This is a genomic window from Saccharopolyspora sp. NFXS83 (assembly GCF_026241095.1).
In the GTDB taxonomy this organism is placed as follows: domain Bacteria; phylum Actinomycetota; class Actinomycetes; order Mycobacteriales; family Pseudonocardiaceae; genus Saccharopolyspora_C.
In genome coordinates this window covers 1-55,907 of the sequence record NZ_JAPFGB010000039.1, presented here as the reverse complement: position 1 = coordinate 55,907, position 55,907 = coordinate 1, and the positions used below count along the sequence as shown (strand labels likewise).

At 71.3% G+C, this 55,907-nt stretch carries 50 protein-coding genes; 19 read left to right on the top strand and 31 right to left on the bottom strand.

Annotation, left to right across the window (positions count from 1 at the left end; all coding sequences use genetic code 11):
- Positions 1-98: 98 nt before the first annotated feature.
- From OOZ19_RS28125 to OOZ19_RS28115, 3 genes are all read right to left on the bottom strand, one after another.
- A complete protein-coding gene (locus OOZ19_RS28125; RefSeq protein ID WP_266093184.1) occupies positions 99-947 on the bottom strand; it encodes a VOC family protein in 849 nt (282 codons plus the stop codon).
- A gap of 247 nt (positions 948-1,194) precedes the next feature.
- Entirely contained in the window at positions 1,195-1,458 is a 264-nt protein-coding gene (locus OOZ19_RS28120) for a phosphoribosyl-ATP diphosphatase (protein WP_266093183.1), read from the bottom strand.
- Positions 1,459-1,513: 55 nt separating this feature from the next.
- Positions 1,514-2,194 (bottom strand): HAD family hydrolase, encoded by a 681-nt coding sequence (locus OOZ19_RS28115; RefSeq protein WP_266093182.1) that lies wholly within the window; start codon positions 2,192-2,194, stop codon positions 1,514-1,516.
- Positions 2,195-2,385: 191 nt separating this feature from the next.
- Between OOZ19_RS28115 and OOZ19_RS28110 the strand changes: the two genes are divergently transcribed.
- Positions 2,386-3,297, top strand: coding sequence for a PAC2 family protein (locus OOZ19_RS28110; protein WP_416309517.1), 912 nt, complete (start codon positions 2,386-2,388; stop codon positions 3,295-3,297).
- 74 nt (positions 3,298-3,371) lie between these two features.
- Here OOZ19_RS28110 and mshC read toward each other — a convergent pair whose 3' ends face one another.
- Positions 3,372-4,607, bottom strand: a complete 1,236-nt coding sequence (gene mshC, locus OOZ19_RS28105; RefSeq protein WP_266093181.1) for a cysteine--1-D-myo-inosityl 2-amino-2-deoxy-alpha-D-glucopyranoside ligase — start codon at positions 4,605-4,607, stop codon at positions 3,372-3,374.
- 400 nt (positions 4,608-5,007) lie between these two features.
- Between mshC and OOZ19_RS28100 the strand changes: the two genes are divergently transcribed.
- From OOZ19_RS28100 to OOZ19_RS28080, 5 genes are all read left to right on the top strand, one after another.
- A complete protein-coding gene (locus OOZ19_RS28100) occupies positions 5,008-6,045 on the top strand; it encodes a quaternary amine ABC transporter ATP-binding protein (protein WP_416309516.1) in 1,038 nt (345 codons plus the stop codon).
- The gene (locus OOZ19_RS28095) at positions 6,035-6,907 is read left to right on the top strand and encodes an ABC transporter permease (protein WP_416309515.1); all 873 of its coding nucleotides are present in this window, start codon (positions 6,035-6,037) and stop codon (positions 6,905-6,907) included. The genes OOZ19_RS28100 and OOZ19_RS28095 overlap by 11 nt, the downstream gene beginning before the upstream one ends.
- Before the next feature lie 25 nt (positions 6,908-6,932).
- Positions 6,933-7,823, top strand: a complete 891-nt coding sequence (locus tag OOZ19_RS28090) for a glycine betaine ABC transporter substrate-binding protein (protein WP_266093180.1) — start codon at positions 6,933-6,935, stop codon at positions 7,821-7,823.
- A 167-nt stretch (positions 7,824-7,990) separates the two neighbouring features.
- On the top strand, positions 7,991-9,685 hold the full coding sequence (locus OOZ19_RS28085; protein ID WP_266093179.1) for a DUF2637 domain-containing protein: 1,695 nt from the start codon (positions 7,991-7,993) through the stop codon (positions 9,683-9,685).
- A 484-nt stretch (positions 9,686-10,169) separates the two neighbouring features.
- Positions 10,170-10,841, top strand: coding sequence for an HAD family hydrolase (locus tag OOZ19_RS28080; RefSeq protein ID WP_266093178.1), 672 nt, complete (start codon positions 10,170-10,172; stop codon positions 10,839-10,841).
- A gap of 397 nt (positions 10,842-11,238) precedes the next feature.
- Here OOZ19_RS28080 and OOZ19_RS28075 read toward each other — a convergent pair whose 3' ends face one another.
- From OOZ19_RS28075 to OOZ19_RS28065, 3 genes are all read right to left on the bottom strand, one after another.
- Complete coding sequence (locus OOZ19_RS28075; RefSeq protein ID WP_266093177.1) at positions 11,239-11,991, bottom strand: alpha/beta fold hydrolase; 753 nt, start codon at positions 11,989-11,991, stop codon at positions 11,239-11,241.
- Between the two features lie 162 nt (positions 11,992-12,153).
- Positions 12,154-14,115, bottom strand: a complete 1,962-nt coding sequence (locus tag OOZ19_RS28070) for a vWA domain-containing protein (RefSeq protein ID WP_266093176.1) — start codon at positions 14,113-14,115, stop codon at positions 12,154-12,156.
- Between the two features lie 81 nt (positions 14,116-14,196).
- Positions 14,197-15,600 (bottom strand): ATP-binding protein, encoded by a 1,404-nt coding sequence (locus OOZ19_RS28065; RefSeq protein WP_266093175.1) that lies wholly within the window; start codon positions 15,598-15,600, stop codon positions 14,197-14,199.
- Positions 15,601-15,882: 282 nt separating this feature from the next.
- Here OOZ19_RS28065 and OOZ19_RS28060 point away from each other — a divergent pair, with 282 nt between their 5' ends.
- Positions 15,883-17,106, top strand: a complete 1,224-nt coding sequence (locus OOZ19_RS28060; protein ID WP_266093174.1) for a serine hydrolase domain-containing protein — start codon at positions 15,883-15,885, stop codon at positions 17,104-17,106.
- Between the two features lie 4 nt (positions 17,107-17,110).
- Here the strand turns inward: OOZ19_RS28060 and OOZ19_RS28055 are convergent, their stop codons facing one another.
- The 3 genes from OOZ19_RS28055 to OOZ19_RS28045 form a co-directional block, all read right to left on the bottom strand.
- Entirely contained in the window at positions 17,111-17,938 is an 828-nt protein-coding gene (locus OOZ19_RS28055) for an SDR family oxidoreductase (RefSeq protein ID WP_266093173.1), read from the bottom strand.
- 62 nt (positions 17,939-18,000) lie between these two features.
- A complete protein-coding gene (locus tag OOZ19_RS28050) occupies positions 18,001-18,795 on the bottom strand; it encodes an SCO1664 family protein (RefSeq protein ID WP_266093172.1) in 795 nt (264 codons plus the stop codon).
- A 6-nt stretch (positions 18,796-18,801) separates the two neighbouring features.
- Positions 18,802-19,368, bottom strand: a complete 567-nt coding sequence (locus tag OOZ19_RS28045) for a DUF3090 domain-containing protein (protein ID WP_266093171.1) — start codon at positions 19,366-19,368, stop codon at positions 18,802-18,804.
- A 264-nt stretch (positions 19,369-19,632) separates the two neighbouring features.
- Between OOZ19_RS28045 and OOZ19_RS28040 the strand changes: the two genes are divergently transcribed.
- Both OOZ19_RS28040 and OOZ19_RS28035 read left to right on the top strand, forming a co-directional pair.
- A complete protein-coding gene (locus OOZ19_RS28040) occupies positions 19,633-20,565 on the top strand; it encodes a S66 peptidase family protein (RefSeq protein WP_266093170.1) in 933 nt (310 codons plus the stop codon).
- 288 nt (positions 20,566-20,853) lie between these two features.
- The gene (locus OOZ19_RS28035; RefSeq protein ID WP_266093169.1) at positions 20,854-21,483 is read left to right on the top strand and encodes a nucleoside/nucleotide kinase family protein; all 630 of its coding nucleotides are present in this window, start codon (positions 20,854-20,856) and stop codon (positions 21,481-21,483) included.
- 4 nt (positions 21,484-21,487) lie between these two features.
- Here the strand turns inward: OOZ19_RS28035 and OOZ19_RS28030 are convergent, their stop codons facing one another.
- The 6 genes from OOZ19_RS28030 to OOZ19_RS28005 form a co-directional block, all read right to left on the bottom strand.
- Positions 21,488-23,083 (bottom strand): dipeptide ABC transporter ATP-binding protein, encoded by a 1,596-nt coding sequence (locus OOZ19_RS28030; RefSeq protein ID WP_266093168.1) that lies wholly within the window; start codon positions 23,081-23,083, stop codon positions 21,488-21,490.
- A complete protein-coding gene (locus tag OOZ19_RS28025; RefSeq protein WP_266093167.1) occupies positions 23,080-24,012 on the bottom strand; it encodes an ABC transporter permease in 933 nt (310 codons plus the stop codon). The genes OOZ19_RS28030 and OOZ19_RS28025 overlap by 4 nt, the downstream gene beginning before the upstream one ends.
- Entirely contained in the window at positions 24,009-25,046 is a 1,038-nt protein-coding gene (locus OOZ19_RS28020) for an ABC transporter permease (RefSeq protein ID WP_266093166.1), read from the bottom strand. Before OOZ19_RS28020 ends, OOZ19_RS28025 begins: the two co-directional genes overlap by 4 nt.
- Positions 25,047-25,049: 3 nt before the next feature.
- On the bottom strand, positions 25,050-26,831 hold the full coding sequence (locus OOZ19_RS28015; protein WP_266093165.1) for an ABC transporter substrate-binding protein: 1,782 nt from the start codon (positions 26,829-26,831) through the stop codon (positions 25,050-25,052).
- Between the two features lie 371 nt (positions 26,832-27,202).
- Positions 27,203-27,916, bottom strand: coding sequence for an Imm1 family immunity protein (locus OOZ19_RS28010; RefSeq protein WP_266093164.1), 714 nt, complete (start codon positions 27,914-27,916; stop codon positions 27,203-27,205).
- 269 nt (positions 27,917-28,185) lie between these two features.
- Positions 28,186-28,809, bottom strand: coding sequence for a TetR/AcrR family transcriptional regulator (locus OOZ19_RS28005; RefSeq protein WP_266093163.1), 624 nt, complete (start codon positions 28,807-28,809; stop codon positions 28,186-28,188).
- A 221-nt stretch (positions 28,810-29,030) separates the two neighbouring features.
- Here OOZ19_RS28005 and OOZ19_RS28000 point away from each other — a divergent pair, with 221 nt between their 5' ends.
- Positions 29,031-29,834, top strand: a complete 804-nt coding sequence (locus OOZ19_RS28000) for a sugar isomerase domain-containing protein (protein ID WP_266093162.1) — start codon at positions 29,031-29,033, stop codon at positions 29,832-29,834.
- Between the two features lie 71 nt (positions 29,835-29,905).
- Here OOZ19_RS28000 and OOZ19_RS27995 read toward each other — a convergent pair whose 3' ends face one another.
- From OOZ19_RS27995 to OOZ19_RS27980, 4 genes are all read right to left on the bottom strand, one after another.
- Complete coding sequence (locus OOZ19_RS27995; protein ID WP_266093161.1) at positions 29,906-30,697, bottom strand: enoyl-CoA hydratase/isomerase family protein; 792 nt, start codon at positions 30,695-30,697, stop codon at positions 29,906-29,908.
- Positions 30,698-30,811: 114 nt separating this feature from the next.
- On the bottom strand, positions 30,812-31,021 hold the full coding sequence (locus tag OOZ19_RS27990; RefSeq protein ID WP_009942935.1) for a helix-turn-helix domain-containing protein: 210 nt from the start codon (positions 31,019-31,021) through the stop codon (positions 30,812-30,814).
- A gap of 329 nt (positions 31,022-31,350) precedes the next feature.
- Positions 31,351-32,979 carry an ABC-F family ATP-binding cassette domain-containing protein gene (locus tag OOZ19_RS27985; protein WP_266093160.1) on the bottom strand — a complete coding sequence of 543 codons (1,629 nt, stop codon included), beginning with the start codon at positions 32,977-32,979 and terminating at the stop codon, positions 31,351-31,353.
- Positions 32,980-33,217: 238 nt separating this feature from the next.
- Positions 33,218-33,886 carry an acVLRF1 family peptidyl-tRNA hydrolase gene (locus OOZ19_RS27980; protein WP_266093159.1) on the bottom strand — a complete coding sequence of 223 codons (669 nt, stop codon included), beginning with the start codon at positions 33,884-33,886 and terminating at the stop codon, positions 33,218-33,220.
- A 163-nt stretch (positions 33,887-34,049) separates the two neighbouring features.
- On the opposite strand from OOZ19_RS27980, the gene OOZ19_RS27975 reads away from it, so the two are divergent.
- Positions 34,050-35,351, top strand: coding sequence for an MFS transporter (locus tag OOZ19_RS27975; protein ID WP_266093158.1), 1,302 nt, complete (start codon positions 34,050-34,052; stop codon positions 35,349-35,351).
- 7 nt (positions 35,352-35,358) lie between these two features.
- Here OOZ19_RS27975 and OOZ19_RS27970 read toward each other — a convergent pair whose 3' ends face one another.
- Positions 35,359-36,933, bottom strand: a complete 1,575-nt coding sequence (locus OOZ19_RS27970) for a deoxyguanosinetriphosphate triphosphohydrolase family protein (RefSeq protein WP_266093157.1) — start codon at positions 36,931-36,933, stop codon at positions 35,359-35,361.
- 68 nt (positions 36,934-37,001) lie between these two features.
- On the opposite strand from OOZ19_RS27970, the gene OOZ19_RS27965 reads away from it, so the two are divergent.
- Positions 37,002-38,201: a lycopene cyclase family protein gene (locus OOZ19_RS27965; protein ID WP_507028821.1), complete on the top strand. Its 1,200-nt coding sequence runs from the start codon at positions 37,002-37,004 to the stop codon at positions 38,199-38,201.
- Positions 38,202-38,383: 182 nt separating this feature from the next.
- Complete coding sequence (locus tag OOZ19_RS27960; protein WP_266093155.1) at positions 38,384-40,285, top strand: GGDEF domain-containing protein; 1,902 nt, start codon at positions 38,384-38,386, stop codon at positions 40,283-40,285.
- 81 nt (positions 40,286-40,366) lie between these two features.
- On the opposite strand, the gene OOZ19_RS27955 is transcribed toward OOZ19_RS27960, so the two are convergent.
- From OOZ19_RS27955 to OOZ19_RS27925, 7 genes are read right to left on the bottom strand one after another with little or no spacing between them, the layout of a single operon-like run.
- Positions 40,367-40,798: a metal-sulfur cluster assembly factor gene (locus tag OOZ19_RS27955; protein ID WP_266093154.1), complete on the bottom strand. Its 432-nt coding sequence runs from the start codon at positions 40,796-40,798 to the stop codon at positions 40,367-40,369.
- Entirely contained in the window at positions 40,795-41,256 is a 462-nt protein-coding gene (gene sufU / locus OOZ19_RS27950; protein ID WP_266093153.1) for a Fe-S cluster assembly sulfur transfer protein SufU, read from the bottom strand. The genes OOZ19_RS27955 and sufU overlap by 4 nt, the downstream gene beginning before the upstream one ends.
- 18 nt (positions 41,257-41,274) lie before the next feature.
- Positions 41,275-42,576 (bottom strand): cysteine desulfurase, encoded by a 1,302-nt coding sequence (locus tag OOZ19_RS27945; RefSeq protein WP_266093152.1) that lies wholly within the window; start codon positions 42,574-42,576, stop codon positions 41,275-41,277.
- A complete protein-coding gene (gene sufC, locus OOZ19_RS27940) occupies positions 42,573-43,346 on the bottom strand; it encodes a Fe-S cluster assembly ATPase SufC (protein ID WP_266093151.1) in 774 nt (257 codons plus the stop codon). The genes OOZ19_RS27945 and sufC overlap by 4 nt, the downstream gene beginning before the upstream one ends.
- Before the next feature lie 51 nt (positions 43,347-43,397).
- Positions 43,398-44,588, bottom strand: coding sequence for a Fe-S cluster assembly protein SufD (sufD, locus tag OOZ19_RS27935; RefSeq protein WP_266093150.1), 1,191 nt, complete (start codon positions 44,586-44,588; stop codon positions 43,398-43,400).
- Between the two features lies 1 nt (position 44,589).
- Positions 44,590-46,053 carry a Fe-S cluster assembly protein SufB gene (gene sufB, locus OOZ19_RS27930; RefSeq protein WP_266093149.1) on the bottom strand — a complete coding sequence of 488 codons (1,464 nt, stop codon included), beginning with the start codon at positions 46,051-46,053 and terminating at the stop codon, positions 44,590-44,592.
- Positions 46,050-46,904 carry a helix-turn-helix transcriptional regulator gene (locus tag OOZ19_RS27925; protein ID WP_266093148.1) on the bottom strand — a complete coding sequence of 285 codons (855 nt, stop codon included), beginning with the start codon at positions 46,902-46,904 and terminating at the stop codon, positions 46,050-46,052. The genes sufB and OOZ19_RS27925 overlap by 4 nt, the downstream gene beginning before the upstream one ends.
- 130 nt (positions 46,905-47,034) lie before the next feature.
- Between OOZ19_RS27925 and mptB the strand changes: the two genes are divergently transcribed.
- The 5 genes from mptB (at position 47,035) to OOZ19_RS27900 (ending at position 52,573) form a co-directional block, all read left to right on the top strand.
- Positions 47,035-48,765: a polyprenol phosphomannose-dependent alpha 1,6 mannosyltransferase MptB gene (gene mptB / locus OOZ19_RS27920; protein ID WP_266093147.1), complete on the top strand. Its 1,731-nt coding sequence runs from the start codon at positions 47,035-47,037 to the stop codon at positions 48,763-48,765.
- 119 nt (positions 48,766-48,884) lie between these two features.
- On the top strand, positions 48,885-49,757 hold the full coding sequence (locus OOZ19_RS27915; protein WP_266093186.1) for an ABC transporter ATP-binding protein: 873 nt from the start codon (positions 48,885-48,887) through the stop codon (positions 49,755-49,757).
- A gap of 128 nt (positions 49,758-49,885) precedes the next feature.
- On the top strand, positions 49,886-50,608 hold the full coding sequence (locus OOZ19_RS27910) for an ABC transporter permease (RefSeq protein WP_266093185.1): 723 nt from the start codon (positions 49,886-49,888) through the stop codon (positions 50,606-50,608).
- A 53-nt stretch (positions 50,609-50,661) separates the two neighbouring features.
- Positions 50,662-51,552, top strand: coding sequence for an SCO6745 family protein (locus OOZ19_RS27905; protein ID WP_266093146.1), 891 nt, complete (start codon positions 50,662-50,664; stop codon positions 51,550-51,552).
- A 55-nt stretch (positions 51,553-51,607) separates the two neighbouring features.
- Positions 51,608-52,573: a COX15/CtaA family protein gene (locus tag OOZ19_RS27900; protein ID WP_266093145.1), complete on the top strand. Its 966-nt coding sequence runs from the start codon at positions 51,608-51,610 to the stop codon at positions 52,571-52,573.
- A 229-nt stretch (positions 52,574-52,802) separates the two neighbouring features.
- Here the strand turns inward: OOZ19_RS27900 and OOZ19_RS27895 are convergent, their stop codons facing one another.
- From OOZ19_RS27895 to OOZ19_RS27885, 3 genes are all read right to left on the bottom strand, one after another.
- Positions 52,803-53,297, bottom strand: a complete 495-nt coding sequence (locus OOZ19_RS27895; RefSeq protein ID WP_266093144.1) for a GbsR/MarR family transcriptional regulator — start codon at positions 53,295-53,297, stop codon at positions 52,803-52,805.
- A 104-nt stretch (positions 53,298-53,401) separates the two neighbouring features.
- A complete protein-coding gene (locus OOZ19_RS27890) occupies positions 53,402-54,277 on the bottom strand; it encodes an ATP-grasp domain-containing protein (protein ID WP_266093143.1) in 876 nt (291 codons plus the stop codon).
- A complete protein-coding gene (locus OOZ19_RS27885; protein WP_266093142.1) occupies positions 54,274-54,591 on the bottom strand; it encodes a hypothetical protein in 318 nt (105 codons plus the stop codon). Before OOZ19_RS27885 ends, OOZ19_RS27890 begins: the two co-directional genes overlap by 4 nt.
- A 145-nt stretch (positions 54,592-54,736) precedes the next feature.
- Between OOZ19_RS27885 and OOZ19_RS27880 the strand changes: the two genes are divergently transcribed.
- Positions 54,737-55,705, top strand: a complete 969-nt coding sequence (locus OOZ19_RS27880) for a quinone oxidoreductase family protein (RefSeq protein WP_266093141.1) — start codon at positions 54,737-54,739, stop codon at positions 55,703-55,705.
- The last annotated feature ends 202 nt before the right edge of the window (positions 55,706-55,907 follow it).

The window sequence follows — 55,907 nt, the reverse complement described above, 5'->3', positions numbered from 1 at the left end:
TTGTCCCTCGTGGCGGAGCCACTCGGGAAAAAGAGCCCGCAGCGAGGAAGCCGCTGAGGTTCCGCCAAACGACCACCAAAGCCAAACGACCCCAGAGCTCAATCGTCGTAAGGATCGAAGTTCGCTGCGCTGTCGAACCAGTCCGTGGCCTGGGTGTCGTCGACGACGGCGAACCGAGCCCCGGTGGGGTCTCGCAGCACGGCGACCCGTCCGATGCTGGAGCCGTAGGGGTCGACGCGGACGCGGGCGCCGAGCCCGATGGCCCGGTGCACCAGCCCGTCGATGCCTTCGTCGGCGTCGGCTCCGAGGTACAGCAGCCAGTGCGGCCGGGTGCCGGGGGTGATGTAGTCGCGGATCATGCTGACCCTGGCCAGCACCGATTCGCCCGCGAGGTACCAGACGGCGTAGTTGGAGCGGTTCTCCGCGCCGAACTGCTCGGCGGTGTAGCCGAAGATGCCTTGGAAGAAGTTGTCGGCGGTCTGCGCTTTGATGGTGACGAGTTCGGCCCACATGAGGGTGCCGGGCAGCCCCACGTCGAACTGCCAGGATTCGGCGGGCGAGAGCAGTCCGAATTCGGCGTCGGAGGGGCCCACGAGCACGGCTTTGCGACCGAGGCCGGGTACGTCGGCGGACGGCACGGTGATCTGGGCGCCGTCTTCCACGGCTTGGCCGATGGCCGAGTCGACGTCCTGGGTGGCGAGGAACAGCCGCCACACGGAGTGGTCTCCGGCGGCGTGGCGGATGCTGGCGACGGGGAACCCGTCCCGTGAGGCGACGATGTGCTCGCCGGCCTCGTCGTCCTGGTGCGTCTGGTATTCCCACCCGAACAGTTCGGCGTAGAACTCGCAGGCCTGCTCCACATCGGTGGTCGCCAGCTCGATCCAGCACGGCATGCCGGCCAGCAGTTCCCACCGAGGAGCGGCCTCCCCAGGCTGCACGACGGCCATGTCCCTCACCCCCACCTCATCGCTTCAAGATCGCTCCCATTATGACCGAGTGATCGCCGGCCCCAATCCCTCCGAATACGGATTCACCCGTCGAACCACGTCGAAAGAAAAGGGCAAATCGCCCGCAACGCCCGCGTGTGCACGAATGCCGGAGGCGTTGCGGCGAGCCCGTGCGGCCGACGGCGAAGTGCCTCGCGGGCACCTGAGCGGCAAAAGCGCGGGAGCGATTCCCGGGACGACCGGAGCGTCAGAGGTAGCGGTACACGTCCTCGGGGTTCAAGCCGCGCGCGAGCATGATCACCTGGAGCCGGTACAGCAGTTGCGAGATCTCCTCGGCCAGCGCCTCGTCCGACTCGTGCTCAGCGGCGAGCCACACCTCACCGGCCTCTTCGATGACCTTCTTGCCCTGGGCGTGCACGCCGGCATCGAGCGCGGCCACGGTCGCGGACCCTTCGGGCCGGGTTCGGGCACGTTCCTGGAGCTCGCTGAACAGCTCGTCGAAGGTCTTCACGGGGTTCGATCCTTGCATCCAGCGGACCGGGCCCCGACGGGGGTCCCGCGGTGGTTCACGCGAGCGCTCCCGGCAACAACGCGCCGAGCGAGCGCACGTCGAGCGCTTCGAGGCTGTCCAGCAGCACTCGCCGCTCCCCCTGTTCCAGCGGGACCTCGCAGGGGACCGCGACCACGGTGCAGCCCGCGGCGACGGCGGCGGCCACTCCGGTCGGCGAGTCCTCCACGGCGACGCATCGACGCGGGTCCACGTCGAGGAGCCGGGCCGCCCGCAGGTACGGCTCGGGGTCGGGCTTGTTGCGGCCGTCCACTTCGTCGCCGCAGACGGTGACGTCGAAGGAATCCCGGCCGAGGGTGTCGAGCGCGATCTCGGCCAGCGACCGGATCGTCGAGGTGACCAGGGCCGCCGGGATGCCCAGCGAACGCACTCCGGCCAGCGCCTCGCGGGCGCCGGGCCGCCAGGGCAGGCCCTGCCGGAACAGTTCGGTGCTGCGCGCCTCCACCCAGTCGGCGGCTTCGGAGACGGCCGCCGCGTCCGCGGCGAGGTCCAGGTCGGCCAGCAGCATCCGCATGCTGGTGCTCATGTTCGACCCGACCATGGCTTCGCGGGTGGCGATGCTGAGCTCACCGCCGCGGTGCGTCGCGTAGTCGCTCAGCGAGATCGTCCACAGCTTTTCGGAGTCGACGAGCGTGCCGTCCATGTCGAACAGGACGGCGGCAGGGCGGGCGTCAGTCATCGCGCCCCGGTCTCGGCATGTTCATCTGTCCCACGCGTCCAGTACAGCAAAGGCGCACGGGCCGCTCACAGCGAACGTGGCCGATCCCTCCCCTGCGGGTTCGGATCCCTTCCGGGATGTCGGGCGCTCACGTCGCCCATAGGTCGTAGGCTGACGCGGTGAACGATCGCGAACCACGCTCCGCAGACCAGGTGGACCGGACCGAGGGGAATCCGACCGAACGGACATCGACCGAAGGGAAACCCGCCGGGCCGACCGATCCGATCGCCGTGATCGGTTTCGAAGGTTGGAACGATGCGGGTGACGCCGCAAGCTCCGCGATCGAGCACCTCGAACTCACCTGGGACGCTTCTCCGCTGGCTGAGATCGACCCGGATCCGTACTACGACTTCCAGGTCTCGCGTCCCACGGTGAAGTTGGTGGACGGCGTGACCCGCAAGGTGAGCTGGCCGACGACGCGCCTGTCGGTGTGCCGCCCGCCGGGTGCCGAGCACGACGTGGTGCTGGTGCACGGGATAGAGCCGAACATGCGGTGGAACGCGTTCTGCGCGGAACTGCTCGAACATCTGGACAAGGCCGGGGTGCGCACCGTGGTGTCGCTGGGCGCGCTGCTGGCGGACTCCCCGCACACCCGCCCGGTTCCGGTGACCGGAACGGCCTACGACGAGGACTCCGCCACCCGCTACGGGCTGGAGCGGTCCACCTACGAGGGGCCGACGGGCATCGTGGGCATCTTCCAGGACTCGTGCGTGCGGTCGGGCATCCCGGCGATCTCGTTCTGGGCCGCCGTGCCGCACTACGTGTCGCAGCCGCCGTCGCCGAAGGCGACGCTGGCGCTGCTGCACCGGGTGGAGGACGCGCTGGACCTCGAGGTACCGCTGGGCAACCTGCCGGACCAGGCGGAGGAGTGGGAGACCACGGTCAGCGAGATGGCCGAGGAGGACGAAGACGTCCGCAACTACGTCCGGGCGCTGGAGGAACGCGGCGACGCCGAGGTGACGCTCACCGAGACCAGCGGTGACGCGATCGCCGCGGAGTTCGAGCGCTACCTGCGCCGCCGCGGACCGGGCGGAAAGGGCCCGTTGGGTCCGGGTCCGGGCTGACGAGTCCTCCCTGACACGAGAACGCCCTCCGAGCCGAGCGCTCGGAGGGCGTTCCCACGTTCGGTCTCAGCCGGTCACAGCTGCACGCCCAGCAGCGCGTCGACCGCGGCCCGGATCTCGCCGGGGGCCGATTCGTCGGTGCCGCCCTGGCCGAGCGCCTCGTCCGCCCAGACGTCCACGGCGCGCAGCGCCCCCTGGCTGTCGAGGTCGTCGGCGAGCCGGTCGCGGAGCCCGGCGATCGCCGTCGCAGCCGCGGGACCCGCGGTCAGGGCGGCGGCTTCGCGCCAGCGCGCCAGCCGGGCCGTTCCGGCGGTGAGCGCCTCAGCCGTCCAGGAGCGGTCGGTGCGGTAGTGCGCGTCGAGCAGCGCGAGCCGCACCGCCATCGAATCCACCCGGTCACCGCGCAGCCGCGACACGAACACCAGGTTGCCCTTGGACTTGGACATCTTCTCGCCGTCGAGGCCGACCATGCCCGCGTGGCAGTAGTGCCGCGCGAACGGGGTCTCGCCGGTCAGCGCCTCGGCGTGCGCGGCGCTGTACTCGTGGTGCGGGAAGGCCAGGTCGGAGCCGCCGCCCTGCACGTCGAAGGTCATCCGCAGGCGGTTGAGCGCGATCACCGAACATTCCAGGTGCCAGCCGGGCCTGCCGGGCCCGAGCTCGGACTCCCAGGACGGTTCGCCGGGCCGGGCCACTCGCCACAGCAGCGCGTCCAGCGGGTGCTCCTTGCCCGCACGGCCGGGGTCGCCGCCGCGTTCGGCGAAGAAGTGCAGCATGTCGTCGGCGCCGTAGTTCGACTCGTAGCCGAACCGGCCGGTGGTGTCGTGCCGGTAGTAGATGTCGGGGTACTCGTCGTCGACCCGGTAGGCCGCGCCGGAGGCGAGCAGCTTGCCGACGGCCTCGACGATCTCGGGCATCGCTTCGACGGCGCCGATGAAGTCCTGCGGCGGCAGCACGCGCAGCGCGGTCATGTCCTCGCGGAACAGCGCGGTCTCGCGCATGCCCAGGACCATCCAGTCCTCGTTGTCCCGGTCGGCGCGTTCGAGCAGCGGGTCGTCGATGTCGGTGACGTTCTGCACGTAGTGCACCTCGTGACCGTTGTCGAGCCACAGGCGGTGCACGAGGTCGAACGCCAAGTAGGTGGCGGCGTGACCGAGGTGCGTGGCGTCGTACGGGGTGATGCCGCAGACGTACATCCGCGCCACCGGACCGGGGGTGGTGGGCCGGACCTCACCGGTGGCGGTGTCGAAGAGCCGGAGGGGACGGGGTGTGCCCGGCACCTGGGGCACGGGGACCGACGACCAGGTTTGCATGCACTCGACCTTAAACGTCCCGTCCGACGCGATGCCGCCCTGTTACACATCGTGAGAAGCAGCCGGGACCGGGCGGCCCGTGACGCCGGCCACCGAGCCCCCTCGCCACAGGGCGGCGGAAATCCGGATTCCGGCGATAGGCGGGGAATTCACGACCCTCGCCGCGCATGTCTTCCGGTGCTCGCCGCATCGCGCACCGGCTTTTCCGATCGAATCGTCATCGCACGTCACAGACCGTTCGGATCGTTCGATCAGGACCTTTGACAATGGCGGGAGCGGTCCACGCCGGACGTATGCTCGTGCGCACGGACAACATTCCGCCTCGGCGCACGCCCGAGGGCCGCGTGGCTTTCCACCGGCCCGTTCGGACGCGCCGGACCTGCGCACGGGGGGCGAGGCGTTGACATCGGTACGAGTGGACGGGCTCTGCAAGGTCTTCGGACCGCACCCGGCGGACGCGCTGCGCCGGTCGCGGGAGGGCGTCGGAGGGGACCGGCTGCGCGCCGAGGGAACCACGGTGGCCGTGCTGGACGCGTCGTTCGCCGTCGAGCCCGGCGAGATCTTCGTGGTGATGGGCCTGTCCGGTTCCGGCAAGTCGACGCTGATCCGGATGCTCAACGGCCTGCTCACCCCCTCCGAGGGCCGCGTGTACGTCGACGAGGAGGACGTCACCGCGCTCACCGGCAAGGCGCTGCGCGCACTGCGGCAGCGCACGATGAGCATGGTGTTCCAGCACTTCGCGCTGCTGCCGCACCGCAGCGTGCGGGACAACGTCGAATACGGCCCCCGCATCCAGGGCGCCGCACCGGCGCGGGCCCGGGAGCGGGCCGACGAGGCGTTGCGGATGGTGGGCCTGACCGGGTGGGAGCAGCGGTTCCCGCAGCAGCTCTCCGGCGGCATGCGCCAACGGGTGGGCCTGGCCAGGGCGCTCGCCGCGGGCACCGACGTGCTGCTGATGGACGAGGCGTTCAGCGCGCTGGACCCGCTGATCAAGCGGGACATGCAGGACCAGCTGGTGCAGCTGCAGGCCGAGCTGGGCAAGACGATCGTGTTCATCACCCACGACCTCAACGAAGCGATGCGGCTCGGCGACCGAATCGCGGTGATGCGCGCGGGGCGCATAGTGCAGCTCGGCACCGCATCGGAGATCCTGCGCCGCCCCGCGGACTCCTACGTGGCGCGGTTCGTGCGCGACGTGGACCGCGGCCGGGTGCTGACCGCGGGAGCCATCGCCGAGCGCACCGCAGATCCGGCCCGGCCGTCGACCACCGACCCCGTCCCCGCGCGGACCCCGCTGCACGAGTTGTTCGGCCGCGTCACCGAGACCGCCGCGCTGGAGGTGGTCGACGCCGAGGGACGGGTGATCGGCACGGTGGGCCCGTCGACGGTGCTGCGCGCGCTGGGCGACGGCGGACGGACGGAGGCCGATGATGGCTGAGTTCCCGCGCGTCCCGCTCGGCGACTGGTTCCAGGCGCTGGTGAACTGGCTCAACGACACCATCGGCCCGTTCTTCGACTTCGTCGACCTGGTGGTGCGCTCGGCCGTGGACGGGCTGACGGCGGTGCTGCTGTGGCCGCCGGCGTGGGCGCTGGTGCTGGTGCTGACCGCGTTCGCCTGGTGGCTCCGGGGTTGGCGCTTCGCCCTGTTCACGATCATCGGGTTCGGCCTGGTGGTGAGCATGCGGGAGTTCCCGCCCGCCATGCAGACCTTGTCGCTGGTGCTGGTGGCCAGCACCATCGCGATCGCGGCGGCGGTCCCGCTGGGAATCCTGGCCGCCCGGAACCGGACGGTGAGCCGGGTGGTGCGCCCGGTGCTGGACCTGATGCAGACGATGCCGGCGTTCGTGTACCTGATCCCGGTCATCTTCTTCTTCAACATCGGCGCGGTGCCGGGCGTGATCGCCACGGTGATCTTCGCGCTGCCGCCGGGGGTGCGGCTCACCGAGCTGGGCATCCGCCAGGTCGACGGCGAGGTGGTGGAGGCCGGTGCCGCGTTCGGGGCGCCGCCGCGGCGCATCCTCACCGGCATCCAGCTGCCACTGGCCATGCCGTCGATCATGGCCGGGATCAACCAGGTGATCATGCTGTCGCTGTCCATGGTGGTCATCGCGGGCATGGTCGGCGCCGAAGGGCTGGGCACCGAGGTCTACACCGCCGTCACCCGCGTGCAGCTGGGCGCGGGCTTCGAAGCCGGGGTGGCCGTGGTGATCCTCGCCGTCTACCTGGACCGCAGCACGGCCGTGCTGGCCGACCGGTCACCCGTCTCCCGCGCGGCGCGCACGACCGCGCCCGCCGGGTGACGTCCACGCAGGAAGGGGAAGTGCCATGCGGAGATCGCGGTGGGTCGCCTGCGTCGCACTGCTGGCGGCGCTGGTGCTGATCGCCGCCGGGTGCGGCGGCAGGCAACCGGAGACCGGGCAGCAGACCAAGAAGATCACCATCGGCTACATCGCGTGGGACGAGGCGATCGCGGTCAGCAACCTCTACAAGGTGCTGCTGCAACGCCAGGGATACCAGGTGCAGCTGACGGAGCTGGAGGCCGGACCGACCTACGCCGGGTTGGCGCAGGGCAACATCGACCTGTTCATGGACGCGTGGTTGCCGCAGACGCACGCCGACTACTGGGCGCAGTACCACGATCGCCTGGAGGACTTGGGGGTCTGGTACGACCAGGCCACGTTGAACATCGCGGTGCCGACCTACCTGACCGACGTGAACTCGATCGAGGATCTGCGCGGCCGGGCGGCCGAGTTCAACGGCACCATCACCGGCATCGATCCGGGAGCGGGCCTCAGCCGGGTCACCCGCGATCAGATGATCCCGCAGTACGGCCTGACCGGGCAGTACGCGTTGCAGACGTCCTCGACCACGGCGATGCTCGCCTCGTTGGAGCGGTCGATCAACGCGCGCTCACCGATCGTGGTGACGCTGTGGCATCCGCATTGGGCCTACGCGAAGTATCCGATCAAGGATTTGCAAGATCCGCGGGGCGCGATGGGGCAGGCCGAACAGATCCACGCGGTCGGGCGGAAAGGGTTCAGCGCGGACTTCCCCGATGTGACCGGAATGGTGCACGAGTTCCGGCTCGACGATCGGCAGTTGGCGTCGCTGGAGAACGACATCAACAGCGCGCCCAAGGGCCAGGAGGAGGCGGCGGCTTCGAGGTGGGCCGATGCGCATCCGGAGGTGATCGCGAGTTTCGCCCCCGGAAGGTGATCGACGCGTGCACGGACCGTCGCAATTGAACGGTCGAAATTGCACATTGCATCCATACCGGGCCGCTTCCTAGCACAGAAACACCGGCCGGTCATTCGTCCAGGTGATGGTCAAGTTACTATCCGGCACTGCCGAGCGTGCTGTCACGCGAACCTGGAGGAACCCCCGTGCATGACGCCGCCAAGAGCAGCGAGCGCCCGATCAGCAGCCCGGAAATGAGCGCGGACGGGTATCCCGGCGCGTCGAGCGACAGGGGCAGCCGTTCGCTGTCCATCGCCGCGCTGATCTTCGTAGCGATGGCCGCCGTGATGGGCTGGGGCGCCAGCTTCGTCGGCCTGCACGAGTACGGCATGCAATCGATGGCCGGGTTCACCTACTGGTCGGCGTGGTTGGTGCCCGCCACCTTCGACGGCGCCGCGTTCGCGTGCACCCTGATGACCTACCGCTCGTCGATCAACGGCCGGTCCGCGGTGCGCGGGCGGATCCTGATGTGGGCGTTCACCGGCGTCAGCTCCTGGATCAACTGGATCCACCAGCCCAGCCACGAGGCGCAGATCGTCGCGGCCGGGCTGCCCATCGCGGCCGTCGCGGTGTTCGACGTGGTGCTGCTGGAGCTGCGCGCGGACTACGAGGCCAAGCACGGCATGCGCGGCTTCCGGCTGCGTCCCGGCCTGCTGGTCCTGCGCTGGATGGTGGACCGCCGCAGCACCAGCGAGGCGTTCCGCAAGCAGGTCATCGACATTCCCGTCGAGGAGATCGCCGGCCTCGGCACGCTCGCCCCGCCCGGCACCCGCCGCGCCGCCGCGCTCAAGGCCGCGGCTCGCGCCGAGGAGGAGCAGTACGCCAACGAGCGCGCCAACGCGGACCTCGTCACCGCCGCCCCTGCTCGGCAGGAGGCATCGGAGGACACCGGCGCCGCGAACAGTCCGCACGGAGTCGACGCGGAGCAGCCGACGGCCGCGTCCCGGCCCGCCGACCGCCCGGAGGTGACCGCTTCCACCGCCGCCGCTGAGGCACCTCGCACCTCCACCACTAGCGACACCGCCCCCGCAGCTCCCCCTGTTGCGGAACCGGAGACCGAGTCCGTTACTCGTCCCGTGCGCGAGATGGCCGGGGCGAGCGCCGCAGCCACCGCGACCAGCACGGTGTCCGCCCGGACCGGCGCGTCCACGAAGGACGCTGCCGACGCGGAGACCGCGCGGACCGAGACCGAGACCGCCGCGACGGCGGGCAAGCCGGAGGAGCCCGCGACCGCACCGGTCACGTCGAAGAGCACCGCGAAGGGTTCGGGGGCGAAGGCCGCCAAGAGCGGATCCGGCAAGAACGCCGAGACCACCGTTCACGGCGCGGAGGCGGCCACCGTGACGATCGAACTGCCCAAGGTCTCCACCGAAGCGAAGTCCGCTCCCGCCAAGGACGAGACCGCGGCGAAGGCGGAGAGCTCGCCCGAGCCCGAGGCTCCCGCGAAGGACGAGACCGCCAAGGGCGGCACGGCCACCACGAGCACCGGAGCCGCGAAGTCCACCGCCACGGCGACGGCCGCGAACTCCAAGTCGAGCGGCGACGCGGACAAGAGCTCCGCCAAGGCCAAGGACGCGGACACCGTCAGCGACTCCGAGCAGACGCTGACCCTCCCGCCGGTCCCCGACGGCCCGTTGAGCGACCGGGACAGGCGTTCCGCGGCCCGCGCCGACTACCGAAAGTCGGTGGAAGCGGACCAGCCGGTCAAGCCCGCCGAGCTCGGCAAGCGCTACGGCCTGTCCGAGAGCTGGGGCCGCCGCCAGATCAACGCGGTCCGCAAGTCCATGGCCCAGGAACAGGCCCAAGACCCGGCCGACCTGGTCGGCGCCGCGAAGAGTTGAGTCGTTCCTGCAAGAACGGTTGAGCCGTTCTTGCAGGATGGTCAGGAACCTCAGTGGTTTCCTCGCTGCGGGATCGATGTCCCGAGTGGCTCCGTCACGAGGGACATCTCCGTCCTCGCGAGGAAACCGCTGAGACCCCCGGTGGCCCGGTCATCGAGGTGGTCACCGCTCAGCGGCTTCGCCGCTGACAGGACGGTGGCCGACCCCGGCGGGTCGTTGGGCGCCGCCTGAATCCCGTTCGCGTGAAACGGATTCCTGTCGCTCGGACCGTCGTCCGCGCGATGCGCACTCGCTGTGGTGGGTGGTGCTCTGCTCGGGTGATCTTCGGATGGCAGCCGGATGATGCGGCTTCGCCCGAGTTCATGACGAGCTCTCGGCGGGCAAGGTCCGTGCTGGGTCCGAGCCGTCCCGCGGCCAGGCGGGCGGCGGCGCTGCTCCCGGGACGGCGGCTCGGAACCGGTACGACGGTTCGAGGGGAGCGCCGGTGGCTGAGTTCGACGGGCACATCGTGTGGGACTGGAACGGCACGCTGCTAGACGACGGGCAAGTCATGATCGACTCCGTCGCGGCGGCCTTCGCCGATGCCGGGTACCGGGTGACTCTCGAGGAACACCAGCGGCACTTCACCCGGCCCATCTCGGCGTTCTGCGACCGGCTCGCGGGCCGCTCCCTCTCCCCCGGCGAACTGGAGGCGGTGCTGCGGAGGTTCGACGAGTGCTACGACCTCGCGCTGCCGCAGGTATCGCTCGCTGAGGACGCCCGCTTCGCCCTCGCGGCCTGGACGGGCGCGGGCGGCACGCAGTCGCTGCTGTCGATGTGCCCGCACGACGTGCTGCTGCCCGCGGTGCGCGGAGCCGGGATCGAGAGCTCCTTCCGCCACGTCCAGGGACGAACCGAGCCGGCCCCCGACACCAAGGCCGCGCACATCGAACGCCACCTGGCGGCGCTGGGCTCCCCCGACCCCCGCGACGTCGTGCTCATCGGCGACACCGTGGACGACGCCGAGACCGCCGCGGCCGTCGGCGCGCACTGCGTCGTCTACCACTCGGGCCCGACGGCCCTGCACGCCCTGGACCACTTCACCGACCGCGGCATCCCCACCGCCACCAGCCTCTCCGGCGCGTTGGAACGAGCGAACGAACTCCTGTCCGGATGAACCGACGTTGCGAATACGAGCGGCTCGGCGCCACGGCGCACGAAGTCCAATTGCATCGAACCGCCGCCGGAAACCGCTCGCACGCCCAAGAGAGCACGACCGCTGCAAACCCGGCAAGACCAGAATTCGATCGAACTCGTCACCGAGGCGCGAAGTCGTCGGTCGCCCGCTACGGAATTCAGCTCATCGTCATCGACAACGACATCTCGTCATCGGTTCGCGACGGCTTCGACATCATCGTTCGGTTCGAAGGCGAACGAGGATTCGTCCCAGATCTCGACTTCCCGCACGACGAACCTGACCGCCCTCGACGGATCGAATTCGACGTGACCACGAAACCTCGCGAAGCCACGGACCGTGGACGGCGGTCACGAAACACGCCCGCCCGGGGCCGCTCTCAGCTGTCGGCCTGCTCAGCCCAGAACGAGGTGAGCACCCGAGCGCTGCGGACCGGGTCCTGCACCATCCACCAGTGCCCCGCTCCGTCGAGGGGCGCGACCTGGGCTCCCGCCCTGGTTGCGGATCGGCGGTGCATGTCCTGCGGACCGCCGAGGTGATCATCGGTGGCGACGAGGGCAAGGCCGGGGCGTGCCGCTGCGGCGCTGAGGCCCTGCCCCAGATCTGCCATGAACGGCTGGACCGCGGAGCGGTAGAAGGTGAGGATCGCCCGGCTGGTCTCCGGCCCCTGGGCCGCGGCCAGCCGTGCGGCGACCGGCCGGTCGGTGACCCGGGCTGCCATGGCTTCGGTGCGCTCTTCGAGCGTGCCGCCCAGCAGCTCCGCCACCGAATCCTCGCCGACGCCGGGTGTCTGCCACTGCTGCGCGAGGTGGTGCCAGACGTAATCCGGATCGAACACGCCCAAGGCGTCGCTGGCCCAGGTTCGCAGCAGATCGGGTCGAGCCATGGCAACGACGGCCGTGAAAGCTCCCCCCAGGTCGTGGCCGACGAGATCGACCGGTTCCCCGAGCTCCGCCAGCTCCGCGATCAGCCAGTCCCGGTAGTCCGGCATGGTGCAGCCGAACCCGTCCGGAATGGGAGCGCCGAATCCGGGAGGGGACAGGCTCACGACGTCCTCCCGGGCCAGTTCGGCGCGCAGCAAGTCCCAGATCGCGCCGCTCTCAGGATTCCCGTTCAGGAACACCGCTGGCATGAGGCTCCTCGAGCTCGGACGGATCAGCCTTCTTGTGATCTGTCGAACATGTTCGATCTTCACCGTATCCCCGCCACCACGAGCTCGCCGTCAGCCGGGGATTTCTGTTGCTGCGGAACGAAGCCGCGCCCCCGGCCTCCAAGCGCCCGGGTCGGGAGCACCTCACCGCTGGCGCTTGGTGCGGAGGTAGTCGCCGACGACCGCGGCGCCCAGGCCGTCCGCGCTGGGGGCGACGACCCGGCCGCCACCGCGGCGGGCGACGATGTCGACGAACGCCTCCAGGCGCGGGTCCTCACCGAGCATGAACACGCTCAGCGTGGCACCCAGGCGGCGCAACGAGTCCACTTCGGACAGCGTCACACCGAGCGTGCGCGGGGTGGGCGGGTACTGGAACACGGCTTCGCCGTCGGCCTCCAGGTGCGCCGTCGGCTCGCCGTCGGTGACGACCAGCACCACCGGCTGCGCGTCCGGGTTCCGCCGCACGTGCCGACCCGCCAGCAGCAGCGCGTGGTGCAGGTTGGTGCCCTGCTCCCAGGTCCCCTCCAGCGCCGCCAGCTCACCCACGTCCACAGTGGACGCGTGGCGTCCGAAGGTGATCAGCTGCAACGCGTCCGAGCGGTACCGGGTGGCGACCAGGTGGTGCAGCGCCAGCGCGGTGCGCTTCATCGGCACCCAGCGGCCGTCCTGCACCATCGACCACGAGGTGTCCACGCACAGCGCGACGGCCGCGCGGGAGCGCTGCTCGGTCTCGGCGACCTCCAGGTCCTCGATGTCCAGCCGGGGTGCCGACGGGCCGCTCGCCGCTCGCCGCAGCACCGCATTGCGCACCGTGCGGCCCGTGTCCCACGGTTCGGTGTCGCCGTACGCCCAGGGGCGGGTCGTGCCGGTGAGCTCCCCGGCCGCACCCGCGCGGTCGGTGTCGCGCTCGCCCTGGCGGGAACGCAGCTGCGAGATGACCGAGCGCAGCGCCGTCTCGCCGAGCCTGCGCATCGCCCGCGGGCTCAGCCGCAGGTTCCCGTCCGGCGCTCGTTGCAGCAGGCCCTGCCTGCGCAGCTGCTCGTCGATGTCGGCCAGCCGCTGCGCGTCCACCACGGCCCGCTCGCCGAGTTGGCGCTCCAACGCCTCCAGGTCGATGTCCTGCAGGCTCGCCCCCGGATAGGACTGGCCCAGCTGCTCAGCGAGCTGCTCCAGCTCACCGAGCTCGGCCATCGCCTCGGTCGCCTCCGCCAGGCCCATCGGCTGATCGCCGCGGAACCTCCCACGCCCCGACCAGTCCTCACCGGGACGCAGCGAGCGCAGCTGCTGGTCCATCCGGTTGAGCGCCTCGCCGATGCGGGGGTCGCCGAACGCCTGCTGCGAGAGCTCCGCCAGCTCGGCGCGCTGCTGCTCGCTCATCGAGTTCACCATCCGCTGCGCGGCGGCCGAACGAGCCGCCAGCGCGTCGATCAACTCGTCCACGTCGCGCGGGCTCTCCGGGAAGAACTCGCCGTGCTCGGCCATGAACTCGTCGAACCGCCGCGGCACGTCCGAGTCGCCGCGGGCGTGCGCGGCCAGCAGCTCGGAGAGGTCGTCGAGCATCGCGCGCACCCGCTCGACGTCCTCCGGAGTGGTCCCCCGCAACGCGTCCTTCATGCCTGCGAAGCGCTGTTCCAGGAGTTCGCCGCCCAGCATCCGCCGAATCTCCTCGAACGCCTCGCGCGCCTCCGCCGAGCGCCAGTCGTACTCGGCGAGCTCCCGCACCGAGCCGCCCGCGTCCGGCGGCAGCGCGCTCAGCTGGAGCTCGCGGAACCGGGCGTCCTCGCCGTCCTCCGCCGCCAGCGCCCGCCGCTCCTGGTCGAGGGCGCGGTCCAGCAGCCTGCGCACCTCCTGCACCGTGCCGTCCAGGTTGTGCCTGCGCTGCAACTCGCTGCGGCGCTGCCACAAGCGGCGGGTGAGCTCGTCGAGGCCGCTGGTGCCGCGCGTGCCGGTGCGCAGCAGCTCTTCCAGGGCCGAGCGCGGTGAGGCGCCCTCCATCACGTCCCGGCCGATCTGGTCCAGCGCGGAACGCAGGTCCACCGGCGGCTCCAGCGGATCGGAACCGCCGTGCCATGCGCCGTAGTGGTAGCGGCGAGCGCGGCCGGTCATCGGGGTCCTCTCAGAATCATCTGCGCAGTGAGTCGGGCGGCCGAACCCGGCAAGGGGATCGATGCCGCGAGCAGAGCCACCTCAGCCGTACACCGATCGCTGTTCGTCGGTGTCCTTGGCGAGCTTCTTCGCCAGGTACAGGGATTCCAGCGCCAGCTCCACCGCGCTCGCGATGCGCCCCGGCGGGTCACCGGCGCGCACGTCGAGCCGCTCGGCGACCTGGTGCAGCACCGGCAGTTCCGGCAGCGCGGTGAGCACGTCGGAACCCGCGATGCGCTCGCCCGTCGCGACCTGGTGGCCGCCGGTGACCGCGTCGACGAGCGAATGCAGGTCCAGCCCTGCGAACAGGCCGCGTGCCGTGTCGGCAACCGAGCGGCGCAGCAGGTAGCCGAGGACCTCGTCCTCGCGGCCCTCCTCACCGGCCTCGAACTCCAACTTGCCGCGCAGCACCGCGGGCACCGCGTCCAGGTCCACCGGCCGCGCCACCGCCGGGTCCTCCCCCGTCAGCGCCGCCCGGTGCAGGGCCGCCGCCGACACGGTCTCCGCCGCCGCGATGGCGAACCGCGCCGAGACGCCGGAGCGCTGGTCCACCGCCGAGGACTCCCGCAGGTGCCCCACGAACCTGGCGAGCACCTCCAGCAGGTGATCGCCGACCTCGGCCTCCAGCAGGGCTTCCTGCCGGATCAAGGAGATCTCGTCGTCGAGGTCGAACGGGTAGTGCGTGCGGATCTCCGCGCCGAACCGGTCCTTGAGCGGCGTGATGATCCGCCCGCGGTTGGTGTAGTCCTCCGGGTTGGCGGTGGCGACCAGCAGCACGTCCAGCGGCAGCCGCAGGCTGTAGCCGCGCACCTGGACGTCCCGCTCCTCCATCACGTTCAGCAGCGCCACCTGGATCCGCTCGGCCAGGTCGGGCAGCTCGTTGATGGTCACGATGCCGCGGTGCGCCCGCGGCACCAGTCCGAAGTGGATGGTCTCCGGGTCGCCGAGCGACCGCCCTTCGGCCACCTTCACCGGATCCACGTCCCCGATGAGGTCGCCGACCGCGGTGTCCGGCGTCGCCAGCTTCTCCACGTAGCGGTCGTCGCGGTGCCGCCACGCGACGGGCAGCGCGTCGCCCTCCTCCGCGGCGCGGCGCAGCGAGCTCGGCGTGATCGGTTCCAGCGGGTGTTCGTCGAGTTCGGAGCCGGGGATCACCGGAGTCCACTCGTCGAGCAGCGCGGTCAGCCCGCGCAGCAGGCGCGTTTTGCCCTGCCCGCGCTCGCCGAGCAGCACCACGTCGTGGCCGGCGATCAAGGCGCGCTCCAGCTGCGGCAGCACGGTGCGCTCGAAGCCGACGATGCCCGACCACAAGGGATTCCCGGAGCGCAGCGCGGTCAGCAGGTTGCGGCGCACCTCGACCTTCACGCCGTACGGCAGGTATCCGCTGACACGCAGCTCGCCCGCCGTACTGGGCAATCCGGGAGGTGGGGTCCGAGAGTTCGTCACCCGTTCGACGCTACTCGCTCCCCACGACGGTCGCGAACACGTCACGGAACGGAAACACCGCCGTGCCAACGGGTTTCCGCACGCCGGTACCGAATCCCGGTGATCAGCGGCTCGGCGCCCGCCGGCGGACCCGGCGAAGATCCCGGCTCACCCCGCGCGTGGCGAGCACCGAGCGCGTCCGCACGGCGGAGAACGGCGTTCACCGAACGTGTCGGGCGACACTGGCACATCGTCGGTACCGACGAGTAGAAAGGTGAACGGCCCCGGCAGAGGAGAGATTCAGTGAGCCCGTCGCAGATCGAGACCGACCCCGTCCGCGCGGGCTTCGACCCGGAACGCCTCCAGCGCCTCGACCGGCACTTCGCGACCTACGTCACCGACGGGAAGCTCCCCGGCTGGCAGGTGCTCATCGCCCGCCGCGGCCACATCGCGCACCTCAGCAGCCACGGCCACCGCGACGTGGCCACCGCCGCGCCCATCGAGGACGACACGATCTTCCGCATCTACTCGATGACGAAGCCGATCACCTCGGTCGCGGCGATGATGCTCTACGAGGAGGGCGCGTTCGAGCTCACCGACCCGGTCAGCACGCTCATCCCGTCCTTCGCCGACCAGCGCGTCTACACCGGCGGCCCCGCCCGCGCCGCGCAGACGCGGCCCGCGACCGAGCCGGTGCGGATCTGGCACCTGCTGACCCACACCGCCGGGCTCACCTACGGCTTCAACCGGCTCCACCCGGTCGACGAGCTCTACCGGCGCACCGGCTACGACTACGGCACCCCGGACCAGGACCTCGCCGCGGTGTGCGACGACTACGCGGCGATGCCGCTGCTGTTCGAACCGGGCAGCTCGTGGAACTACGGGGTGTCCACCGACGTGCTCGGCCGCGTCGTCGAGGTCGCCTCCGGCATGGGGCTCGACGAGTTCTTCCGCACCCGCATCTTCGAACCGCTCGGCATGACCGACACCGCCTTCACCGTGGCACCGCAGGACAAGGACCGGCTGGCCTCGCTGTACCTCGCCGACGCCGCGGGCAAGGCCACCGTGCCGCGCAACTCCCCGCCGGACGCCGCGCCGCGGGCGCTGTCCGGCGGCGGCGGGCTCGTGTCCACCGCCTACGACTACCACCGCTTCACCGGCATGCTGCTCGGCGGCGGGGCGCTCGACGGGGTGCGGCTGCTCAGCGACCGCACGCTGCGCTACATGAGCCGCAACCACCTGCCCGGCGGCGCGCACCTCGACGAGATCGCCAACGGCTCCTTCTCCGAAGTCGCCAACGCGGGCAAGGGCTTCGGGCTCGGCTTCGCCGTCGTCGAGGACCCGGTGGCCTCGCACGTCGTGGCCACTCCCGGCGAGCTGTCCTGGGGCGGGATGGCCAGCACCGCGTTCTGGGTGGACCCGGCCGAGGACCTGTCGGTGCAGTTCTTCACCCAGCTCATCCCGTCCGGCACGCACCCGATCCGCTCCCAGCTCCACCAGCTCGTCTACCAGGCACTGGTGGACTGAGGGCTCACCGCTGGCGGTAGCGGGCGAAACCGCCCTCGGATTCGAGCACCTGACCGGTGATCCAGCGCGCCTCGTCGGTGCACAGCCAGGTGATCAGCCGGGCCGGGTCGTCCGGCTCGCCCCAGCGGCCGAACGGGAACATGTGGCCGATCGCCGCCCAATCGGCCTCGGTGAGGTAACCGGTCTGCACCGGGCCGGGGTTCACCGTGTTCACCGTGATGCCCGCACCGGCGAGCTGTTCGGCGATGGTCAGGGTGATCTCGGCGAGCGCGCCCTTCGCCGCCGCGTAGGCGATCTCGCCGGGCATCGGGCCGGCGCGCTGCCCCGAGGTCAGGAAGACCACACGCCCACCGGGCGAGCCGCTGTGACGGGCGGCGAACTCCTGCGCCAGCAGGAGCGACGAGCGGGTGTTCACCGCCCAATGCCCGTCCAGCATCGTCGCGTCCAGTTCACCCAGCGCCCCATCGGAGCCGTTGCGGGCGTGGTTGCACACCAGCACGTCGAGTCGCCCGAACTCGGCCACCGCCCGCCGCACCAGCCGGGCCGGCTCGTCCGGGTCGGCCAGGTCCCCGGCGGCGTCGGCGACCCTCGCCGAGCCGGACAGGTGCCCGGCCACGCCCGCGCGGACCTCGTCGAGGTCGTCGGCGCCCCACGGTTGCTCGGCGTCGTGCGGCCGGTGGTGGTGCAGGAACACGCTCGCGCCCCAGGCCGCCATCCGGGACGCGATCGCGAACCCGATGCCCTGCCTGCGGCTCACGCCCGTCACCAACGCGGTCCGGTCGCGCAGCGGGAACGGATCGCGGGCCAAGGAATGCTCACCGTCTGCGGTCATACCCGGATGATCACCCAGCGATATGCCCGATGCATCCGATTTTCCTCGGGCCACCGGAGCGGTCAGAACGCGGGCCAGGGGATCGCGGGCCACTCACCCGACGGCGCCGGTAACTCCGCCGCGGCCAGCAGCGCGTCGACCCGTTCGGCGACGGCCTGCACTTCCTTCGGCGTGACGTGCTCGGCGAGCCGGGCCGCGAGCTCGCCCTCCAGCAGCGCGCGGAACCGGCTCAGCGCGTCGACCGCGTCGTCGGGCAGCCGCTCCCCGATCCAGCCCCACAGGACCGTGCGCAGCTTGTTCTCCGCGTTCAGACTCACCCCGTGGTCCACGCCGAACACCTCGCCGCGCGGCGAGTGCAGCACGTGGCCGCCCTTGCGGTCCGCGTTGTTGATCACGATGTCGAGCACCGCCAGCCGCCGCAGCGCCTCGTGATCGGAGTGCGCCAGCACCACCGGGTCGCCGTGGTGGTCCTGCGCGCGCAGCACCGCCCGCCAGCCATCCGGGACCTCCGCAGGCGGGACCAGGTCGACCAGCTCCGAGTCCTCCTCGGTGTCCACCCACAACTGCACCATGCCCGGCCCGAACGGCCCGTCCCGCAGCAGCGTCGGCGGGATCAGGTCCCAGCCCAGCGCCTCGGTGATCAGGAACGACCCGACCTCGCGCCCGGCGAGCGTGCCGTCCGGGAAGTCCCACAGCGGCCGTTCCCCGCGAACCGGCTTGTACACGCACTCGGCGGCGGCGCCGTTGAGCTCGACGGAGCAGAACAACGTGGCGTTCGAGGCTTCCACGAGCCGTCCCTCGACCTCGATGCGGCCGTGTGCCAGGACCTCGCGAACGGCCGGATCATCGGGGTGCACGGGCGGCTAGTCCTCCTCGGAGCGGCGGTAACCGTTCTGCCGGGGGCAGATGTGCCCTTCCGGGTCCAGCGGCTCCCCGCACAGCGGGCAAGGCTTGCGACCGGCGTTGAGGACCCGCTCGGCGCGCTCCGCGAAGGCGCGGGCGTCGGCCGGGCTGAGGAAGACGCGGACCGCGTCCGGCCCTTCCTCGGTGTCGTCGAGCACCACCGACTCGTCGATCTCCTCCTCGGTGACCGCGAGCAGTTCGACGACGACGGCCTCGGTCTCGGCGTCCCAGCCCAGGCCCATCGTGCCGACGCGGAACTCCTCCTCCACCGGCACCGCGAGCGGGTCGGCGTCGACGAGGTCCTCCGGCGGGGCGGCGGGCAGTTCCGCGTCGAAGCGCCGCTGCACCTCCTCCAGGAGGGCACCGATCCGTTCAGCGAGGACCGAGACCTGCTGCTTCTCCAGCTGCACGCTGACCGTGCGGACATCCTCGGATGCCTGCAGGTAGAACGTGCGCTCACCGGGTTCCCCGACGGTCCCTGCTACGAACCGGTCGGGCTGGCGGAAGACGTGGATGACACGAGCCATGGCACCTTCGACAGTAAGCCACTCGGGCCGCGGACCGCGCAGCCGTCCCCCGTTCCGCCCCGCACACCCTCTCAGCAGCACCATCGGTACCGAACAGGTGCGCGGAAAGCAGTCGAAACGGGTGTTGATCCGTTCGTGGGACCTGTTCGCCGAACGCGAACACGCCGCGGCGCGGGCTGCGGTCCCGATCAACGGCGGACCGCTACGCTCGGTTCCTGCCGCTTCGCGGCACCCCACGATCCGGACCTCCGGACGGAGCCCTGCATGAGCACCCGTGAACGACGTCGGCCGCGACGGCTGCGGGCCGGCGACACGGTCGCCGTGGTCGCCCCCGCCGGTCCCGTTCCCGCCGATCAGCTCGACGCCGGCTTGGACCTGCTGCGCGACTGGGACCTGCGGGTCGTCCCCGGCAAGCACGTGCGCGAACGCCACCCGAGGCTGCGCTACCTCGCAGGCGGCGACGCCGACCGCGCCGCCGACCTGCAGCAGGCCTGGTGCGATCCGGAGGTCGATGGCGTCCTCTGCGCCCGCGGCGGCTACGGCAGCATGCGGGTGCTCGACCACCTCGACTGGGCGGCGATGGGCGCCGCCGAGAGCAAGGTGTTCGCGGGCTCCAGCGACGTCACGGCCCTGCACGACGCCTTCGGTTCCCGGCTCGGCGTGGCCACCGTGTTCGGCCCGATGATCGCGACCGGCGCCTTCTCCGAGGACGCGCCCGCCCGGGAGCACCTGCGCCGCACCCTGTTCGCCCCGGAATCGGTGACGATCCTGACCAGGCGCGGAGCCGAGGCGCTGGTGCCGGGGCGCGCGACCGGCGTCACCTACGGCGGCAACCTGAGCCTGCTCGCCGCCTCCCTCGGCGCGCCCGACGCGGCGGCTCCGCCCGCACGGGGCATCGCGCTGCTGGAAGACGTCGGCGAGGATCCGTACCGCCTCGACCGGGCGCTGACCCAGCTGCTGCGCGCCGGGTGGTTCGACCGCGCCAGCGGCATCGCGCTCGGCTCGTGGAGCGAGTGCGGGCCGCTGGAGGAGGTGCGGGCCGTGCTGCGCAACCTGCTCGGCGACCTCGGCATCCCGGTGCTGTGGGAACTCGGCTTCGGCCACTGCGCCGCCCAGCGCACCGTTCCGCTCGGCGTCGCCGCCGAACTCGACACCTCCGCCCAACGCCTGAGCATCCTGCAACCAGCCCTGCGCTGAAAGCGGTCCGACGCAGTGCACCGCGTCTTACGCTTGTATGCGGTCGCCCTGACTTCGACGAGTGCGGCCTGCGGTGTACCGCCCTGGAATCGAACTCGACGGCACGGTCCCCCGCGTTCTCAAGGATGAGACCTGCTCGGTCGCGCAATCCCGGCTCGGAACGTTCGGGGGATCTGTCGACGGCAGCGGAGTGCACGGCCTCGATCGCTCGCTGATGCCGAAGTTCGGCTTGATCTGAGCCCCCAGGCCGTGGCGCGGCGGTGTGCGGACATCCGGTAGAACGGCGGCATGCGGGTTCGGGCCATCACTCCGGAGAAGTTGACGGACGAGCTCGCCGACGTCATCGACGGGGAGCGGCGGCGGTGGGTCCGGGTCGCCGTGGACGGAGCCGAGGCCGCCGGCACGGCGGGCTTCGCCGACGAGCTGGTGCAGCCGCTGCGAGTGCGCGGCCACGAAGTGGTCCGGGTCCGCATGGACGGGTACGTGCGCCCGGCTTCGCTGCGGTTCGAGCACGGCCGCGACGATCCGGATTCGTTCTACGAGAGCTGGTTCGACCTCGCCGGACTGCGCCGCGAGGTGCTGGATCCGCTGGCCGACGGTGGTACGGGCGAGGTGCTGCCCGCGCTGTGGGACGCCGCGACCGACCGCTCCCCCAGGCTCGACCGGGTCCGGCTGCCGCAGCGCGGCGTGGTGCTGGTGGACGGCCCGCTGCTGCTGGGGGCGGGCCTGCCGTTCGACCGCACCGTGCACCTGTGGCTGCCGGGAGGTTCGCTCGCGCGGCGCACCGCCGAGGCGGACCGGTGGACGCTGCCCGCCTTCGACCGCTACAGCACCGAAGTCGCCCCGGAACGCCTCGCCGACCACGTCATCCGCGTCGACCGCCCCGGTCACCCGGCCGTCGTGGACGAGGTGGCCTGAGCACTCAGCTCGCCGGACGGCGGTCCAAGGACGGGACGGCGGCGAGCAGGGTCTTCGTGTACTCGTGCTGCGGATCGAGCAGGACCTGCTCCACGGTGCCGAGCTCCACGATCTCGCCCTGGTACATCACCGCCACCCGGTCGGCGATGTTCCACGCCAGCCCCAGATCGTGGGTGATGACCAAAGTGGACAGTCCGCGTTCGACGCGCAACCGCAGCAGCAGCGCCAAGATCTCGCCGCGCACCGTCGCGTCCAGCGACGCCACCGGCTCGTCCGCGACGAGGACCTGCGGCGCCAGCACCAATGCCCCTGCGATCACCACGCGCTGCCGCTGACCACCGGAGAGCTCGTGCGGGAACCGCGACAGGAACTTCGACGCGGGCCGCAGCTCGGCGGCCTCCAGCGCCTCGGTCACCTTCGCCGCCTCGTCGGCGACGTCGCCGTGGATGCGCAGCCCCTCCGCCACCGCCTCGTAGACGGTGTTGCGCGGGTTGAGCGCGCCGGTCGGGTCCTGCAGCACCAGCTGCACCTGCCGCCGGTACTCGCGCAGGCCCGCGCTGGTGGCGGGCAGCACCTTCCCGTCGAACCGGACCGAGCCCGACGTGGGCTGCTGCAGGCCGAGCAGCGTGCGCGCCAGGGTCGTCTTGCCGGAACCGGACTGCCCGACCAGGGCGACGATCTCGTCCGCACCGACCTCCAGGGCCACGCCGCGCACCGCCCGCACCGGCGGCCCGGAGCGGGCCGGGAAGCTCACCGACACGTCCTCGGCCGCCAGCAGCGCCTTCCCGGCGCGCTGCGACGGATCGACCAGGCGGAACTTCGGATCGCCGACGGTGGGGAACGCATCCGCCAGCGCGCGGCTGTGCTCGTGCTCCGGCGAGCCCATCACCTGCCGCGACGGCCCCTGCTCGACGATGCGACCGTCCTGCATCACCGCGATCCGGGAGCAGCTCGCCGCCAGCACCGACAGGTCGTGGCTGATCATCAGCAGCGCGATGCCCCGCTCGGCGACCAGCCTGCCCAGCAGCGCCAGCACTTGGGCCTGCACCACCACGTCCAGCGCGGTCGTCGGCTCGTCGGCGATGATCAACCGCGGTTCGCAGGCCAGCGCCATCGCGATCATCACGCGCTGCTTCTGCCCACCGGAGAGCTCGTGCGGGTACGCGTCGGCGCGGCTCGCGGGCAGTTCCACCGATTCGAGCAGCTCCGCGACCCGGCCGGTCAGGTCGCCGGAGGCCGTGCCGTGCAACCGCATCGGCTCCGCGATCTGCGCGCCGACCGTGCGCACCGGGTTCAGCGCGTGCATCGCGCCCTGGAACACCACCGACGCCGTCGCCCACCGGGCCGCGCGCAGCTGCCCGAACGACAGGCTCCGCACGTCCTTCCCGTCGAGCAGCACCTCGCCGTCGAGCACCGCCGAGCGCGGCAGCAGGCGCAGCACCGACATCGCCAGCGTCGTCTTGCCGCAGCCGGACTCCCCGGCGAGGCCGAGGGTGTCCCCGGCATCCAGGTCGAGGTCGACGTCGTGCACCGCGGGCACCAGGCCGTCGGCGCCGCGGTAGGAGATCGACGTCCCCCGCAAGGTCAGGATCGGGCTCATCGCTTCCCCCGCAGCCTCGGGTTGAACACCGCTTCCATCGCCCTTCCGCACAGCGTGAAGCTCAGCACCACCAGCACGACCCCGATGCCCGGCGGCAGCAGGTACCACCAGGCGCCACCGGTGACCGCGCCCGTGTCCATCGCCGACTTCAACATCGACCCCCACGACACCCGGCTCGGATCGCCGAGTCCGAGGAACGACAGGGTGGACTCCATGATGATCGCGCTGGCCACCGACAACGTGGTGTTCGCGAACACCAGCGGCAGCACCGCGGGCAGCACGTGCTTGCCGATGACGTGGCGATGGCCGCCGCCGAGCACCTTCGCCCGCTCGATGTAGGGCCGCGCCTCCACGGTCAAGGTCTGCGCCCGCACCAGCCGAGCCGTCGTCGGCCACGAGGTCACGCCGATCGCGAGCACGATCGTCGGCAACCCGCGCGCCAGCACCGTCGACAACGCGATGGCCAGCACCAGCGCGGGCAGCACCAGGAAGAAATCGGTGAACCGCATCAGCACCGTCGAGGTCCAGCCACCGAAGTGCGCGGCGAGCACGCCCACGACCGTGCCGATCACCACCGACAGCACCGCCGCGGCCAGCCCGACCAGCAGCGACACCCGCGCGCCCCACCAGGTAAGCAGCAGCACGGAACGCCCCGACTCGTCGGTGCCCAGCCAGTTCTCCGCGCTCGGCGGTTGCAGCCCCTCGCCGGTCACCTTCGTGACGTCCAGCCCGGTCTGATCGGTCAGCAGCGGCGCCAGCAGCGCCAGCGCGGCGATCAGCACCAGCAGCACCAGGCCGATCGCGCCGCCGCGGTCGGCGCGGAACACCCGCCAGGACTCGGCGGCGGCGGCCCGGCGCCGCGCCCGCACGAGCTGCGCCGCCGTCGGCGCGGCCGTTTCCTCCGGGGTCACGGGCTCGGTGGCCGTCATGCCGCACGCACCCTCGGGTCCAGGACCCGGTAGAGCAGGTCCGCCACCACGTTCATCACGATCACACTCCCCGCCAGCACGATGAACGTGCCCTGCAGCAGCGGCAGGTCCGGCACGCGCAACGCCTCGAAGGTCAGCAGCCCCAGGCCGGGCCACGAGTACACCGTCTCCACCGTGATCGCGCCGCCGACCACCAGCCCCAGGTGCAGGAAGATCAGCGTCACGGTCGGCAGCAGCGCGTTCGGCACCGCGTGCCTGCGCCGCACCAGGTCCTCCCGCAGGCCCTTCGCGCGGGCCGTGGTGAGGTAGTCGGCGCCCATCTCCTCCAGCAGCGAGGACCGCATCACCATCAGGTACTGCGCGTAGATCACCGCGACCATCGTCAGCGACGGCAGCACCAGGTGCCGCGCCACGTCCAGCACCTGCGGGATCAGCTCCGCCGGCGTGTCCGGTGAGGACATGCCGCCGACCGGGAACAGGCCGGGGATCGGCCCGACACCGACGCCGAACACCATGAGCACGATCAGCCCGAGCCAGAACGTCGGCACCGACCACAAGGTGAGCGCGATCGACGTCGAGGCCTTGTCGAACCCGCTGCCGTGCCGCCACGCCGCGCGCGTGCCGATCCACAACCCGAGCACCACCGCCAGCACCGTCGCCGTGCCCACCAGCAGCACCGTGGGCCAGAACCGCTCGGCGATCAGCTCCGCCACCGGCCTGCTGTAGGTGTACGAGGTGCCGAGATCACCGCGCAGCAGCGCACCGAGGAAGTCCAGGAACTGCTTCCACAGCGGCTGGTCCAGCCCGAACCGCTGCCGCAGCTGCTCGATCTGCTCCGCCGAGACCGGAGCGCCGCGCGTCATGGTGCGCACCGGGTCGCCGGGCAGCACCCGGAACAGGAAGAACCCGAGCACCGCCACGAGGAACACGCTCACCAACCCGCCACCGAGCTTGCGCGCGATGTAGCCGGGCCAGCCGCCGCCGGAGCGGACGTGCTCCGCGCGCGCCTCGGCCTCGACCGTCACGTCGGCCATGCGTCACTCCCGTTCGTCGACGGTGGCTCGCCTGCGCCGCACCACCAGCACGATCACCGCACCGGCGACCACGACCACTCCGACCAGCACCAGCGCGACCGTTCCGTAGTCGGTGCCCTGCGAGTTCATCGCGGCCGGGGTGGGCTGCGCGCCGTAGTAGCCCCAGTAGCCCTGCTGCCCGGTGATGACCCCTTCGGTCGCGGGTTGCGTGGTGAACCCGCTGTAGCGATCGCTGCGGTGGGCCTCCAGCGAGTTCTGGTAGTACAGCACCGATGCGGTCGCCTGGTCGTAGAACCGCTGCTGGGCCTGCTTGACCAGGTCGATCCGCTTCGCCGGGTCGAACTCGCCGAGCTGGCGCGCGTAGAAGCCGTCGTAGACCTGGTCGCACAGGAACGAGTCGGGCGTGCCACCGCCTTCCGGGCTCGGCCGGGAGCCGCAGGTCTGCAGCCGCAGCACGTAGTCCGGGTCCGGGTTCGCCGACCAGCCGGAGATCGCCAGGTCGAAATCGCCCGCGGTGGTGCGATCGTTGACCTGGTTGTCCGAGACCGGTTCCAGCTCCACGGCGATGCCGACGTCGGCCAGCCATCGCTTCACGAATTCGCCGACCTGCGCGTCGGCGGAGGTGCTCGCGTGCAGCATGAACCCGAGGTTCAACGGCTCGCCCTGCGGTGTGCGGCGGATCCCGTCGGGTCCGCGGCGATATCCGGCCTCGTCGAGCTGCGCGTTGGCCGCGGCCGGGTCGAACCGGCGCGGCTGCGGTGGCGCCCAGTGGTAGTCGTCGAAGATCGGCGGCAGGTAGCCGCCGCCGACCTGCCCGTAGCCGGTGAGCACCCGGTCCACCAGGGCCTGCTTGTCGACGGCCTGGTCGATCGCGCGGCGCACCCGCACGTCCCGTAGCGCCGGGTGGCCGGTGCCGATGGGGGATCCCGCGCTGTTGGCCGCGCCCGGGTTGATCAGCATCTCGAAGAACCGGCGCCCCTGGCCCTGGACCTGTTCGACGTCCGGCTCGTCGGCCAGCGCGTCGAACTGCGCGGGGGTGAGCTTCTGTGCGACGTCGACTTCGCCCTTGCGCAGCGCCTGCACCGAGGCGTCGGTGTTCTTGAACTGCACGAACTGCAGCTCGGAGATCTTCGCCGGTCCTCGCCAGAACCGCGGGTCGGCGCGCAGCGTGGCGTACTGCTCCGGTTCGTACTCGGTGAGCTCGAACGGCCCGGAACCCACCACCGGCATCCGGTCGTTGGCGAATCCGGCCACGTCGTCGACCTGCGACCACACGTGCTCGGGCACGATCGGCGCGTCGATCGCCAGCATCGTCGCCTGCGGCGTCTTGGTGCGGATCACCAAGGTGCTCTCATCGGGCGCGGCGACCGACTCGAAGTTCTCCACGAAGTTGCCGTTCGCGGTGGCCGCGGCGGGGTCGTGCATCATCCGGTCGTAGGTGTAGGCCGCGTCCCGCGCCGTCACCGGCCGGCCGTCGGTCCACTGCACGCCGGGACGGATGTGGAAGGTCCAGGTCAGCTTGTCCGGCGAGGTCTCCCAGCGCTCCGCCAGCTCCGGGGTGACCGAGAAGTCCTGCGGGCTGTAGGTCGTCAGCGTCGGGTAGATCAGCCGGAACAGGTCGGTGGCCGCCAGCGAGTACCCGAGGAACGGGTTGAGCGAGTCGATCTGCTGCGGCACCGCGACCCGCAACTTCGCCGCACCACCCGCCGCGGGTTGCGCGATGGCGGCGTTCGGAACGAGCAACCCGGCCAGGACGACCAGCGCAACGAGGATTCTTCGTCCCACGAAGCACCCACCCTTCTCCAGAAGTGAGGAGAAAGAACCATCCCCGAGTGCGTTTCGTCAATGCTCCACCGGCCGCGCCGCTGAACTGCTCACGGAGTGTGTACCCAACCGTTACGCAAACCCGCCTCCGACGACGCCCACCTGCACGATCAAAGCCTGTCTTCGATCTTGCCCGCCGGGGTTCGAGTGCCGTTGTCCCGTCGGCGGCGAAGCCGCTCGACTTACCTGTCGTTCAACTCGGCGGCTGCGAGAAATCGATTCCGCAACGAGGAAGCCGCCGAGGTTCCGCTGCCCGACCCCATCGCAACAGGAGCCGACGGTGAGGTTGCGCTACCCGCGCACCGGAGCAGGACGAGAGCGGCGACAGGTGGTCAGTGTTCGCCCCAGCGGGCCTGCTGCCACTGCAACGCATCCGGGCGGGCGCCGTCGACGACGTGCTCCAGCAGCCCGGCGCGCAGGGCGCGGAACGGCAGCACGGAGTCCTTCGGGAACAGCAGCGCGCTGCCCGTGTCGAAGCGCAGCTTCGGCGCGTCCGGCAGCGGCTCGGCGTTGCGGGTGTGCCAGGAGGTGAGGTCGCCCTCCTCGGACTCTTCGGTGTAGTTGAGCACTCCGACCTCGGCCTCCGGATCGGTCACGACCCGCAGCTGCTGGTAAGGCCCGGCGATCTCGTCGCTCTCGTAGGGCCGGTCCCACACGTAGAGGTGCGCGGCGGCGCCCGCTGTCGGCGGTCGCAGCACCTTCTCCACCAGGGAGGCCTTGTCGTCGGAGGTCGTCGCGTAGTGGCGTTCGCCGTCGACGACGGCGGTGGCGACGGTGACGCCGAGCTCGGTGTTGCGCGCCCCCACGGCCTCCGAGCGCAGCGCGTCCAGGCACTCCCGCGCTTCCCGCAAGGCCTTGATCGCAGCGCCCTGGTGCAGCACCAGCTCGCCCCAGTACGGGTGGCCGTGGATCTTGTTGAGCTCGCCGTAGACGGCGTTGGTGGACTCGATCAGCTTGTCCACCTGGTCCAGCGGAACGTCGGTGAGGCGGGCGAACACGACCGCCAGAGGTTCGACCGGGCCGTCTTGCAGAGGCGGATTCGACATGCCTTCGTTGCACCCCACGGGAGTCGATTCTGCTGTTCTCGCATGGACACGCCGCCGGTCATGATGCCAACCCGCTCGGCGCGCGCGGACAGCGGTACCGGGAGAACGAAGACTACCTGTCGTGATCTTGCGATCTCACAGCGCGGCCACTTCCCAGACGGCACCGGCGAAACCGCAGGTCAGCGCACCCCCTGGGAAGAACGGCACAAGCACGAACGGACCGCTCGTCCCGCCGGGACGAGCGGTCCGTTCACCTGCTCGGCGGAAGGTCAGCTGGCCTGCCCGCGCAACAACCCGTCGGCGGGTTCCGCTTCGGCGGCCATGCCCAGCAACGACCGGCCCAGCGACTCCGGGTCGCCGAACCCGATCCGGCCCACCACGTCGTCGGGCAGGCTCAGCATCGACATCGCGACGCCCATCATCCCCGCCTCCAGCAGCCCGCCACCGCGAGCCGAGATCGGCTCGCCCACCGCGGCGTGCAAGGTCACCGCCGAGTCCACCCCGGCCAAGGTCATCTCGCCGAGCGCGGCGCGGACCTGCGCGTTGCGCACCCCTTCCAGCTGCAGCTCGAACAGCGCCAGGAACTGCGACCGGGCCGAGGTCGACATCCGGTGCAGCATCGCCACGTACAGCGTGCGCACGTCCGCGGCGGACACCCCGTCCGGCATCCCCTCGCGCAACCGGCGCATCGCGGCCGTGTGCTGATCGGCCATCCGCCGTGCGACCGCGACGTACAGGGAGTCGCGGCTGGCGTGGTAGTTCTTGGTGGTCCCTTCGGGGAAACCGGCTTCGCGGTCCACCGCCCGATGGGTCAGGCCACGGCCCCCTTCCCGCGCCAGCACCTCGATCGCGGCGTCGGCGAGCTGGACCCGACGATTCCTACGCTGCGGCATGCAACCCCTGTGATCCTGCGTCGACACGTCTCTCCCCTGGTGCCGTCCCGAGCGGCAACCGCCCTCCAGACTGACATCGCAGAGTAATCATTGTAGCGCGAGAGTGATCACCGCCTCGCGATCAACACGACGGCGCGCCCCGCGGAAATCGTTGGTTGCCGTCACACCCGTGACTGGTATAGACCGGCAGAGTTCCGCAGTTCGCACCCAGGAGTCCACGCATGCCCGACAATCCCGACACCGGCCGAACCGACACCGCAGCACCCGCTCCACCGGCCCCGGCTCCGACACCGGCCGTGACCGGACCGCACCACGCCGAACCCACCCTCGCCCACCTGCGCAAGATCGGCGAGCACAACGTGGCGGCGCTGCACGACGCCGCCCGAGCGCTGATCGGCTGCGTGCGCGAGGACGGCCTGGTGTTCACCGCCGGCGCCGGGCACTCGCTCGCCGGAGTCATGGAGTCCTTCTACCGGGCCGGCGGCCTCGCCGCGGTGCGCCCGCTCTACCACCCGGACCTGCTGCCGCTGCACGGAGCGGTGGCCTCCACCGCCACCGAACGCACCAGCGGTCTCGCCGCGCGGGTGCTCGACGAGGCCGCGTTCCGCGGTGGCAGGGACGCGCTGGTCGTGTTCTCCAACTCCGGGGTGAACCCGTACCCGGTCGAACTCGCCGCCACCGCCTCCGCCGCCGGCTCCACGGTCATCGCCGTCACCTCGCCGCTGGCCAGCGCGGACGCCCCGCTGCGGGCGGGCACCACGCTCGCGGCGCAGGCCGGGATCGTGCTGGACACGCTGGTCCCCGGCGGCGACGCCAGCTATCCGCCCGCCGCACCCGTCACCGCGCCGCTGTCCTCGCTGGCCAACGCCTACCTGTGGAACATGCTGCTGGTGGAGCTGCACGACGCCGCGCAGCGGGAGGGCGTGGAGCTCCCGGTGTGGCGCAGCGCCAACACCATCGGCGGCGACGAAGCGAACAAGGCCAACCTCGCGCACTACGGAGCGCGGGTTCCGGGCTTGACCTGAGCCGAAACCACCGAAGCCGGTCCCGCGAACAGCGGGACCGGCTTCGGGAGAAGTACGAGCGCGTCGGCGGATCAACCGCCGAGCAGGCCTGCGAGCTCCGCGATCCGCCGGATCTGCGCGGCACGTTCCGCGGCGAGCTGCTGCTCCGGATCCACGACCTCATCGGCCTGGGCCAGCAGCGCCAGCGTTTCGCGCACCGCGCCCTCCGGCGGCGCGTTCACCGCTTCCACCAGGCGATCCACCGCCGAGTCCAGTTCGTCGGCGGCGACCACCGAGTTCGCCAGACCGATCCGCTGCGCTTCCTCTGCCGTCACGTCCCGGCCGGTCACGCAGATCTCCACCGCACGCGCGTAGCCGACAGCGCGCACCAGCGGCAACGTGCCGCCGAGGTCCGGAACCAGGCCCAGCCCGGTCTCGGCCATCCGCAGCTTCGCGTCCTCGGTGAGCACGCGCAGGTCGCAGGCCAGCGCGAGCTGGAACCCCGCACCGATGGCGTGCCCCTGCACGGCAGCGATGGTGACCCGGTCCGGCTCGCGCAACCAGCTGAACCCCTGCTGGAAGGTGGCGATGTCGGCGTCGGCCTCTTCGGTCGGACGCTGCACCAGCGACATCAGGCCGGGTGCACCGTCGACGTCATCGACCCCGAACAACCTCTTGTCCAGTCCGGCGGAGAACGCGCGCCCCCGGCCGCGCACCACCACGACCCGCACTTCCGGGTCCAGGGACTGGCCGATCTCGCGCAGCGCCGCCCACGTCACCGGCGTCTGCGCGTTGAGCTTGTCCGGGCGATCGAGTGTGATGGTGGCGCGCCGACCCTGGACCGTGAGCCCCACACCGCCACGGTCCAGAAGGTCGGCGTCCATCCTCGACTGCTCCAAGCGGGCCTCCATCAGTTCTGCGTTGACCGGACGGGAATCGCGCAAGACGTTACCCGCCGGTCGAAAACGGAGCGCATCGAACCGATCATGCCCGCCGAGTCACTTCTTCTTGGTACGCGTCGCACCCCCACGGCCGCGCAGCTGCACGCCCGACTCGCTCAGCACCCGGTGCACGAACCCGTAGGAACGCCCGGTCGCCTCGGCAAGGGCGCGAATGCTCGCTCCCTTCTCGTATTTCTTCTTCAGGTCACTGGCAAGCTTGTCCCGGGCGCTCCCTGTAATTCGCGCACCCTTCTTCAGGTCAGCCACAGTGTCCCCGCCTTCCCTCCGAACAGGTCGGGCCGCTCGCGACCCCTGTCGTCGCAATGATCGAACAGGACGGCCGTAAACGCCAGGCGATCATGCAAAAAGATCGCCCAACGGTTGAGATCGAGAGGCTGCGATCACCGGAATGCGCTCGACCGATCGGTCTAGCCGACTCGCGACATCCGGCGGTGAAGACCGCCATCCCACAGCATTTTCGCTGTTCAGAGCGTTGTTACGGAGAGAGATCAGCCGCCGCTCGCCGACGGTGACGACCGGTCGTCGCAGCAGGTCGTGATCCGTTACAAGAGCCGCGGGGTGGGAAAAACCACTCGTCAGGCGAGTTGCACTAGCTCCAAGTAATCAGCCGACCAGTGGTCCTCGGTCCCGTCAGGCAACAGGATCACCCGTTCCGGCTCCAACGCCTCCACGGCACCGGGATCGTGCGTGACCAGGACGACCGCTCCGCTGAAACTGCGCAGCGCATCGAGGACTTGTTCGCGGCTGGCGGGGTCGAGGTTGTTCGTCGGTTCGTCGAGCAGCAGCACGTTCGCCGCACTGGAGACCAGGCCCGCGAGCGCCAGCCGGGTCTTCTCACCGCCGGAGAGCGTGCCTGCGGGCTGGTCGAGCTGCTCCCCTCGGAACAAGAAGGTGCCGAGCAGGGTGCGCAGCTGCTGCTCCGGGGTGTCGGGGGCGGCGCTGCGGATGTTCGACCACACGCTGGCGTCGTGGTCGAGGGTCTCGTGCTCCTGCGCGTAGTAGCCCACGCGCAGGCCGTGACCGGGGACCATGCCGCCCGCGTCGGGCTCCTCCATGCCACCGAGCAGGCGCAGCAGCGTGGTCTTGCCCGCACCGTTGAGACCGAGCACCACGACCTTGGCGCCCCGGTCCACCGCCAGGTCCACGCCGCTGAAGATCTCCAGCGAGCCGTAAGACTTCGACAGCCCGCTCGCGGTCAGCGGGGTCCGCCCGCAGGGCGCGGGATCGGGGAAGCGGATCTTGGCGACCTTGTCGTCGACCTGCTCGTCTTCCAGGTCGTTGACGAGCTTCTCCGCGCGGCGGGCCATGTTCTGCGCGGCAACGGCCTTGGTGGCCTTGGCGCGCATCTTGTCGGCCTGCGCCATGAGCACGGAGGCCTTCTTCTCGGCGTTGGCGCGTTCCCGGCGGCGGCGCTTCTCGTCGGAGGCCCGCGCCTCCTGGTAACGCTTCCAGTCCATGTTGTAGACGTCGGCCTCGCCGCGGACCGCGTCCAGGAACCAGACCTTGTTCACCACGTCGGCCAGCAGTTCCACGTCGTGGCTGATGACCACGAGGCCGCCGTCGTGGGAGCGCAGGAATTCGCGCAGCCAGTTGATGGAGTCGGCGTCGAGGTGGTTCGTCGGCTCGTCGAGCAGCAGCGTCGTCGCCGACCTGCCGCCGGGGCCCGATTCGGAGGCGGCGAACAGGATGCGGGCGAGCTCGACGCGCCTGCGCTGACCACCGGAGAGCGTCTGCAGCGGCTGTTCGAGGATGCGATCGGCCAACCCGAGGTTGGAGCAGATCCGGCCCGCTTCGCTCTCGGCCGCGTAGCCGCCGCGAGCGGAGAACCGCTCCTCCAGCTTGCCGTAGCGGTTGATGGCCTTGTCGCGCTGGCGGTCGTCGGCCAGCTCGGCCATCTCGGTCTGCGCCTTCTCCATGTCGCGCAGCAGCTTGTCGAGACCGCGGGCGGACAGCACCCGCTCCTTCGCGGAGACCGACAGGTCCCCTTCGCGCGGGTCCTGCGGCAGGTAGCCGAGTTCGCCGCGGCGGATGAGCTCACCGGCGTAGGGCTCGCCTTCACCGGCGAGCACGCGCAGCGTGGTCGTCTTGCCCGCACCGTTGCGGCCGACGAGGCCGACGCGGTCACCGGGCTGCACGCGCAGCGTGGCGCCGGAGAGCAGGATGCGCGAACCCGCGCGCAGTTCAAGGCCCGTGGCAGAGATCAAGGAAGGCTCCGAAGACGTAGTGGTCGAGCGAGTTCACGAAAAAGCCCACCGCAGGCCGGTGACGGCCGGAATCGGATGGGCCGAGAACGTCGCCGCTAATCAGCGGAGACGGTTGTGCGCGGCCCTCGCAGGCGGAGTTTCGCCGCGCACTTCTTCGTTGCGCGCTTGCTCACCACGACCCCAGTGTAGCGGGCGGTTCCCCGTCACCGGCGTGCACTCCGCCACGAGCGACCGGTGGTCACGTCTCGTGGATCCGGACCTCGACGGCGATCGCACGTTCGGCGGCGTCGTCGAGGATCGTGCGGCGGGGCTCGGGGACGTCGAGCACGCGAGGTTCGGCGCCGGCCAGCAGGTCGCGCAGCCTCGGCTCGGCGCGCAACGCCTCCAGCGCCCGGCGGTCGCCGCCGAGCACCACGGCGTCGAGCCGGTCGCGTTCGGGCAGCAGCACGCGCGCGACGTCGGCAGCGGCGGATTCCAGCGAGCGCCGCGCCTGGCCTTCGCGGCGCCGGGCGAACCGCTGCTGGGACTGCCCGCCCGCCTTGTTCCGGCCGTGCACGAGGTGCCGGCCGGTGGAGGAGACCTCGACGGTGCCCGCTCGGGCGATCCCGACGCTGTGCGCGCCGAGGCGCACCAGCACGAGCCCGATCCGCCGCGGCGCGCGCACGTGCTCGACGAGCGGGTCGACCGCGAGCCCGGGGCGCTCGCCGTGCGGGCCGGGCAGTTCCTCGAACGGCACCTCCACGACCGCGGTGGCGCCGTCGGTGGCGGTGACCACCACGCGCCGCGCGGCGAGTTCGGTGCGCGCGATGCCGCCGTGGCGGGTGCCGAACCGCTCGAACCAGCCCGCCAGCCGCTCCGGCGGCACCGGGACCGCGCGTCCACCTCCGGCCAGTTCCCTGCCTCGCATGTCCCCATCCCAGCACGCGCGGGCGCTCGCGGCGGCGGGCATTCGGCGCAGTGCCGGATTTTTTCCTCCCACGCTCTTGCCCCGGTGGTCGCCGCCTCATTAACGTGCTCGAACTTACAGCGTTAGTTATCTGGAACGCACACTCCGCGAAGGGCGCGTCGCGATGGCTCCTCCCCCCTCCAGCGCTCGCCGGGTCGCGGCGGCCGGGCTGATCGGCACGACCATCGAGTGGTTCGACTTCTTCATCTACGGCACCGCCGCCGCGCTGGTGTTCAACCGGTTGTTCTTCCCCGAGTTCGAACCGGTCGCGGGCACCGTCGCCGCCTTCGCGACCTTCGCCGTCGGGTTCATCGCCCGGCCGCTGGGCGGCGTCCTGTTCGCGCACCTCGGTGATCGCCACGGCCGCAAACCCGTGCTGGTCGCCTCCCTGCTGCTGATGGGGCTCGCGACCGTCCTGATGGGCGTGCTGCCGACCTACGGCACGATCGGCGTGGCCGCTCCGCTGCTGCTCACGGTGTTGCGGTTCGCCCAGGGGATCGGCGTCGGCGGTGAATGGGGCGGCGCGGCGCTGATGGCCGTGGAACACGCCCCGGCGCACCGGCGCGGCTTCTACGGCAGCTGGCCGCAGATCGGGGTGCCCGCCGGGTTGCTGCTGGGCAACCTCACGTTCTCGGCGCTGTCGGCGGGTCTGACCGAAGCCGAGTTCCTCGCCTGGGGCTGGCGGGTGCCGTTCCTGTGCAGCGCGCTGCTCATCGTCGTCGGGTTCGTCATCCGGCTGCGGATCAGCGAGAGCCCCGTGTTCGAGCGGGCCGCGCGGCAGCAGCGCCACACCCGCACCCCGGTGCTCGACGTGCTGCGCGAACACCCGCGCGTGGTGGCGCTGGCCGCCGGGTCCTTCCTCGCCACCAACGCGACCTTCTACGTGGGCACCACCTGGATCGTCGCCTACACGACGAACTCCCTCGGCTACGAGCGGACCTCGATCCTGAACGCGAACGCGCTGCTGAGCTTCGTCGACATCCCGTTGATGCTGGCGTTCGGCCTGCTGTCGGACCGCATCGGACGGCGCGGTATGTCGATGGCGGGCATGGCCGGGCTGGCGGTGTTCGCGGTGCCGTACTTCCTGCTGGTCGACAGCGGCTCGATCATGTTGTTCCTGCTCGGCGGCATCGTCGTGCAGGTGTGCCGGACCGCGGTGTACGGGCCGCAGTCGGCGTACTTCTCCGAACTGTTCAGCACCCGCTTCCGCTACAGCGGCGCCTCGCTCGCCTACCAGCTAGCGGCGATCCTCGGCGGCGGGCTGGCACCGATGATCTGCACCGCCCTCTACGGCTGGACCGGGTCGTCGATGGCCATCGCCGGATACGTGGTGGTGCTGTGCCTGATCTCGTTCGGCTCCAGCTACCTGCTGGCCGAGACGTTCCGCAAGGGCCTCACCGACGATCCCGCCCCCGCGTCGGCCTGACCGGTCCTCAGATCGAGATCTCCGAGAACAGGCGGGTGGTCCGGCCGGAGAGGGCTTCCAGCAAGGAGGCGGCCTGGTCGTCGGTGAGGGAGGCGACGAAGTCGATCACCGCCCGGCCGCGGGCGCGGCGCTCCAGGTCTTCGCCGCTGATCTGGTCGCCGTCGGGCGAGAGCGCGGCGGGGTCCGCCGCGCGCAGGTGGCCGAACTCCTCGCGCGCCCGGTCGAACAGGTCGCGGAGGCGGTGCGGCAGCCGCGCCGCCTCGCTGCGGTCGATCAACCACGAGTCCAGCGCCGTGACCAGCTTCGTCAGCAGGCGGTCCTGGCCTCGCTGGTGCAGCGCCAGGTCCGGGCGCTGCAGCACGAAGCGGCGGTGCACGAACTTCAGCACCTGCACCTCGTGCCACTGCTCTGGGCCCAGCGACACGTGACCCGAGCGCACCGTCGGCCGCCGCTCGACGCGCACCCCCTCGACCAGCCTGCGGGTCCACTCGCCGGAGAACACCGCCACCGCCTGCTCGGCCTGCTTCGAGCGGTCGAACGGCGCTTGCAGGAGCTTCTTCACCAGCTCCTCCACGACCTTCTTCACCGCCTGGGTAAAGGCCTCGTCGGAGGCGATCCAGGAGTCCTTCGCGTGGAGCCTGCGCCGCAGCCGCTCCAGCGACCGGCCCGGCAGGTGCTCGGTGCGGGCGAGCTCGGCGTCGCCCAGCGCGGCCAGCTGCACCTGGTGGCCGAGCCACTCGGTGAACTCGTGGGAGACGGTGGTGTGCTGCAGGATGCCGACCCGGTGGAAGTCCTCCAGGTCGTGGATGGCGTAGGCGATGTCGTCGGCCGTGTCCATCACGGACGCCTCGACGGTCTGCTGCCAGTTCTCGACCAGACCGCGGAACGCCGAGCGGCAGTCCCGCATGTCGTCGAGCTCGGTGACGTAGCAGGAGAACTTCGCCGAACCCGTTCCCGGCGCTTCGTCCGGCTCGGACGCTCCGCGCGGCGGCACCCGCAGGTCGCGCGGATGCGGGGACGGGCGGTGCAGCCGCGTCCACGGGTACTTCAGCAGCGCCGCGCGCACCGCCGCGGTGAGGTCGAGCCCGTCCCCGGAACCATCCGGGTCGCCGCGCACGTCGATCGAGCTGACGATGCGGAACGACTGCGCGTTGCCCTCGAAGCCGTCGCGCAAGCCGTAGTCGACGCGCGCGATCCGGTCCAGCACGGTCTCGCCGAGGTGCCCGAACGGCGGATGCCCGAGGTCGTGGCCCAGCCCGGCGGCCTCCACGACGTCCAAGTCGCAACCGCCGAGCTCGTCCATCGCCGCCGTCGCGTCGGGATCCGCGTGCAGCCGCTCGCCGATGGCCCGCGCCACCTGCGCCACCTTCAGGCTGTGGGTGAGCCGGTTGTGCAGCAGCATGCCGGAGCCGCTGGGGCTCACGACCTGCGTCACGCCGCCGAGGCGCGCGAAGAACGCCGAGCTCGACACCCGGTCCCGATCCGCCCGGAACGGGCTCGTCGCCAGGTCCGACGCCGGCCGACCGGCGCGGAGGGGGTCGCTGCGGCGGGAGTTTCGCTCGACCGGCGGATCGGTTCGCATGTCCAGCACGTTAGCGGCGCCCGGTCGTGCGGCGGCACCCGCACCCGGCGTGATCTGATGCTCGTGTGGTGGACGTGCTCATCGTGGGGGCGGGGCCCGCTGGCCGGGCGGTGGCGGCGGCGTGCGCCGACACCGGATTGGCCACGACCGTGGTGGATCCGGCGCCGCGCCGGGGCTGGCCGCACACCTACGGCTCGTGGCTGGACGAGCTGCCCGCGGCGGTGCCGCACTCAGCGCTGGGGTCCGTGACGGCCACCATGCGCACTTTCGGGACCTCCCCGCACGACTTGGCCAGGCCGTACGCGGTGCTGGACAACTCCGCGCTGTGGAAGCACCTGTGGCGCCCCGACGTGCAGGACGTCACCGGGCGCGTCGTGGGCGCCGAGCACGGCCCTACCGGTTCGACGGTGCACCTCAAGGACGGCAGGAGGCTCGCGGCGGCCACCGTCGTCGACGCCACCGGCGCCGCGCGGGTGCTCTCCGGAGGACGCCCGTCCCGGACCGCGGCGCAGCAGTCCGCGGTGGGGGTGGTGCTGGATCCGGCTGCGGCCGAACCGCTGTGCCCGGAGGGGTCCGGGGTGTTCATGGACTGGCGTTCCGCGCCGGACACCCGCGGCGGCTGGCCGACGTTCCTGTACTGCGTCCGGTTCGGTTCCGGGCAGGTGCTGATGGAGGAGACCTCGCTGGCCCGGCGGCCCTCGATGCCGCTGACGCTGCTGCGCAGGCGGTTGCACGGGCGGCTCGCCGCGGCCGGGATCACCGTGCCCGACGATGCCGCCGAGGAACGGGTGCGGTTCCCCGTGGACGACCCGATCCCGCTGCCCGGCCGGGTGGTGCCGTTCGGCGCTTCCGGCGGGCTGGTGCACCCGGCCAGCGGTTTCAGCGTGGCGTCCGCGCTGCGGCAGGCGCCGTGGGTGGCGGGAGCACTGAGCGCGGGGCTGACCTCGGGTCCGGCCAAGGCCGCGAAGGCCGCCTGGTCGATCTTGTGGCCACCGCGCGCGATGGCGACGCACGGCCTGCGCAGGCGCGCGCTGCGTGCGCTGCTCACGTTCCCGCCCGCGCTGGTGCCGGAGTTCTTCGAGGTGTTCTTCTCCCTCCCGGAGGCCGACCAAGCCGCGTTCCTCGCGGCCGATCACGACCCCGCCCGGACGGCGGCGGCGATGACGACGCTGTTCAGCCGAGCCCCTTGGCCCGTCCGGCGCAGGCTGGTCGCGGGCGGTTTCGGCCCCGGTGGCGGCGAGGCGCAGCACGGCTTCGGCGGCCTCTGACCCGCCGGACACGGTGTGAGCAGCACGTCCGACGTTGTGTGAGTTCCCACAACGGGTGGGCGAGTTGTGTGCTCCGGCCCCGGTTGGCGCGCTAGGTTGGCGGTCGGCAATGCCCGCCGTCCCCAGGCGAGGAGCAGCTGAGATGTCGGTGAACAGGTCGTGAACCCGCTCGATGGAGAGCCATGAGTGCAGGCAGCATCGACCCCGTGCTCGCGCTGGTCAACGAAGTGCGCTTCGCGTTCCAGCCCCTGATCAACGTGAAGACCGGTGCCATCGTGGCGGTGGAAGCCCTCGCCCGGCCCACCGGTGGGGACGTCCACGACCTGTTCCGGGAGGCCGCACGGCATCGCAAGCTCACCGAGCTCGACATCGAGCTGGCTCGGGCGGCGATCACCGCCGCCGCCGACCACGAGACGCTGTTACCCCTGCACCTGAACATCTTCGGCGGCACCGTCACCCACGACCTGCCCAGGCTCGAACTGGTGCTGGACCGGTTGCGCGAGGTGGGCCGCCGCGAGCAGGAAGTGACCTTGGAGATCGGACCGCCGTTCGCGCGGCTGGACCCGGCCCAGCTGGTCGAAGGCGTGCAGGCCCTCAAGTCGGACGGGTTCCAGATCGCTGTGGACGGCGTCGGTGACGGCGACGTGCCGCTGACGCTGATCGCGGACATGGAACCCGGCATGGTCAAGCTGGACCGCGGCGTGGTCAGCGGCCTGCCGGACTCGGCGCCGCGGCGCGCGGTGCTCGAATCGGTGCGGCACCTGTGCGAGGCCGCCGACGCGGACCTCGTCGCCGAAGGCGTGGAGAACGACCGGCAGCTCTCGGCGCTGCGGCGCACCGGGGTGCGGCTGGTGCAGGGCAACCTGCTGGCTCCCGCCGCGCGCCGGCCACCGACGACGATCACCGTTCCGGGGGTGGCCGCCGAGGTCACCGATCCGTCCGGGCAGCCGGTGAACACGCTCGCGGCCGGACCGCGGGTCACCGAGTTCCTCTCCCCCGCCACCTTGCTGTCGGTCGACGCGACCGCCGACAAGGTGCGCGGCGTCCTCGCCGACCACCCCGAGATCAGCGGCGTCGTGCTGGTCGACGAGCACAACCGCCCGCAGTTCACCATCGACCGCAACCGGTTCCTGCTCGCCGTCACCGGCCCGTACGGGCACGCGCTGCACGCGAAGCGACCCGCCTCGCGGCTCGCCGACGAACCTCGGGTGGTCACCACGGCCACGACCGCCATGGAGGCGTTGAGCCTGGTCACCCGCTCGGACCAGTACCGGATGTACGACGACGCGATCGTCGTCGACGAGGCCGGTCGCTGCTTGGGCGCGGTGCGCGCCGGGCACCTCATCCGCGGCATGGCGGACCTGAAGGTGGAGGAGGCCGCGGCGCTGAACCCGCTGACGCGGCTGCCCGGCAGCGACGCCATCGCCAGGGACGTCGGCAGGCGCATCGCCGCCGGTGACGTGTTCGCGGTGAGCTGGCTGGACATCGACGGCTTCAAATCCGTCAACGACAGCGTCGGGTTCTCCGCGGGCGACGACCTCATCCGGTCCATCGGGCGGGTGCTGACGGATGCGGCGACGTCGCTGACCTCGGTGCGCGTCGGGCACGTCGGCGGGGACGACTTCCTGCTGGTGGCCGACCTGGACGACCTGGTGCCGCTCTCGGAGCTGCTGCTGGACCCCGAGCGCGACGCGGGCGGGATGCGGGTGACGCTGTCGCTGGCGACTCTGGTGTGCACGCAGAGCACCGTAAGCTCCTACGACGAGGTGTCGCGGATGCTGGCGCCGCTCAAGCAGGACGCGAAGGCGTTGACCGGATCCAGCTGGGTGATGTCCCGACCCGGTTCGGAGCACGTCGACGTGCTCCGCGGCAAGCCGCAGGCGCAGCAGCAGCCGCCGTTCCCCGGCCCGGCGACGATGCCGCCGCCCGGCCTCGCCCCCGGCTCCGGCCCGCCGCCCTCAGCGGGGCCGCCACCGGCCGGACCACCTCCGGGCGGCTCGGCCGATCCGTCCGCGATGCGCTTCCCCACCGAGGACCCGGACCCGGGCACGCCCCAAGCCCGCACCCGGGCCCCGGGGCGCTGACCGGGGGTCTCCGGACCCGAAAACACCGATCGCCCCTGGCTGGTGCCAGGGGCGATCGGCGACTACGCGGGAAGAGCCGGCTCAGACCGTGAAGCCGAGGGCCCGCAATTGCTCGCGGCCTTCCTCGGTGATCTTCTCCGGACCCCACGGCGGCATCCACACCCAGTTGATGCGGAAATCGCTGACCAGGCCGCCGCCGGGACCGCCGGTGAGCGCGGAGCGGGCCTGCTCCTCGATCACGTCGGTCAGCGGGCAGGCCGCGGAGGTCAGCGTCATGTCCACCGTGGCGCTGTTGTCCTGCTCGACGCGGACGTCGTAGACGAGACCGAGGTCGACGACGTTGATCCCGAGCTCGGGGTCGACGACGTCGCGCAGCGCCTCCTCCACGTCTTCGAGCGCGGCGAGCTCCGCCGCCGGGGCCGGGGGCTCCGGCAGGTTCTCGGCGCCGCGCGCCACGTCGGTGGCCTCGCCCGCGGCTGCGTTCTCGTCCTGCACCTGGGTCTGGTCTGTCATGACGCTCCCACCTCGTCGACGACGCGCGAAACGGCGTCCTTGAAAGCCATCCATCCCAGCAGCGCGCACTTCACGCGTGCCGGGTACTTCGCCACACCGGCGAACGCGATGCCGTCCTCCAGGACGTCCTCGTCGGGCTCCACCTTGCCGCGGCCCTGCATGAGCTCGCTGAAGGCGGCCTGCCGCTGCATGGCCTCCTTCACCGGCCTGCCGACCACGAGGTCGGTGAGCACCGAGATCGAGGCCTGGCTGATCGAGCAGCCCTGCCCCTCGTAGGAGACGTCCTCGACGGTCGCGTCGAGGCCGCTGCCCGCCAACCGGACGCGCAGCGTCACCTCGTCCCCGCACACCGGGTTGACCTGGGAGGACTCCGCGTCGAACGGGTCCCGCAGGCCGTGCCCGTGCGGGTTGCGGTAGTGGTCCAGGATGATCTCCTGGTACATCTGTTCGAGCTGCATCACACGTCCTTCAGCCGTTCACCCGACACCGAAGAAACGCTGGGCCTCCCGCACAGCTTCCCCGAGCGCCCGGACCTCGTCCAGATCGTTGTAGAGGTAGAAACTCGCGCGCACCGTCGCGGGCACCCCGCACGCCCGGTGCAGCGGCCACGCGCAGTGGTGGCCGACGCGCACCTCGACGCCCAGGCTGTCCAGCACCTGGCCGGCGTCGTGCGGGTGCACGCCGTCGACCACGAAGGACACCGTGGCACCGCGGCTGTCGGTGTTCGCCGGGCCGATGATGCGGACCCCGTCGATCGCCGACAGCTCCTCCAGGGCGGCGGCGGCGAGCTTCTTCTCGTGCGCCGCGATGCGTTCCATGCCGACCACCGACAGGTAGTCCACGGCCGCACCGAGCCCGACGACCTGGGAGGTCATCGGCACGCCCGCCTCGAACCGCTGCGGCGGCTCGGCGAACGTCGAGTGGTCGATGTGCACCATCTCGATCATCGACCCGCCGGTGATGAACGGCGGCATCGCGCGCAGCAGCTCGTTGCGCCCGTAGAGCACGCCGACCCCGGAGGGGCCGAGCATCTTGTGCCCCGAGAACACCGCGAAGTCCACGTCGAGCTCGGCGAAGTCCACCGGCGAGTGCGGCACGGACTGGCACGCGTCGAGCACGAACAGCGCGCCGACCTGGTGCGCCCGCGCCACGATCTCGTCGAGCGGGTTGACCGTGCCGAGCACGTTGGACTGGTGCGCGACGGCGACGACCTTGGCGCGCTCGCTGATCACGCCGGACACGTCGGACAGGTCGAGCCGACCGTCCTCGGTGACGCCGAACCAGCGCAGCGTCGCCCCGGTGCGCCTGCACAACTCCTGCCACGGCACGAGGTTCGCGTGGTGCTCCATCTCGGTCACCACGACCTCGTCGCCCGGCCCGATGCGGAAGCGCTCCGCTTCCGGGCCGGACGTCGCGGCGTTGCTCATCGCGTACGCGACGAGGTTGACGCCCTCGGTGGCGTTCTTGGTGAACACCACCTCGTCCACGCTCGCCCCGACGAAGCGGGCGATCTTGGCGCGGGCGTCCTCGTACGCGTCCGTGGCCTCCTCCGCGAGCTGGTGCGCACCGCGGTGCACCGCCGCGTTGGAGGTCTCCAAGAACGACCGCTCCGCGTCGAGCACCTGGCGCGGACGTTGCGAGGTCGCCCCCGAGTCCAGATACACCAGGCGTCGATCATCGCGGATCGTGCGACCCAGGATCCGGAAGTCGGAGCGGATCGCCGCGACGTCCAGCGGCCCTGCGGCCGCACCTGCACTGGTGAGAGGCTGAGCGGTCATGACTGGGCGACGGCCTCCTTCTTGCTGGTGAACCGCACGTAGCCGTTCTTCTCGAGCTCGTCGGCCAGCTCCGGCCCACCGGACTCGACGACCTTGCCGCCGGAGAACACGTGCACGTGGTCCGGCGTGATGTGGTTCAGGATGCGGGTGTAGTGCGTGATCAGCAGCACGCCCTTGTCGCCCTTGGACTTGTAGCGGTTCACGCCCTCGGACACGACGCGCAGCGCGTCGACGTCCAGACCGGAGTCGGTCTCGTCGAGGATCGCGAACTTCGGGTCCAGCAGGTCGAGCTGCAGGATCTCGTGGCGCTTCTTCTCGCCGCCGGAGAAGCCCTCGTTGACGCTGCGCTCGGCGAAGGAGGGGTCGATGTCGAGGTCGGTCATCGACTTCTTGACCTCCTTGACCCAGTGCCGGATCTGCGGGGCCTCACCGCGGACCGCACCGGCGGCGCTGCGCAGGAAGTTCGACATCGACACGCCCGGCACCTCGACCGGGTACTGCATGGCGAGGAACAGGCCCGCGCGGGCGCGCTCGTCCACGCTCATCTCCAGCACGTCCTCGCCGTCGAGCAGGACCGAGCCGGAGTCGATCTGGTACTTGGGGTGCCCGGCGATGGCGTAGGCCAAGGTGGACTTGCCGGAGCCGTTCGGGCCCATGATCGCGTGGATCTCACCGGAGTCGATCTTGAGATTCACGCCGTTGAGGATCGGCTTGGCGCCCTCTTCGGTGAGGACGGAACCGTGCAGGTCCTTGATCTCCAGGGTGGCCATTGTGCTGTGTTCTCCTGGTACTTGGGGAAAGAAGGCGAGTGAGGGGCGGCGTCAGGCGCCGACGACGGCCAGTTCGGCCTCGATCGCGGCCTCCAGCCGCTCCCGGACCGACGGCACGGTGATCTTCTGCAGGATCTCGCCGAAGAAACCGCGCACCACCAGTCGGCGGGCCTGCTCCTTCGGAATGCCGCGAGCCTGCAGGTAGAACAGCTGCTCGTCGTCGAACCGGCCGGTGGCGCTGGCGTGGCCGGCGCCTTCGATCTCACCGGTCTCGATCTCCAGGTTCGGCACCGAGTCGGCGCGAGCGCCCTCGGTGAGCACCAGGTTCCGGTTGAGCTCGAAGGTCTCGGTGCCCTCGGCCGCGGCCCGGATCAGCACGTCGCCGATCCACACCGAGTGCGCCCCGTCGCCCTGCAGCGCGCCCTTGTAGAGCACGTTGCTGCGGCAGTTCGGCTGCGCGTGGTCGACCAGCATCCGGTGTTCCAGGTGCTGACCGGCGTCGGCGAAGTACAGCCCGAGCAGCTCGGCGTCGCCGCCCTTGTCGCCGTAGGTGATCGTCGTGTTGACCCGGACCAGGTCGCCCCCGAGGGTCACGGCCAGGTGCCGGAACACCGCGTCCCGGCCCAGGTAGGCGTGCTCGGAGCTGACCTGGGTGGCGTCGTCGGCCCAGTCGTGCACGGACACGACCGACAGCCGGGCCGAGTCGTCGGTGACGAACTCGACGTTCTCGCCCAGCACGCCGGAGCCGCGGTAGTCGAGCACGACGACCGCTTCGGCGAACCGCTCGGCGCGGATCTGGATGTGCCCGTACGCCGTCTCGCCCGCGCCGGGGCCGTGCACGACGACGCTGACCGGCTCGGCCGGCTGCACGTCCTTCGGGATGGTGATGACGGTGGCCTGCTCGAAGGAGCTCCAGGCCTGCGCCGCGACCCGGTCGGCGGGCACGCCGCCCTTGCCGAGGCGCTCGTCGTCACGGCCGACGGTCTCGACGGTCACGTCGGAACCGGCCTCGACCTCGACGTTCAGCGAGGCCGTGGCCTTCGCGGTGCCGTCGTGCAGGCCCTTGAGCCGCTTCGTCGGCGTGAAGCGCCAGTCCTCCTCGCGACCGCCGGGCACCTCGAAGGCGTCGACGTCGTAGGAGGTGAAGCGCTGCCCGCGGGACGACTGCGGCACGACCGCGCCCCCGTGGGAGTGCTCGCTCAGGCCGTGCTGGGCGTCGGCGGTGTCAGTGGTGCTCGTCATGTCAGCCGACGGCCCCTTCCATCTGCAGCTCGATCAGGCGGTTCAGTTCCAGCGCGTACTCCATGGGCAGCTCGCGCGCGATCGGCTCCACGAAGCCGCGCACGATCATCGCCATGGCCTCGTCCTCGGTCAGACCCCGCTGCATCAGGTAGAACAGCTGGTCGTCGCTGACCTTGGAGACGGTGGCCTCGTGGCCCATGGACACGTCGTCGACGCGCACGTCGACGTAGGGGTACGTGTCCGAGCGGCTGATGGTGTCCACCAGCAGCGCGTCGCACTTGACCGTGGAGGCCGAGTGGTTGGCGCGCTTGGCGACCTTCACCAGACCCCGGTAGGAGGTGCGGCCACCACCGCGGGCGATCGACTTGGAGACGATCGTCGAGGAGGTGTGCGGAGCCATGTGCTCCATCTTCGCGCCCGCGTCCTGGTGCTGGCCCTCACCGGCGAACGCCACCGAGAGCACCTCGCCCTTGGCGTGCTCGCCCATCAGGAACACCGACGGGTACTTCATGGTGACCTTGGAGCCGAGGTTGCCGTCGACCCACTCCATGGTCGCGCCTTCTTCGGCCTTGGCCCGCTTGGTGACCAGGTTGTAGACGTTGTTCGACCAGTTCTGGATGGTCGTGTAGCGGCAGCGGGCGCCCTTCTTGACCACGATCTCCACGACCGCCGAGTGCAGCGAGTCGCTGGAGTAGATCGGGGCGGTGCAGCCCTCGACGTAGTGGACGTAGGCGTCCTCGTCCACGATGATCAGCGTCCGCTCGAACTGGCCCATGTTCTCGGTGTTGATCCGGAAGTAGGCCTGCAGCGGGATGTCGACGTGCACGCCCTTCGGCACGTAGATGAACGAGCCGCCGGACCACACCGCGGTGTTCAGCGCGGAGAACTTGTTGTCCCCGGCCGGGATCACCGAACCGAAGTACTCCTTGAAGGTCTCCGGGTGCTCGCGCAGCGCGGTGTCGGTGTCCAGGAACTGGACGCCCTTCTCCTCAAGGTCCTCGCGGATCTTGTGGTAGACCACCTCGGACTCGTACTGGGCGGCCACACCGGCGACGAGCCGCTGCTTCTCCGCTTCCGGGATGCCCAGGCGGTCGTAGGTGTTCTTGATGTCCTCGGGCAGGTCCTCCCAGCTCTGGGCCTGCTCCTCGGTCGAGCGCACGAAGTACTTGATGTTGTCGAAGTCGATGCCCGAGAGGTCGGCGCCCCAGTTCGGCATCGGCTTGCGCTCGAACAGCCGCAGCGCCTTCAGCCGCGCTTCGAGCATCCACTCCGGCTCGTTCTTCTTGGCCGAGATCTCCCGGACCACGTCCTCGTTGAGCCCACGGCGCGCGCCTTCGCCCGCGTCGTTCTTGTCGGCCCACCCGTATTCGTAGTTGCCCAGGGTCGCCAGGGTCTCCTCTTGGCTGAGCTGGCCAGAGGTGTTCGGCACCGTGGTGGGTGTGCGCTGCTCGGCAGCGGCAGTCATACGGACTCCCCTCCGTCATGAATCGGGGCGGTCTGCTGCCCGCCGGTCTGGGACCGGTCGGGGGCAGCCGGATCGGTTGCGGCCGGAGCCGACGCCGGAAGGACCTGCTGGGCCTCCGGGCCGTTCGCGGCGGGTCGCCCGGACCGCGTCAGCGGTACGTGCGTAGTGCAGGCCGCATCGCCGTTGGCGATGGTGGCCAATCGCTGCACGTGGGTGCCGAGGACTTCGGCGAAAGCCTCCGTCTCGGCTTCGCACAGCTGCGGGAAGTCCGCAGCGACGTGCGCCACCGGGCAGTGGTGCTGGCAGAGCTGCTCACCGGAGGCCACGCTGCGCGTCGAGGCAGCGTAGCCCTCGCGAGTCAGCGCACCGGCGAGGACCTCGGCCCGTTCGGGCGTGGTCCGCGCGGCGGCCAGCGCCTCCCGGTGGTGAGCGACCAGCGCGGAGATCCGCTTGCGCGCGAACTCCCGCACCGCCTGCTCACCGTCGGTTTCGGCGATGAACCGCAACGCCGCCACGGCCAGGTCGTCGTAGGCGTGCCCGAACCTGGCCCTGCCGACCTCGGTCAGCAGGAACAGCTTCGCGGGCCTGCCCCGCCCCCTGCGCTGTCGCGCCGAGGACTCCCGGGTGTAGGCCTCGCCCTCGGTGACCAGCGCGTCGAGGTGCCTGCGCACCGCGACGGAGCTGAGCCCGAGTTCCTCGGCCACCGCCGCGGCGGTGATCGGCCCGCGCTCCAGCAGGAGGCGGGCGACCGAATGCCGGGTGCGCCCGTCCCCGGACGGGACGCCCGCACCCGGTGCCGCGGCACCTGAGTCGGCGACCGCGGCCGGTGAGGAGGTTCCGGCGTTTTTCACAACACTGATGTTACCTATTTAGCTCGAGCACGCCAGGGTGCAGGTCCACCAACGTGACTCGGCTCACCCCGGACGGCGGTTGTGCGACGGCGACGCGCCACGATCACCGCCTGGCCTAAGCTTCGGCGTCGTGGGTGCAGGCGAAACGAACAAGCGGCACGGAGCCGGACGTGACGAACCCGCGCGATCCGGTGCGCGGCCCGAGGACGCCGAACCCGACGGCGCCGCCTCCGACGACCGCGAACGAGGCGAGACCGCGACGGCGCGCGACGGCGTTCCGGTCCGGACCGCGGAGGCCGCGGGCCCGAGCACCGACACCGCTTACGCGGGCGCCGCGCCGACCGACCGGCAACCCGCGCCGCTGGACGCGCCGGAACGCCGCCAGCTCGACCTCGTCCGCCGCTTCGGCACCACCGGTTCGCTCGTGCTGGCCTTCGGCGCGATCGGCGCCGGCGCCGCTCCCGTCGACAACCCGCTGATCGGGGTGCGGCTGCTCGGGCTGCCCGCGCGCATCCCCACCGTCGCGATGGCGTGCGCCTGGCTCGGCATGCTCATGGTCGTCACCGCGTGGCTGTGGCTGGGCAAGCTGTCCTGGCCCGGCCGGGACCGCATGGTCAGCCGCACCCAGATGGACCGCACCGTCGTGATGTGGGGCCTGCCGCTGGCCATCGCCCCGCCGCTGTTCAGCACCGACATGTACACCTACCTGGCGCAGAACGCGGTGGCCGCGCTCGGCATCAACCCGTACTCGCTGGGGCCCGGCACCGCGCTCGGCGTGGACAACCCGCTGGTCGCGAACGTGCCCAACATCTGGCGCGACACGCCCTCCCCGTACGGCCCGCTGTTCCTGATGTTCGGCCAGCACATCGCCCGCGTCATCGGCGACGACGTGGTGTTCGGCGTGCTGCTGTGGCGGGTCGTGATGATCATCGGGCTGGTGCTGGCGATCTGGGCCATCCCGCGGCTCGCCGCGCGCTGCGGCGTGCACCCGGTGGCGGCGCTGTGGCTCTCGGCGGCCAACCCGATCACGCTGTTCCACGTGGTCAGCGGCGCGCACAACGAGGCGCTGCTGGTCGGCATCATGCTCGCCGCCATCGAACTCGGACTGCGCTGGCGCACCCCGCTGGGCGTGATCGCCGCCGGAGTGCTGCTGAGCATCGGCGGCGCGATCAAACCTCCCGGTTTCGTCGCGCTCGGGTTCTTCGGCATCTACGTCGCGCGCAGGCGCGGCGGCCGGATGCGCGACCTGGTAGGCGTCGCCGCGCTGCTCGGCGCGGTGCTGCTCGTCACGATGACGATCATCACGGTGGCCAGCGGGTGGGGACTCGGCTGGATCGAGACCTACGACGTGCCGAACCGGATCAAGACCTGGCTGGCACCGATGACCGCGTTCGGCATGACCGGCGGCGGCCTCGGGATGCTGCTCGGGCTCGGCAACCACACCAACTCGATGCTGGTCATCACCAAGATCTTCGGCTACGCCATCACCGGCGGGGTCTGCCTGCGGCTGCTGTGGCTGTCGTTCAAGGGGCGCATCGAGCCGCTGGCCGCGCTCGGCATCACCCTCGGCACGCTCGCCGTGTTCGGGCCGGTGCTGCACCCCTGGTACCTGCTGTGGATGGTGGTGCCGCTGTCGCTGTCCACCAACGACCACCGGTTCCGGCTGGGGGCGGCGGCGATCTGCTCCATCGTCGCGCTGGTCGTGCCGCCGACGGGCGCCGCGTTCCTCCTGCGCGCCTACCAGATCCCGTTCGCCGTGATCGCCTCGCTGATCGCGTTCGCCGTCCTGCTGTGGCTCATGCGCGGCAAGGTTCCGCCGCTGCTGCCCACCCGCAAGGGCGAGCGGCCCGTCACGTCATAGGCTTGGACGTCGTGAACGAAGCCGCGAGCACACCCCCGGCCGGCCAGTCGGTCGACGCCTCGGCCACGGACGGCACCGCACTCGACGTGCGCGGGCTGACCAAGCGCTTCGGCGACACCATGGCCGTCGCCGGACTGGACCTGCGCATGCCCCGCGGCAGCGTGCTCGCCCTGCTCGGCCCCAACGGCGCTGGCAAGACGACCACCGTCGAGATCTGCGAGGGCTTCCAGCGGCCCGACGGCGGTTCCGTGCGGGTGCTCGGGCTCGACCCCGCCACCCAAGGCGAGCGGCTGCGCCCCCGCATCGGCGTCATGCCCCAGGGCGGCGGCGCGTACCCGGGAGTGCGCGCGGCCGAGATGCTGGACCTCATCGCGGCCTGCTCCGCCGACCCGATCGACCCGCGCTGGCTGCTGGACACGCTCGGGCTCGGCTCGGCCGGGCGCACCCCGTACAAGCGGCTCTCCGGCGGGCAGCAGCAGCGGTTGTCGCTGGCCTGCGCGCTGGTCGGCCGCCCGGAGCTGGTGTTCCTCGACGAGCCGACCGCCGGGCTCGACCCGCAGGCCCGGCACCTGGTGTGGGACCTGGTCGCCGCGCTGCGCCGGGACGGCGTCGGCGTGCTGCTGACCACCCACCTGATGGACGAGGCGGAGGCGCTCGCCGACCGGGTCGTCGTCGTCGACCACGGGAGGGCCGTCGCCGACGGCACCACCGCCGAGCTCACCGCCGACCCGCAGGGCAAGCAGGAGCTGAAGTTCCACTCCGAGCCCGCGCTCGACCTCGACCTGCTGCTGGCCGTGCTGCCGGAGGGCTACGAGGCCGCCGAGCAGCGCCGCGGGCAGTACGTGGTGCGCGGCACCATCGACCCGCAGGTGGTCTCCGCCGTCACCGCGTGGTGCGCGCGGCACGGCGTGCTGGCCAACGAGCTCCGGGTGAGCAGGCGCAGCCTGGAGGACGTGTTCCTCGACCTGACCGGACGGGAGTTGCGCTCGTGAACCGTGGCGCGGAGACAGGTGAGACCGGGACCGCCGGACCGGGCCACGCACGCCAGGACCGACCGAACGCGGGCGCCGGGCGGTTCCCGGCGGGCACGTTCGCGCCCGCGCCCGGCCGAGGCCGCGCGCTGCGGATGCTGGCCGCGCACACCCGGATCGAGGCGCTGCTCATCATCCGCCACGGCGAGCAGGCGCTGCTCACGCTGATCATCCCGCTGGCGCTGCTGATCGGGCTGAGCACGCTGCACATCGGCACCGTGCCGGAGCCGCGGGTCGACTCGGTCGCGCCGCGGATCTTCGCGCTCGCGGTGATGTCCACGGCGTTCACCGGGCAGGCCATCGCGCTCGGCTTCGACCGGCGCTACGGCGTGCTCAAGCGGCTCTCGGCGACGGCGCTGCCGCGGTGGACGCTGATCAGCGGCAGGGTGCTGGCGACGCTGCTCGTGGTGGCGTTGCAGGCCGTGCTGCTGGGGATCACGGCGCTGCTGCTGGGCTGGACGCCGGACCCGCTCGGGGTGCTGGCGGCGCTGCCGGTGCTGGTGCTGGGCACCCTCGCGTTCGGCGCGGCGGGCGTGCTGGTCGGCGGGGCGTTCCGGGCGGAGATCGTGCTGGCGGTGGCGAACGCGATCTGGTTCGTGCTGCTGCTGGCGGGCGGGCTCGCACTCCCGGCCGGTGATCTGCCGGGTCCGGTCGGCGTGGCCGCCGGGCTGCTGCCCTCGGGGGCGCTGGCGACCGCGCTGGAGACGACCCTGGAGCACGCCGCGCTGCCCGGCTGGCAGCCGGTGCTGGTGCTGCTGGTCTGGGCGGGCGCGGCCGGTGCGCTCGCCGTGCGCACGACCCGCCTCACCTGACCGCCGTCCGCGGAATTATCGAGTCCGCTGGTTACCGGAAGTAGGGTGGCTGCATGACTGAGCCGCACACCGACGTGACGCCCGGTGCCGAACTGGCCCGCCCCTGCCACAAATCCCTCGAAGCGCTGCACGCGCTGATCTACTTCAGCCCGGACGCGGACGAGGCGTTCACCGGCCTGGGGCTCGACACGCGCACCATGCGCTACTTCGCCGGTCGCGCCGCCCCGATGGGCGCCGTCGGCGCCGGAGTCGTGGCCGCCACCTTCTACAACTTCAACCCGCGGATCATCGCCGAGGTGATCCCGCACGCGTGGTCCATCGCGTCCCCTGCCACGGTCGTCGAAACCCGCTTCCGCGCCGCCGACACCGCGCTGCGCAAGCTGCTCGGCGAGGAGGTCATCGCCTCCGACGAACTCGCCGAGGCCGCCGCGCTCGCCCGCCGCGCCACCGAGGCCTGCCGACCCGAGGCGCGCCCGCTCTACGCCGGGCACGCCGACCTGGAGTGGCCGAGCGAGCCGCACCTGGTGCTCTGGCACGCGATCTCGCTGCTGCGCGAGCACCGCGGCGACGGCCACCTGATGGCGCTGCAGCAGGCGGGCCTGTCCGGCCTGCACGCGCTGGTGCTGCAGATCACCAGCGGCGAAGGCCTGTCCCGCAAGTTCGCCCAGCTCAGCCGCGGCTGGTCCGACGAGGAATGGGCGCAGGCCCAGGACGAGCTGCGCGAACGCGGCCTGCTCGATGCCGACGGCGCGATCACCGAGGAGGGCGCCGCGCTGCGGGAACGCGTCGAGCAGCAGACCGATTCCCTGGCCGCCGCCCCGTGGGCGCACCTGGGCGCCGAGAACGCGCAGCGCCTCGCCGCGCACGGCAAGCAGCTGAGCAAGAGGGTCGCGAAGGCGGGCGCCTTCCCCGGCCAGGCCTTCGCCGGCGGCGAGCGCCAGTAACCGCCGCACCCCACCTGGCGGCCGGCCGATCCGGGGCGGCACCTACCATCGAGACGTGCCGATGTCCTCGTTGTCGTCCCGGATTCCGGCGTCCAGCCATCGCTTGGTGCGCTGGCTCGCGCTCGCCGTTCTCATCACCCAGGCCCTGATCTCGGTGACCGGCTCCGTCGTCCGGGTGACCGGCTCGGGACTCGGCTGCCCCACCTGGCCGCAGTGCTTCCCCGGCAGCATGGTGCCCATCGAGCACCCCGAGGTCGCGCAGCTGCACCAGGTGATCGAGTTCGGCAACCGCACGCTGACCGGGCTGGTCGGCTTCGTCGCGCTGGCCTGCCTGATCGCCGCGTGGCAGGTGCGCCCGCGCCGCCCGCGCCTGGTGCGGCTGGCGCTGATCATGCCGGTCGGCGTGGTCGTGCAGGCGATCATCGGCGGCATCACGGTGCTGGTGGACCTGAGCTGGTGGAGCGTGTCGATCCACTTCATGGCCTCGGCGGTGCTGATCTGGCTGGCCGCCTGCCTGTTCAAGGCGGCGGGCGAAGGCGATGAGGAGCCGACGCCGGTGGTCCCCGCGAACATGCGGCGGCTGCTGGTGGCGCTGACCGCGGTGACGGCCGCGATGCTGATCGCGGGCACGCTGGTCACGGCGGCGGGCCCGCACGCGGGCGACGCCGACACCCCCCGCCTCGTGGTGGCGGTACCGACGTTGGTGCAGGCGCACGGTCTGCTGGTGATGGCCTACGTGTGCCTGCTGGCCGTGTTCGGGGTGTGGCTGCGCAGCGCACGCCCCACCAAGGCGCTGCTGCGGGCGTACACCGCGGCGTGCGTGCTGGTGCTGGCGCAGGGCGCGCTGGGTTCGGCGCAGTACCTGCTCGGCGTGCCCGAGGCGATGGTCGTGCTGCACGTGCTCGGCTCCACGCTGGTGATCAGCGTGACGGCCCTGCTGTGGGGCGAATCCCGCTACCGCGGCAAGATCCCCGAGGCTCCGGCCCCCGCCGAGGCGGCTCCCGCGCGCACAGCGGCCTAGGACTCCCCCCACGCAATGCGCTAGAGAGTCACGCTCTTCGTCTTGTCAGCGGCGAAGCCGCCGAGCGGCGACCGCCGAAGCAGCCGGACCACCCGCGGGTTCTCAGCGTCCTTGTCGCGGGGACGGCTCTGTCCCTCGTAGCGGAGCCACGCGGGAAGAAGATCCCGCAGCGAGAAGGACGCTGAGGTTCCGCCACCCCACCACCAAAGCGGAACGAGCCGCAGCGCGGTCAGAACCGATGGCTGCGGCGGCCTTCTCGTTCCCAGCGCTGCCACAGCTCGGGCATCTCGCCCGCCAGCCACTTGTAGAACTCGTGGACGGTGCGCAGCCTGCGGGCGCGTTCGCCTTGGCCGCTGAACATGCGCAGTCCTTCTTCGGTGAGCTGTTCGAGGCCGGTGACCTGCTGCATCCGGTGTCGCACCAGTTCCGGCCAGCGCTGCTCCTCGACGCGGTACAGCGCGGCCTCACGACCTTGCCGAGTCGTCTTGGAGATCACTCCGAGCCGCAGCAGCAACCGGACGTTGGTGCTGATGGAGCCGCTGCTCGCGTTGAGCCCGTGCGAGAGCTCCGCGGCGGTGCGCTCCGGCGGGTCGCAGATCAGCAGGAACGCGAGGATCCGCCCGGCGATCAGCGGCATGCCTTCGGTGGCCTCGAAGTGCGCTGCCATCTGTTCGATCCACTCGGACATCGCCGGACGATCGGTGCGCTGCGCGTACTCGGTCACCTCAGTGCCTCCGACTGATCGACTTCAACCGTTGCTGAAAACATAAACGGCGGAGAAGCGGAAATCCACCCCGACATGCTCCCGGATCCGGGCGGAAGGCGCGCTCAGCGCAGGGCCGCGCGCACGGCGGAGGCGAAGCGCGGCTTGGCGCCGGGATCGGCCTGCGCGAAGCCGAGCGACGGCTCGGTGAGCTCCAGTTCGAGCAGCAGCGGCGACCCGTCCTCGCCGCGCACGACGTCGACCCGCCCGTACAGCAGGTCCGCGCGGCGCAGGCCGTGCAGCGCGGCGGCGGCATCCATCGCGTCCTCCGCGGCGCGGCGCAGCACCGGGTCCGGCCGCACGCCGAACCGCTCCCCCGGCCCCGTCTCCGGCCCTGCCGGATCCGGGAGCATCGCGCCCTTCACGAACGCGTGCGAATAGGTGCCGCCGAGGAAGACCAGCGCCGTCTCACCTTCCCGGTCGACGGTGCGCTGGTAGGGCTGCACGAGCACGATCTGGTCGTCGGAGTGCAGCCCGGCAAGGTGCGCGACGGCGGAGTCGAGCTCACCTGGCGCGAACCGCGCGGCGCCCCGCGAACTCGCCCCCACCGAGGGCTTGAGCACGAAGTCGACGTCCGGCCACGGCGACCGCAACGGCTCACCGGGGCGGATCAGCTCGGTCGGCACCACCGGGACACCGCGCTCGGCCAGATCTGCGAGGTAGGACTTGTCGGTGTTCCAGCGCGCGACCCCCGCCGGATTCGCCAGCGCGGGCACCGAGTCGCACCAGCCGAGGAACTCCTTGCGCCGCAGCGGGTAGTCCCAGGTGCTGCGCAGCACCACGAGGTCGGCTTCGCCGAACGGGGCCGCCGGGTCGTCCCAGGGAACCCACGCCGCGGTCACGCCGATCTCGGCGAGCACGTCCGGCAGATCGTCCTCGTCGGTGCCGGAGCGCGGCAGTTGCGCGCAGCTCGCGAGCAGGACTCGGGCGCCGTTCCTCACCGGGCGCGCGAACCGGCCATCTTGCGGCGGTGCGCCGGGCCGATCTGCAGCGCGGCGGTCGTCTCGCCACCCCACTCGCTGGCGGTGAGTTGCTCCACGGCCTCGACCACGGCCTCGCCTGCGGTGACGTCGGCGACGAGCACGTCGCCGAGCGCGCCGTCCTCGCCGATCAGCACGAGTCGAGCGCCCGCCTGACCCAAGTTCTCCACGACGGCGAGGGCGGAGCCGCCGTGCGCCAGCGCGAACGCCTTGGCGGTGGCGACCGCCTTCGGCGAGGGGGCGGTGGTCTGCTCGGTGTCGTTGTCGGCTGCCATGCGGGTGATCCTAGACAACGACCCCGGCGCTGGGGGCGGAACAGTTACCCAGGCCACCGCCTCGCGGGCGCACTCCTGCGAGAGTGGGGACCGGCCCGGTGGCGGTTCCGCCGCCGGCGCGAACGACGAACGCAGGGAGGCACGCATGCGCGCGATCCGGATACCGGCCCATGGCGGACCGGAAGTGCTGGAGTCCGCCGAGCTCGACCAGCCGGCTCCGCAATCCGGTGAGCTGCTGGTGGAGGTCGCCGCGGCCGGGGTGAACTTCATCGACACCTACCAGCGCAGCGGGCTGTACTCGGTGCCGTTGCCGTTCACCCCCGGCGTGGAGGGTGCGGGCACGGTTCGCGAGGTCGGTCCGGACGTCACCGAGTTCTCCCCCGGCGACCGGGTCGCGTGGGTGATGTCGCCCGGCGGCTACGCGGAACGCGCCGCGGTGCCCGCGCGCAACGCGGTGCGCATCCCGGATGGCGTCGAGGAGCGGACCGCCGCCGCGGCGATGCTGCAGGGCATGACCGCGCACTTCCTGGTCGCCTCCACCCACCCCGTGCGCGCGGGCGAGACGGCGCTGGTGCACGCGGCGGCGGGCGGGGTCGGGCTGCTGCTGACCCAGCTGATCAAGGCTCGGGGCGGCAACGTGATCGGCACCGTGTCCACCGCGGAGAAGGCGGAGCTGGCCCGCGCCGCCGGTGCGGACGAGATCATCCGCTACACCGAGGCGGACGTGGCCGAGGAGATCCGGGACCTCACCGACGGGCGCGGCGTGGACGTGGCCTACGACGGCGTCGGCAAGGACACCTTCGACGGCAGCCTCGCGGTCCTGCGCCCCCGCGGGACGCTCGCCCTGTTCGGCGCCTCCAGCGGCCCGGTCCCCCCGGTGGACCCGCAGCGCCTGAACTCGGCGGGCTCGGTGTTCCTCACCCGTCCGTCCCTGGCGCATCACATCCTGAGCAGGGAGGAGCTCGACTGGCGAGCGGGCGAGATCTTCGCCGCGATCAAGTCCTCCGAGCTCGACGTCCGCATCGGCGGCACCTACCCGCTGGACCAGGCCCGCCAAGCCCACGAGGACCTGGAAGGCCGCCGCAGCACCGGAAAGCTCCTGCTGCTCCTCTGACCGCCCGCAACCTCCGCCGCCCATCAACGACGAAGCCGTGCAGTAGGCGGGCGAAACCACGCCTGCCTTGCGGCGTAGCCGTGCCGTGGGCGGCGAAGCCCGCCTGCCTGCGGCCGAAGGCCGTTCCTGGATGCGCGAAGCGCATAGCCCACGTCGAAAACCTGGTCACCCGCGGGTTCTCAGCGGCTTCCTCGCGAGGACA

Coding starts and splice junctions, on each gene's coding strand:
- OOZ19_RS28125 (WP_266093184.1), bottom strand. CDS start 947: ATGGCCGTCGTGCAGCCTGGGGAGGCCGCTCCTCGGTGGGAACTGCTG.
- OOZ19_RS28115 (WP_266093182.1), bottom strand. CDS start 2,194: ATGACTGACGCCCGCCCTGCCGCCGTCCTGTTCGACATGGACGGCACG.
- mshC (WP_266093181.1), bottom strand. CDS start 4,607: ATGCAAACCTGGTCGTCGGTCCCCGTGCCCCAGGTGCCGGGCACACCC.
- OOZ19_RS28095 (WP_416309515.1), top strand. CDS start 6,035: ATGATGGCTGAGTTCCCGCGCGTCCCGCTCGGCGACTGGTTCCAGGCG.
- OOZ19_RS28090 (WP_266093180.1), top strand. CDS start 6,933: ATGCGGAGATCGCGGTGGGTCGCCTGCGTCGCACTGCTGGCGGCGCTG.
- OOZ19_RS28075 (WP_266093177.1), bottom strand. CDS start 11,991: ATGCCAGCGGTGTTCCTGAACGGGAATCCTGAGAGCGGCGCGATCTGG.
- OOZ19_RS28070 (WP_266093176.1), bottom strand. CDS start 14,115: ATGACCGGCCGCGCTCGCCGCTACCACTACGGCGCATGGCACGGCGGT.
- OOZ19_RS28055 (WP_266093173.1), bottom strand. CDS start 17,938: ATGACCGCAGACGGTGAGCATTCCTTGGCCCGCGATCCGTTCCCGCTG.
- OOZ19_RS28045 (WP_266093171.1), bottom strand. CDS start 19,368: ATGGCTCGTGTCATCCACGTCTTCCGCCAGCCCGACCGGTTCGTAGCA.
- OOZ19_RS28040 (WP_266093170.1), top strand. CDS start 19,633: ATGAGCACCCGTGAACGACGTCGGCCGCGACGGCTGCGGGCCGGCGAC.
- OOZ19_RS28035 (WP_266093169.1), top strand. CDS start 20,854: ATGCGGGTTCGGGCCATCACTCCGGAGAAGTTGACGGACGAGCTCGCC.
- OOZ19_RS28030 (WP_266093168.1), bottom strand. CDS start 23,083: ATGAGCCCGATCCTGACCTTGCGGGGGACGTCGATCTCCTACCGCGGC.
- OOZ19_RS28025 (WP_266093167.1), bottom strand. CDS start 24,012: ATGACGGCCACCGAGCCCGTGACCCCGGAGGAAACGGCCGCGCCGACG.
- OOZ19_RS28020 (WP_266093166.1), bottom strand. CDS start 25,046: ATGGCCGACGTGACGGTCGAGGCCGAGGCGCGCGCGGAGCACGTCCGC.
- OOZ19_RS28010 (WP_266093164.1), bottom strand. CDS start 27,916: ATGTCGAATCCGCCTCTGCAAGACGGCCCGGTCGAACCTCTGGCGGTC.
- OOZ19_RS28005 (WP_266093163.1), bottom strand. CDS start 28,809: ATGCCGCAGCGTAGGAATCGTCGGGTCCAGCTCGCCGACGCCGCGATC.
- OOZ19_RS28000 (WP_266093162.1), top strand. CDS start 29,031: ATGCCCGACAATCCCGACACCGGCCGAACCGACACCGCAGCACCCGCT.
- OOZ19_RS27995 (WP_266093161.1), bottom strand. CDS start 30,697: ATGGACGCCGACCTTCTGGACCGTGGCGGTGTGGGGCTCACGGTCCAG.
- OOZ19_RS27980 (WP_266093159.1), bottom strand. CDS start 33,886: ATGCGAGGCAGGGAACTGGCCGGAGGTGGACGCGCGGTCCCGGTGCCG.
- OOZ19_RS27975 (WP_266093158.1), top strand. CDS start 34,050: ATGGCTCCTCCCCCCTCCAGCGCTCGCCGGGTCGCGGCGGCCGGGCTG.
- OOZ19_RS27970 (WP_266093157.1), bottom strand. CDS start 36,933: ATGCGAACCGATCCGCCGGTCGAGCGAAACTCCCGCCGCAGCGACCCC.
- OOZ19_RS27960 (WP_266093155.1), top strand. CDS start 38,384: ATGAGTGCAGGCAGCATCGACCCCGTGCTCGCGCTGGTCAACGAAGTG.
- OOZ19_RS27955 (WP_266093154.1), bottom strand. CDS start 40,798: ATGACAGACCAGACCCAGGTGCAGGACGAGAACGCAGCCGCGGGCGAG.
- sufU (WP_266093153.1), bottom strand. CDS start 41,256: ATGCAGCTCGAACAGATGTACCAGGAGATCATCCTGGACCACTACCGC.
- OOZ19_RS27945 (WP_266093152.1), bottom strand. CDS start 42,576: ATGACCGCTCAGCCTCTCACCAGTGCAGGTGCGGCCGCAGGGCCGCTG.
- sufC (WP_266093151.1), bottom strand. CDS start 43,346: ATGGCCACCCTGGAGATCAAGGACCTGCACGGTTCCGTCCTCACCGAA.
- sufD (WP_266093150.1), bottom strand. CDS start 44,588: ATGACGAGCACCACTGACACCGCCGACGCCCAGCACGGCCTGAGCGAG.
- sufB (WP_266093149.1), bottom strand. CDS start 46,053: ATGACTGCCGCTGCCGAGCAGCGCACACCCACCACGGTGCCGAACACC.
- OOZ19_RS27915 (WP_266093186.1), top strand. CDS start 48,885: ATGGCCGTCGCCGGACTGGACCTGCGCATGCCCCGCGGCAGCGTGCTC.
- OOZ19_RS27905 (WP_266093146.1), top strand. CDS start 50,662: ATGACTGAGCCGCACACCGACGTGACGCCCGGTGCCGAACTGGCCCGC.
- OOZ19_RS27885 (WP_266093142.1), bottom strand. CDS start 54,591: ATGGCAGCCGACAACGACACCGAGCAGACCACCGCCCCCTCGCCGAAG.
- OOZ19_RS27880 (WP_266093141.1), top strand. CDS start 54,737: ATGCGCGCGATCCGGATACCGGCCCATGGCGGACCGGAAGTGCTGGAG.